The organism is Chromobacterium sp. IIBBL 290-4, from assembly GCF_024207115.1.
Classification (GTDB): Bacteria; Pseudomonadota; Gammaproteobacteria; order Burkholderiales; family Chromobacteriaceae; genus Chromobacterium.
Window position 1 is genome coordinate 3,899,176 of sequence record NZ_CP100128.1, and the last position, 54,710, is coordinate 3,953,885.

Below are 54,710 nucleotides of genomic sequence, written 5' to 3' on the forward strand. Positions count from 1 at the left end.
TGGCGCCGCAGACGCCGGCCGCGGCAGCCGGCTTTTTGCCCGGCGACCGCATTGTGTCGGTTTCGGGCCAGGCGGTAGCCAATTGGCAGGATGTGCGCATGCAATTGGCGGATGCGGCCATGTCTTCCTCTTCCGTCTCCGTAGCGGTGGCTACGCCGGATGGCAAGGGCGCCAGCCGCGTGCTGGAAGCGCAGCGCTTTGGCGAAAAGATGGTCGAGGCCATGCAGCAAGGCGAGGCGGGTTTCATGCCGGCTCGTTTTTTGCCGAAGATCGGCGCGCTTGAGCCGCAAGGCGCGGCTGCCAAGGCCGGAATGAAAACGGGTGACTGGCTGACGGCTGTGAATGGCCGTCCGCTGGCTTCGTGGACGGAGTGGGTGCAGATCATCCGCAATAGTCCCGGGAAGGATTTGAAGGTGACCATCCGCCGCGAGGGCAAGTCTCAGGAAATCGCCTTGCGCCCTAGCTCGGTGACGGAAGGCGACGAGGTGGTCGGCCGCATCGGCGTGGCGCCTTCGCCGGACGAAGCCTGGAATCGCTCCTTGTCGTTCACCATGCATTACGACGGCGCCTTGGCCTTGCTTGAGGCGGCGCGCAAGACGGCGAACACATCCTGGATGAGCTTGAAATTCCTGGGGAATATGCTGATTGGCCACGCGGCCTTGAGCAATTTGTCCGGCCCGCTGACCATCGCCACGGTGGCGGGGCAGACCGCGAGCGAAGGCCTGGTTTCCTATCTGGAATTTTTGGCGCTGATCAGCGTCAGCATAGGCATTTTGAATCTATTGCCCATACCGGTTCTGGATGGCGGCCACTTAATGTATTATGTCGCGGAGCTGGTCAGAGGCAAGCCCGTGAGTGAACGGGCGCAATTGCTCGGACGAAAGATTGGTTTCATCTTGCTGGCGTCTTTGATGGCGTTCGCCATGCTGAATGATTTCAGCCGCCTATTTGGGGGTTAAAACACACCTATGAAATTGAAGCTACTTGCAGCCGCAGTGCTGGGGTTGTCGATGGCATCCGCCGCCATGGCCGCCGAACCGTTTGTAGTCAAGGACATCCGCGTTGAAGGCCTGCAACGGACCGAGCCCGGCACCGTCTTCAACTACCTGCCGGTCAAGGTGGGCGATACGTTTACCGATGCCAAAGCCCAGGAGTCCATCAAGGCCCTGTTCAATACCGGCTTCTTCAACGATGTGCGTATCGAGAACCGCGGCAGCACCTTGATTGTGACTGTGGCCGAACGGCCGGTGATCACGCAGCTCAACATCAACGGCGCCAAAGAGTTCAGCAAGGACCAGCTGAAAAAGGCGCTGAAGGATAACGGCTTCGCCGAGTCGCTGATTTTCGATCAGGCGCTGCTGGATGGCGCAGTGCAAGAGCTGAAGCGTCAGTATTACAGCCGCGGCAAGTATTCGGTGCAGATCACGCCGTCGGTGACCAAGCTTGAGCGCAACCGCGTTTCGGTGACATTGGATGTCAGCGAAGGCACCACCGCCCGCATCAAGGAAATCCGCATTGTCGGCGCCAAGGCTTTCTCGCAGTCCAATCTGCTGGACGAGTTCAGCCTGACTACCGGCGGCTGGCTGTCCTGGATCACCAAGGACGACCAGTACTCCAAGCAAAAGCTGACCGGCGATCTGGAAAAGCTGCGCGCTTTCTACCAGAACCAAGGCTATATGGAGTTCTCCATCGACACCTCCCAGGTGTCGATCAGTCCTGAAAAAGAGGACATGTATCTGATCGTCAATGTGCACGAGGGCAAGAAGTTCACCGTGTCCGATGTGCGCTTGGCGGGCGATCTGAAAGTGCCGGAAGCCGATCTGCGCAAGCTGATCAGCATCAAGAGCGGCGAGACCTTCAATAACGAGAAGGTGACCGAGTCGGTCAAGGCCATCAGCGATCGCCTGGGCGAAGAGGGTTACGCTTTCGCCAACGTGAATGTGTTGCCTGATATCGATCACGAGAAGCAGACTGCCGCCTTCACCTTCTTTGTCGATCCGGGCCGCAAGACCTATGTCCGCCGCGTGAATATCGCAGGCAACAGCAAGACCCGCGATGAAGTGGTGCGCCGCGAATTGCGCCAGTTGGAAGGCGCGCCTTACAACTCCGCCAATGTGAAGCGCAGCAAGGAGCGTCTGGAGTTGCTGGGCTATTTCGAAGATGTGAATATCGAAACGCCGGCCGTGTCCGATGCGCCTGATCAGGTCGATATGAACATCAACCTGAAAGAGCGCTCCACCGGCAGCATCTCCGGCAGCTTGGGTTATGTCCAGGGCGAAGGCCTGGTGCTGGGCGCCAATATTTCCCAGAGCAATATCTTTGGTTCTGGCAAGTACATGTCGATCGGCATGAGTACCGGCAAGGTCAATAAAAACTACGCCTTGTCGTTTACCGACCCGTACTTCACCGAGGATGGCGTCAGCCTGGGCTATGATCTGTATGACCGTGTCTACAACCCGGATGCTACGTCGATTTCCGCGTACAAAACCGGCACCGTAGGCGCCGATGTGCGGATGAGCGTGCCTATCACCGAGTATGACCGGATCAATTTCACGCTGGGCGCTGAAAAAACCGACATCACCACGTACGATAACAGCCCTCAGCAATACATCGACTTCGTCAAGCAGTACGGCAACAGCAACTACACGGTGCTGGGCACAGTGGGCTGGGGTCGCGACACCCGCGACAGCGCCTTGTGGCCGACGCGCGGCGCGTCGATCAGCGTCAACCTGAATGCCGGCCTGCCAGGCGGCACCATGCAGTACTATCAGCTGACCCATAAGCAAAGCTGGTTCTTCCCGCTGAGCAAGACGTTTACGCTGATGCTGAACGGCGAGCTGGGCTATGCTGACGGTTATGGCAAGACCAAGGTGCTGCCGTTCTTCCAGAACTTCTATCTGGGCGGCATCGGTTCGGTTCGCGGCTACGACAACAGCAGCATTGGTCCGCAAGATGCGAACGGTAACTTCATCGGCGGTAACCGCAAGGCAGTGGCGAACGCGGAGTTGCTGTTCCCGATGCCTGGGATGAAAGACAACAAGTCGGTCCGCCTGAGCTTGTTCCTGGATGCGGGCACCTTGTGGAACACCAACTGGACGCCTGGCGCGAACGATCCGCGCATTTCCAACAGCGCCCAAGGCGGGCTGCGTTACTCCACGGGTTTGGCGGTGACTTGGTTGTCGCCGGTAGGACCGATGAAATTCAGCTTTGCCAGACCGTTGAAGCGTGAGCCGAACGACAAGCTGCAGCAATTGCAAGTGCAGATGGGTGCCACGTTCTAATCGATGTGAGGATGAAATCATGAAAGCATGGAAACAGTGGCTGGCGGTTTTGTCCTTGGCAGCGCTGCCGGTTTTGCCGACGCATGCGGCAGACTTTAAGCTGGGCTTCATCAATGTGGAGCGCATCTATCGCGAGGCGGGCGCGTCCATCGCCATCTACAAAAAGCTGGATCAGGAGTTCGCGGTTCGGCGGGATGAGTTGAAAAAGATGGAGGCGCGCGCCAAGGATCTGGAGTCGCAGCTTGGCAAGAATAGTTTGTCCCAGGATGACCGCAAGCGCTTCGAGCGCGAGTACGCCAGCCTGGATCGCGACTACCGCGCCAAGTCCCGCGAGTTCGGAGAAGACTATAACCAGCGCCGCAACGAGGAGTTCGCCGGCGTGACCGAGCGCGCCAACCGCGCGCTCAAGGACATCGCTCAGCGCGAGCAGTATGATTTGATCCTGCAGGAAGCGGCATACATCAATCCGAAGTATGATCTGACCCCGCAAGTGCTCAAAGAGCTCGACAAGTAAGCGCCCACTTTCAACCGGAGTAAGCCGACCCCGGGTCGGCTTTGTTTTTGATGTCCTACACACTCGCATATATCGTAGAGCAGCTGGGCGGCGAATTGCGCGGCCCGGATATGACGGTGAGCCGCCTGGCGCCGTTGGAAAGCGCGGCCGCCGACGAGATCGCTTTTGTCGCCAGCCCGAAATTCCGCCGCCAGATGCAGGCTAGCGGCGCGGGCGCCTTGATCGTCACCGCGGCTCTGGCGGAGGAGTCGGAAGGCAAGTCGCTGATTGTGGCGGCTGATCCCTATCTGTATTTCGCCCGTCTGGCGACCTTGTTTCATCCGCCCAAGACGCCGCGCGCCGGCATTCATCCGCGGGCTGTCGTCGGGGAGGATTGCCGTATCGCAGCCAGCAGCGAGGTCGCCGCCAATGCCGCGATCGGCGACAGGGTCGTCATCGGCGAACGCTGCCGCATCATGCCTGGCGCCGTGGTGGGCGACGATTGCGTCATCGGCGACGATGTCACGCTTTATCCTAACGTGACGATTTATCACGGCTGCCGGATCGGCAACCGCGTCGGCGTGCATTCCGGCAGCGTGATCGGCGGCGACGGCTTCGGCCTGGCCTGGGACAAGGACCATTGGTTCAAGATTCCGCAGACCGGCCGCGTGGTGCTGGAGGACGATGTCGAGATCGGCGCCAATACCACGGTGGACCGCGGCGCGCTGGTGGATACGGTGATCCGCAAGGGCGCCAAGATAGACAATCTGGTGCAGATTGCCCATAACGTCGAAATCGGCGAGCATACCGCCATCGCCGGTTGCGTCGGCATCGCCGGCAGCACCAAGATAGGCGCGCGCTGCACTGTAGGCGGCGCGGCGATGTTCGTCGGCCACATCGAAGTGGCGGATCGTACCCATATCGGCGGCGGCACCCTGGTGTCGAAGTCGATCAAGGAGGCGGGGACTTACGCGTCCTCCTACCCATTGCAAAGCATGAAGGACTGGCTGTCCAACGCCGTCCACGTGCGCCATCTGGATGATTTCGCCAAGCGCGTCAAGCAGCTTGAGCGGGAACTGGAAACACTGAAAAAATCGAAGGAAGAACCTCATGAGTGAACACGCTGTCTCGATCGATGTCCGCGAGATCATGCGCTGCCTGCCGCATCGTTACCCTTTCCTGCTGGTTGACCGCGTCACCGAGCTGGAACCGAACGTGCGCATCAAGGCGCTGAAGAACGTCACCATCAACGAGCCGTTCTTCGCCGGCCACTTCGAACAATATCCGGTGATGCCGGGCGTGCTGATCATCGAGGCGCTGGCGCAGGCCGCCGGCATCCTGGCGATCAAGAGCCAGGGCGAGCGCTCGGAGAATGAACTGTATTTCTTCGTCGGCATCGACAACGCCCGCTTCAAGCGCCAAGTGGTGCCGGGCGACCAACTGGTGTTCGAAGTGAGCCAGATGACCGTCAAGCGCGGCATCGGCAAGTATGCCGCCCGCGCGCTGGTAGACGGCCAAGTGGCCTGCGAAGCCGAAATCATGTGCGCCCGCCGCGAGGTGTAAGCATGGCCATCCATCCGACCGCAGTTGTAGATCCCAAGGCACAGATCGCCGACGACGTGGAAATCGGCGCGTACTCCATCATCGGCCCCAATGTCAGCATCGGCGCCGGCAGCTGGATCGGCCCGCACGTGGTGATCGAAGGCCATACCCGCATCGGCAAGAACAACCGCGTATTCCAGTTCTGCTCGCTGGGCGCCATCCCGCAGGACCTGAAATACGCCGGCGAGCCGACTAGGCTGGAAATCGGCGACAACAACACCATTCGCGAGTTCTGCACCTTCAACACCGGCACGGTGCAGGATGGCGGCGTCACCCGCATCGGCAGCGACAACTGGATCATGGCCTATGTCCACATCGCGCACGATTGCCAGGTAGGCAACCACATCATCCTGGCCAATAACGCGACGCTGGCCGGCCACGTGCATCTGGGCGACTGGGTGTTCCTGGGCGGTTTCACCAGCGTGCACCAATTCGTCATCGTCGGCGAACATGCGATGACGGCGTTCGCCAGCGCGGTGGCGCAGGACATTCCTGCCTATGTGACGGCGCATGGCAATCGCGCGGTGCCCTCCGGCATCAACGCGGAAGGCATGAAACGCCGCGGCTTCACGCCGGAGCAGATCCGCCGCGTGCGCAATGCCTACAAGACCTTGTACCGCCAAGGCTTGAGCTACGACGAGGCCAAGACAGCCATCCTGGCCGAGGCCGGCGAAGGGCATGTCGAGCTGGAGCCCTTCGTGCGCTTCTTCGGCCAGTCGGCGCGAGGCATCATCCGCTGAGCTTATGAGCGATCAACTGTTCAAGCGCAAAGGGGCCTTGAAAATCGCCATGGTGGCCGGAGAGGCCTCGGGCGACTTGCTGGCCGCTCATTTGATGGATGCGCTGCGTGCGCATCGGGCCGATGTCGAGTTCGCAGGCATCGGCGGGCCGCGGATGGAAGCCCGCGGCTTTAACAGCATGGTGCCGCAGGAAAAGCTGGCGGTCCGAGGCTACTCCGAGGTATTCAAAAGCCTGCCGGAGTTGCTGAAGATACGCCGTCAGTTGCGCGATCAATTGCTGGCTGAAAAGCCGGATGTCTTCATCGGCGTGGATGCGCCCGACTTCAATCTGGCTCTGGAAGGAGCTTTGAAAAAGGGCGGCATTCCTACGGTGCATTACGTCAGTCCTTCGGTCTGGGCCTGGCGCCCGGAGCGGGTGCAGAAAATCGGCAAGGCGGTCAATCACGTATTGTGCCTGTTCCCGATGGAGCCTCCCTTGTACCGCCAGGCCGGCGTGCCGGTGACTTATGTCGGCCATCCATTGGCCAGCGAGATTCCGCTGGAGCCGGACATGGACGCGATGCGCGACCAGCTGGGCGTGCCGCGCAATGTGCCGGTGTTCACCTTGATGCCGGGCAGCCGCAAGAGCGAGCTGGAATACATGGTGCCGGTGTATCTGGATACAGCCAGGTTGTTGCTGCGCCAGTATCCCGATGCCCAATTCCTGGTGCCGTTGGCCACGCGCGCCACTGTGGACTTGTTTGAGCAGATGCTGTCGCGCTTCAAGGCGCGCGATCTGCCGATCCGCCGACTGTTTGGCCACGCGCAGATGGCAGCCATCGCCAGCGACGTGGTGCTGGTCACCAGCGGCACGGCCACGCTGGAAGTGGCTTTGACCAAGCGGCCCATGGTGATCAGCTACAAGCTTTCCAGCCTCACCTACCGTCTGGTCAAGCGCAAGATCAAGCTGCCTTACGTAGGTTTGCCGAATATCCTGTGCAACCGCTTTGTCGTGCCGGAGTTGCTGCAAAAAGACGCCACGCCGGAAAAGCTGGCGGCGGAAATGCAGCGGCTGTTTACCGATACGGCGGCGCGCAAGGATATGGCGCAGGCTTTCACCGAGTTGCAGCTGGCTCTGCGGCAGGATACCGCCACCCGCGCCGCGCGCGCGGTGCTGGAGGTGGCGCGATGCCATTGAGTCCGCTGCTCGCGGGAGTGGACGAGGCTGGGCGCGGCCCTCTGGCCGGCGCGGTGTTCGCCGCGGCGGTGGTTTTGGATCCCGCCAAGCCGATTGCTGGTTTGGCGGACTCCAAGGTGCTGAGCGAGGCGAAGCGCGATGCCTTGGCGGAGTTGATCAAGCGCGATGCGCTGGCTTGGTGCATCGCCAGCGCCAGCGTGGATGAAATCGACAAGCTCAACATCCTGCACGCCACCATGCTGGCCATGACGCGGGCCGTGGAGGGCTTGTCGGTCACCCCGGATCTGGCCCAGATAGACGGCAACCGCGTGCCCAAGCATCTGCCGGTGCCGGGCGAGGCCATCGTCAAGGGCGACGCCAAAGTGCAGGCTATCTCAGCAGCGTCCATCCTGGCCAAAACCGCGCGCGACGCGGAGCTGGTGGCCTTGGATGGCCGTTATCCGCAATATGGCTTCGCCCGGCACAAGGGCTATCCCACCGCGGAGCATCTGGCGGCGATAGAAGCGCACGGCGTGCTGGCCGAGCATCGCAAAACTTTCGGCCCGGTCAAGGCATGGCTGGCGCGCCAGCAGGGGCAGCTGTTCTGAAATGGACGCGGATCAATCAGCCAAACGCTGCTTTCCGCCGGTGGTCGATGCCCAGACGCGAGTCCTGATTCTGGGCTCCTTGCCGGGGGATGCTTCCTTAAAAGCCAGCCAGTATTACGCCCATCCGCGCAATGCGTTTTGGGCTTTGTTAGGCGGGCTCATCGGCGTGGATTTGCCAACTTTTCCTTATGAGGCCCGCCTGCAAGCCTTGCTTGCCCGCGGCGTCGGCCTTTGGGATGTGATCGCCGAGGCCGACCGCAAGGGCAGCCTGGATGCGGCCATCCGCAATCAAACCCATAATGCTTTGTCGGAGCTGATCTCCAGCCTGCCGCTGCTGCAAGCGGTGGCCTTCAACGGCGGCACGGCGGCGAAGCTCGGTCGGCGGCAATTGCATGGCCTTGCTGAAGGCGTAGCGATGCTGGACTTGCCGTCCAGCAGCCCGGCTTATACGCTGCCCTTAGAGAAAAAGTCGCTGGCTTGGGCCGATCTTGTTCCTTACCTGAGCCAGAAGATATAAGCCTGTCTTGAATTGACGCGCATCGTCGCCATGTCTGCATGGCATTCGCATTGAAATAATCTCTTTGAGGTGATTCTTGTGAGCGATGTCCCATATTGCCAGATGAGCGAGGAGGTGGCCGTAGCGGGCCTGGCGCAGGCTCCGGTTGCGCTCAACATCCTGATCATGGGCGGCACGTTGTTTCTAGGCCGCCACATTGTCGAAGCCGCGTCGGCGCGCGGGCATAGGCTCACATTATTCAACCGCGGCCGGCAGAATGACGCCTTGTTTCCCGACATGGAAAAACTGAGAGGTGACCGCGACGCGGACATGTCGGCCCTTCAGGGGCGGCGCTTCGATGTCGTCATCGATCCATCGGCTTATCGGCCGGAGCAGGTTGAGCGGCTGTTGCGCGTGCTGGGCGAGCCGCCGGGGCTCTACGTCTTGGTCTCCACGGTTTCCGTTTACGATGGTTTGCCGCCAGGGCAGCCTTATGACGAGGCGCGCAAACGCCTGAGCGGCGGGGACGGATATGGCGCGCTGAAGGCCAGGGCCGAGGACGCGTTAACCGCAGCCTTGCCAGGGCGGTATGTCATTGCGCGACCCGGCGTGATAGTGGGCCCCTATGACCCGACTGACCGATTCAGCTACTGGTTGAGGCGACTCGATCTTGGCGGCGATGTGCTGGCGCCGGGGCGGCCGGAAAGGCCAATCCAATATGTCGATGCCCGGGATTTGGCGGCTTGGCTTGTGGCGCTTGCGGAGCGCGGCCAAGCGGGCGCCTTCAATGTCGCCGGACCTGTCCAGCCCTTGAGCATGGGCGAGTGCCTGGAGGCCTGCCAAGCCATTGCGGGTGCTGCGGCGCGATTGCATTGGGTATCGGATGGGGAGATTGCGGATGCCGGGTTGGCGGCCTGGACGGAGCTCCCATTTTGGCTGCCTGAAGACGACGCGGTCTTCGGCGGGATATTCATGGCGGACAGCCGCCAAGCGTTGGCCCATGGGCTTTCATTGCGCCCTTTGGAGCAGACGATTGCGGAGACCCTGGCGTGGCTGCGCGAGGCTGGTGAGACTCCTGAGTCCTCTGTGCGGGTGACGCCGATAAGCGCCGCTCGCGAGCGGGAGGTGCTGCGCATGCGCAGGAGGATTTCCGTTTGAGAATGCCTGGGGGCGGCGCGAAGCCTTCTTGCGGAGAACGAGTCCGATAGCGGCGAGGCCAGTGATTTCGGTTGTGATCTCACAGCCTGCGCCGCGGACCTGGCAAGCGTTGTTTAGCGCGGCGCCAGCCATGTCGATGCGGCCAATCGAGCCTGCGCGGAGATCGTCTTGGCGCAGCCGCGGTGTTGCGGATTCACCTTCTTCCGCGACTGGCGCTCGCTGGCGCGGCGCCTTCTCCATACAAGGCTTGCTAAATGGCGGCGATTCAGCCGATATTTACATCTCCCATGCCATATTTGCCGCAACAGCCCGCCGGAGGGTAGACCATGAGCCGTTACTGCATCTGGTTCGTCACGGCCGACGACAGTGTGATGCGCAGAGCCGAAGTCGCCATCAATGGCGTTATCCATGGGCATCAAGTCCTGGAGGAGATTGAGGCGCAGTTGGCCCAGGACTGCGGCCTCAGCCAAGTGATGATTGTGGACTGGAAGCCGTTCGAGGTGCCTGAAGGCGCTGCGACTAGGGATGGCTTGATCAGGGTGGCGTGAGCTCGGAGTTGAGATAGCCCTGCATGACGCAGGCGTCGCGTGTGGCGTGGTATTGCGCCAGCACCTGCTGGATGTGGGAGGCCGGGGAGTTGTTGCTTTGGGTGATTTCCTGCTCCAGAGCCAGGCATTGCTGCGCCAGGCTGGTGAAGCCCAGCGTGACGGCGCCGCCTTTCATGCTGTGCGCCAGGTGGAACAACTGCACCCGATCCAGTTGGTGAATGTTGTCCTCCATCTGGCTGTAGGTGGCCATGTGGCTGGAGAAGAACTGCGCCACCAACTCCAGATATTTCTCCCGGGTCAGCAGGTCGATGAAGTCTGCGATGGCGCCGCTGTCCAGCGATACGGCTTCAACAGGCAGCGATGGCGTGATTGGCGGAAAGTGCTTTAGCAGCATGGCAAGCAATTGCTCCCTGTGAAGTGGTTTGGACAGAAAGTCATCAAGCCCATGGCGCAGCACTTGCTGACAGGTTTCCGGGAAGGCGTCGGCGGTCAGCGCGATGATCTTCATATTCGGCGTCATCGCCTCCAGCCGCATGCGGCGGGTGGTTTCGAGTCCATCCATGACCGGCATGTGCAAATCCATCAACACCAGGTCATAAGGTTCTTTTCTGGCAAGCGTCAGCGCTTCGGGCCCGTCGCTGGCCATGCTTGGCGCTTGCCCCATGCGCTCCAATAGCGCGAGCATGTATTTGCGGTTGACTGCATTGTCGTCGACCACCAGGATGCGGATCGGGACCGACAGTTCTGCCGCCGGACAGGCCTTCTCGGAGAGCTCCAGCGCCGGCATGTCCGTGACTTGCAGCGGCAGGCTGAGATGGAAGCTGCTGCCTTGCCCCTGTTTGCTGGTGACGGTGATGTTGCCCCGCATCAATTGCGCCAGGCTCTGGGAGATTTCCAGCCCCAATCCGCTGCCGCCGTATTGGCGAGCGGTGGAGCCGTCTCCTTGGGAGAAGCGTTTGAACAGGCGCGCCATGGTGGCCTCGTCCATCCCTATGCCGGTATCGGTCACCAGGACGCTGAGAGCGACCTCTCCCGCGACCTCGCCGGGAGATACGCTGGCCTGGACGGAGATGCCGCCATGCTCGGTAAATTTCACGGCATTGCTCAGCAAATTAAGCAGTATCTGCCGCAGCCGCGTCGGATCCAGCACCACCCATTCCGGCAATTCGGAAACCAATTCCAGGCCCAGCGTCAGATTTTTGGCCTGGGCCTGCGCGCTCAAGAGATTGACGATCTGCCTCAGCAAATAGGGCAGATTGCAAGTCACCGGCGCGAGCTCCAGCTTGCCCGACTCCAGTTTGCTGGCGTCCAGCACGTCGTTCAGCAGCAGCAGCAGATGTTTGGCGGACTCCTCGGCGGTGTTGATGTAGCTGGTTTGGTTGGGGGAGGGGGCGCTGTCCGCCAGCAGGGACAGCATGCCGAGCACGCCATTGAGCGGCGTTCGGATTTCATGGCTCATATTGGCCAGGAAGGCGCTTTTTGCCAGGCTGGCGGTTTCGGCTTCATTGCGGGCGTCCTCTAGTTTGCTCGTCAGGCGCTCCAACTCCGATTTGCGGCGCTCCAGTTGTCTCAGCTGGCGGAAAACGATGGTGCCGAATCCCAGGATCAGCAGCCACTCGAAGCCCATCAGCCAATTGCTGATGGCGATATGCTGTTTCATGGTTCGGTTTCGGCCGTCGACCATTTCCGCAACGGACTCATTGGCCTGCAAGGAAAGATCATGCAGGCCTTCGCTCATTTGCTGGAGCTCCGCCTCCAGCCGTGCCAGGCGCGCTCCGTCCAGTTTTCCGGTTTGATCGCGGAAAAACTGGTCGCCGTCATTCACAAAGCCATCCAGACGGGTTTGCATTTGCTGATAGCTGGGCAAGTCTTGCATCACCGATTTGTACAGGCCGGTGCGGATGATGCCGATGCGGCTGACGAAGATGTCGTAGCGCTCCTGCAATTGATCGGCATCGCTCTGGCCGTGCCGGGCTCTTTGCATCGCGTCCAGCAAATGAAGTTGCTCGGTTTCCAGCTGGAAATACGCCCAGATAATGTTGTCATCCTGATACAGCAGCGCATAGGCCAGCATTTCTGATTGCCGCAGCTGCAGATAAGCCACTCCGGCGAAGACGCAGACCAGCGTGACGCCGATCGCTATCAGCGCCCGCCAGGAGGTATGCCGCTTCGACTTGAGCATGCTTTACTCCACCTGAAGGGTCTTCAGCTGCCAAGCGGAGCGGTTGTAATAAATCTCCGACTTCAAGGCCGGCTGGCTGTCGTAGGGGTAGACGATGAACAGGGGGCCCTTGTCGCGCACCGACATGGGCTTGCCGTTCAATAAGCGGGCCAGCACGACATTGAATTTCGCCGCGTCCGCCAGGGGGATCTCGGTTTTGTAGTCGTTCAAGGCTATGGCTTTGAGCTTGTCGCCCTTGGCGCCGACGACGGCCAGCACGTCTTGCAGATAGGGGCCGGTGAATTGACTGATGCCTGGAATCCATGGCGTATGCGTGGCAATGGTGTGTTGCGGCAGCTTGGCCAGCATGTCCATGTCGAAGGCGGCGTCGTTGTCGCGGTTCTTGTGGGCGATCTGGCCGCTGATGACCAGCACTATTTTGCCTTTAGGCTTATCCAAGGTCTCAGCCCCTTGGGCATGCGGCATGCCAAGCGACAATATCAACAGCATGGCGGCCAGGCGTAGTGCTTGCATGGTGCGGCTCCTGTCTAGGCGTTAATTGAGATTGGGCAGGTCATAAGCGCTGTCTTGCGGCACCGGAAAGACGCCATTGTGCTTGAGCAGCCAGCGGCGGAAGTTCTCCGCGTCGATAGGGGGAGAAATATACGAGCCTTGGGCCTTGTCTATGCCCAGCTGGCGGCATGACAGCCATTCGGTGATTGTCGCGACGCCTTCGGCCACGACCAGCAGCTTCAATTGCTTGCCCAGGGCGGCGCTGGCTTTCAGTATGGAAAGGTTGGTGGGGTTTTGCGCGGAATCGATCACAAATCCCTTGTCTATTTTCAGTTCGGTGAAGGGCAGCTTGGATAGTCTGTCCATGCTGGCGAAACCGGTGCCGAAGTCGTCGATGGCGAGTTTGGCGCCTTTCAGACGCAGACGGGACAGAATCTCCAGCGCGCGGGTCGGGTTTTCTATCAGGCCGGTTTCGGTGACCTCTACCGTCAAGCGGGACATCGGATAGCCGTTGCGCGTGAGTATCGATTCGAATTCCGAGACCAGCGCGGTATCGGAGAGCGAGGTCATGGAAAGATTGATGGACAAATCCAAAGGCGGATTGTCGATCAGCTTGCTTAGAATCGAGGTGGCGGAATCCAGCAGGCTGAGCGTCAACGGCGTGATCAGCCCGGTTTTTTCCGCCAGCTCAATGAACTGCAGCGGACTGGTAAGACCTAGCCGGGGGTGATGCCAGCGGGCCAGGATTTCCACCGAGTGGACCTTGCCGCTGAGCATGTCGACCTGGGGTTGGAAAAAGGGGCAGAATTCGTTTTTTTCGATGCCGTCGCGCATTTCCTCCTGCGTAGGCTGGCTGGCCAGCGAGGCCGGTCTGCGCGCCGCGGGAGGCGCTTGCGTAAGCAGGTCCAGCAGTGTGCTGTGATTGATCGGTTTGGGCAGCACGCCGGCCAGCCATAGGTCATATAGCCTTGCCAGCTCCGCGACGGACTCAAGCACTTTTTCGTCGAATCCGCTGGAGATCAGCAATTTGCCTTGATACGTCCTCTCGCCCAGGTGCCGGACGAACTCGATGCCGTCCATTCTCGGCATGTCCAAATCGCAGAAGATCACGTCGAATTGCAAATCGCCCGCGTCGAGCTGCACCAGCGCCTCGATGCCGTCATTGGCGACGGCGATCTTGTCGTAACCCAATCGGCGCAGCACCATGACGAGGAACTGCTGGGAAACCGCGTCGTCGTCTATGACCAGTATCTGGTGCATGAACCCTCCCATGGATAGGCCGCCGGTCGCGGCTTTATGCATTATAGCCAGCGCCTCGTCTTGCGCGAGGCGGCTTGCGAGAGGACATTTTTTGTCTTTGCTCAGGCGATATGCCAGGCAGCGCTAGGGTCGCGCTCAGTTTGTCGCTACAATATCGGCCTCGTTGAATAGACACCAACCTAGCACTGGATTTTTTATGTTGCGCATTTCCGAATTGAAGCTGCCGCTGGACCATACGCCGGAGGAGCTGGCTGCCGCCGTTTCCGATTTTCTGAAAGTGTCGGCAGCCGACGTTCGAAGCTTTACTGTGTTCAAACGCAGCTACGACGCGCGCAAAGGCGTGATGAGCCTGGTCTACATCATCGATGCGGACGTGGCCAATGAAGACAAGCTGTTCGCCCGTTTCAAGGGCGATCGCCGGGTGGCGCCCACTCCGGACACTAATTACTACTATGTCGCCCAAGCGCCGGAGAATCTCAAATCCCGGCCGGTCGTGGTCGGTTTTGGCCCTTGCGGCATTTTCGCCGCGCTGATCCTGGCGCAAATGGGTTTCAAGCCCATCGTGCTGGAACGCGGCAAGGAGGTGCGTCAGCGCACCAAGGATACCTGGGGCCTGTGGCGCAAGAGCGAGCTCAACACCGAGTCCAATGTCCAGTATGGCGAAGGCGGCGCCGGCACCTTCTCCGACGGCAAGCTGTACAGCCAGATCAAGGACCCGCGCCATCTGGGGCGCAAAGTGCTGACCGAATTCGTCAAAGCCGGCGCGCCGGAAGAAATCCTTTATCTCGCCCGTCCGCACATCGGCACTTTCCGCCTGGTTTCCATGGTGGAAAACATGCGCGCCGACATCATCGCCTTGGGCGGCGAAATCCGTTTCGAGCAGCGCGTGGACGACCTGATCCTGGACGGCGACCGCGTGCGCGGCGTGAAGCTGGCCGACGGCGGCGAGGTGCTGAGCGATCATGTGGTGCTGGCGCTGGGCCATAGCGCGCGCGACACTTTCCAGATGCTGGAAAAGCGCGGCGTGTACATGGAAGCCAAGCCCTTCTCCGTCGGCGTGCGCATCGAGCATCCGCAATCGTTGATCGATGCGGCCCGCTGGGGCAAATACGCCGGCCATCCGCTGCTGGGCGCGGCGGACTACAAACTGGTGCACCATGCCAGCAACGGCCGCGCGGTGTACAGCTTCTGCATGTGCCCGGGCGGCACCGTGGTGGCGGCCACCTCGGAAGAAAAGCGCGTGGTCACCAATGGCATGAGCCAGTATTCCCGCAATGAGCGCAACGCCAACTCCGGCTTCGTGGTCAGCATTTCGCCGGAAGTGGATTATCCGGGCGGCCCGCTGGCTGGCCTGGACTTCCAGCGCGAACTGGAAAGCAAGGCGTATGAGCTGGGCGGCGGCGACTACTTCGCCCCGGCGCAGTTGTTGGGCGACTTCATGGCCGGCAAACCGTCCACCAAGCTGGGCGAAGTTGAGCCGTCGTACAAACCGGGCGTGACCATGACCGACCTTGCGCGCATCCTGCCGGATTTCTGCGTGGAAGCGATGCGCGAGGCGATTCCGCACTTCGCCCGCCAGATCCGCGGTTACGATCTCAACGACGCCGTGCTGACCGGCCTGGAAACCCGAACCAGCTCGCCGCTGCGCATCACTCGCGGCGATGATTTGCAGAGCCTGAACATCAAGGGCCTGTTCCCGGCGGGCGAGGGGGCGGGCTACGCCGGTGGCATTCTTTCGGCCGGCGTGGATGGCATCAAGATCGCGGAGGCAGTGGCGCAGGCTATCGTGTCTGGCCGTTGATTTTGCGCGCGAGCCGGTTTGTCAGGCTGCGGCAAGAAGACGAACAACCCTGCTTGCGAGCGCGCGCAGGGTTGTTTTTTTTACGAAGGCGGTGGGAGGTAGCGCCGGCATGGCTATGGCCGAGGGCGCCGGACGGCTTGGCGGGCCAGCAGCATGCTCTCAAATGCTTCGGCTATGTTTTGCACTTGGCGATTCTTGTGCGCCAGCGGGCTGTTCACCCCTACCCAATGCACCAGCATGGCTGGATTGGCCTCGAAAACCAGCAGCTCGCCGTTAGGCAGCAGGCTGAAGTCTATGCCGGCATAGTCTAGATCCAGACGGCAGCCGATCTCATGCAAGGTCGCCATTGCCCGCGCGCCCAGCGTGTGTTGCGGGTTTTCCAGAAAGCCGCGCTCTTCTTCTATTTTCCAGGGCTGCTCCTCCATGCCGGCGCTGTGATAATGCACCATCCAGTGTTCGGCGATAGCCAGGTGATAGGGCATTGGCTGACGGTCGATGAAGACTGCCCGATATTTTCGGTAGCAGCCATCGGCGCTGCGGTAGTCGATATAGCTGCTGAGGTAATGGCTGCCGGCTTCCTTGCGCAGTTGGCCTAGCGCTTCTTCAAGCGTGTCGCACCGTTGCAATCCATCGCCGCCCTGCGTGGCGGCAGGACGCGTCAATAGCGGAAAGCGCAGGCCGGCGCGCAGCAGGATGGTCTGCAGCGCGGCTTCGTCAGGGGGCGGGCTTTGCAATTGTAGGCAGGGGGCGATGCGCACGCCATCCAGCGCCGCCAGCCTGGCAGGCAGCCGGTGACGTTGGGTAGCGGCTACCCGGTGCGGCGGATTGAGCGTCTGGAGGCGATTGCCCGCCAAAAAGCGACGTAGCCTGGGCAGCATCGCGCGGGCGATATCCGGCTCGCCGATGGCGTTGAAAACCAAGTCATGCGGCGGCAGCGCAGCATCCTCGGATTCCGCCGCGCAATCCAGTGCGTACTTGATCCGCGTGCTGCCGCCGGCGGCGAGCAGGGTATCGAATGGCGTGTTGCCGACGGCGCGCCCGACGCACAATATCAACAGGCGCCTGGTCGCGGGCTCCACTTCTTCTATGAATACCCGCTGCAACTGGTAGGCGTGTTCGCGGCAGCGAGCTTCTTCCAGAGCATTCCCCGCGTGATGATGAATGGCGGCCAGATTGAGGTAGGCGCCGGCCTGGTTCGGATCCAGTCTCAGCAACAGGTGGTACCAGCGCTCCGCGGAGTCGTAATCCTGCTTCATGAAATAGCCGGTGGCGATGTCGCTCAGCGGCTGCAATGCGCTATTGCCTGCGCCCAGCCCGTAGGCTTGCAGCGCATGCGCGGCCAGAAGGTGCGCGGTGGCGCCCAGCTCATCGCCTAACGCGCGGGCCAGCTTGGCCATGACCAAATGCAGGCTGATGTCCTGAGGCGCGGCATCCAGCCGAGCTTGCAATTCGATCAATTCGTCCATGGCACGGCAGCCTCGCGACGGCAAGACGGGGGGAGCGAAGGACTGGCAAGGAGTGGAATGGCATGGGGCGATAAAGAAATTATTCCAGGTCTTATTATCGCAAGGCAGATTATTAAGTTTTTCCGAATATTGTTGGGCTTTCTTAAGAGAGGCCAGCGAAGATCATCAATAACCCCTAAGAAAATCAATGGGTAAGCTGGCTGCGGCAGTGTGTAATGCGCATCGAGCCTGCGTCCAGGGCGAATGCGCGACTCGCTGAATCAAGCCAACCACACATGCGTTCTCATGACCGCTCAGCGATGCTGCCTAAGCTCCACGCTGTTCTCAAGGCCTCTACTGGCGATGCGGGCCCTGATGTCACGTCGCCGAAGGCGGCCTCGACAATGGCGGCAGACATAACCTTTGTCGGCAGGTCGCCAGTCCGGTCATTAAGGTCCTGACGCCATGGTTCAAATTAATTTTTGCGTCGGGATCAAGAGGATGTCAGCAAGATGGTGCGACTTTGCATGGAAGCGCGCAGAGTAGTTTTCATGGAGAGTCCAATGGTTGCCATAGCGGCAATTAGCTCGGGATGCTGCGGCGATAGGTGGTCGGGATGGGCTTTTGAGCATGATGGAGGCTTGCGTTGCCTTGCCTGCCAGCGCCTCTGATTGGATGAGCCGGGAGCAGGCCTGGGTTTCGCTTTCCTGTCCATTTCGAAGTATTTCGCCATTTGAAGCGGATGTTTGCTGTTCTTGCGGGAGGCAGAGAATTGTGCAAGCATGTAAATGCCAATGACATTCATTGGTCGCTGCATTCATGTATTTGTGATTATGCGGCGCATGCCTAATAAACATAGATGGAGAAGACGAATGAGCAATCAAGTACAGGTCATCGAGGAAATTGCGGAGGATGACGTCGCTGTAGTGCAAGGCGCAGGCATCCCACGCGACATGATTAATGACAGCTCCTCCTTGCGCATGATAGATGAGTTCTTGAGGGCTGTGACTGGGCATGGGCTGGACTAAACTAAACTGATTTTGGAGATTCGCTAAATGATTAAAGAGTCAGGTTTGGAGCAGTTCGAAAGCCATTTGGAATCCAGTCTTGAGCTGGCGAAAGCAGTTCGCCTGCAGTTCCAAGAGGTTGAGCAAGTGAGCGCTGCTGGGATCAAGGAGGTAGTCGATCAGATCATTCTGATTGGCGGCAATTTGTTGGGTAACTAAGCTTAGGCCAATCAATTGATAATGCCGTCCATTTTCACAAATGGACGGCATTTTTCTTGAAACGGACGGACGTCGGCACTGTTGGCGAAGGGGCCTGCAGGAGTCTGCATTCGACAGATGCCTGGCACTTCGATGCCAGGGAAGCGCGGACTTGTCGCTTGCCTGCCACGGTTTTTGGGAAGCAGATGGTTATGGAGAAGCGTTCGATCGTCACCGTCAGGGCATGGCTTGCATTGCCTTACTCCCATGGTTTAGCGATTATTTTCAAAAAAATAATGAATATCCTTGATAATTTTTGCCAATTATCAAGGTTTATTTAAGTTGGCAGAATGCATTTCAACCGCCGGCGTGGTGTCGGCGGAAGACATGACAGGAGCCGACATGAATCCATCCTTCCCGCTGCTGGGCGCCGCTTTGCTGGCGCTTTCCCTGAACGCCGCCGCTGCCGAAGTTTTGCCGCAAGCCGAGCGCGTGTTTTCCGATCGCAAAGGCGGCGACGCCGTCGCCGTCAAATTGGCCGCCTTGCGTTATGCCGCGTTCTGGAACAGCGGCGATCCGCATTACGCCGAGCTGGCCTTGGCTCCCAGCTTTACCGATCACACTCTGCCTGAGGGCAGGCCTCAAGGCGTGGCCGGGCCCTTGCAAGCCTCCAAGACTTTCCGCGCGGCGGTGCCCGACCTCAAGGTGGAGGTGACGGATATGGTGCTGGCGGGCGATAGAGTGGCCTTACGCCTGCATTTCACCGGTCATTTCAGCGGCAAATTCGGCGAGCTGCAGGGCGTGGGACAGGCTGTGGATTTCCAGGCTTTCGATCTGTATCGGGTGAAGGATGGCCGCATCGCCGACAACTGGCACCTGGAAGACAATTTGTCCTTGCTGAAGCAACTGGGAGCGATCAAGCCATGAATGCGAAACCGGATTTTCTGCGCCAGCGCAAAGTGGCGGTATTGGGCGGCGCCTCCGGCATCGGCCGCGCCGTGGCGCATTTGGCCGCGGAGCAAGGCGCGGAAGTGTTTGTGCTGGGACGTTCCGAGGCTGAGGCCGGTCCCTGGCGTTATCTGCCGGCCGACATCACCGATGCGGAGAGTTTGAAGAGGGCGTTTGAGGCCATCGGCCATATCGACCACCTGGTGGTGACCGCCGGCGCGCGAGTGGGCTCGCCCAAGCTGGATGAGCTGTCGCTGGCGGCCTTGAGCCAAACCTTCGAGGTCAAGCTGTTCGGCAGCCTGATCGCCGCTCAGCAGGCGCTGCCTTACCTGGCCGCTGACGGGTCCATCACCTTCACCTCCGGCCTGCTGTCGCGCAAGTACGGCCCGGGCGGCCTGCTCAAGAGCACGGTCAATGCCGCGCTGGAGGCGGCGGCGAAAAATCTGGCCAAGGAGTTGGCTCCGCGGCGGGTCAATGTGGTGAGTCCCGGCGTGGTGGATACCGAGCTGTGGGGCGAGGCGGACGCGGCAGGCCGTCTGGCGGCGATGGCGCGGATAGGCGCCGGTTTGCCTGTCGGCCGGGTAGGACGGCCGGACGAGCTGGCCGAGGCTTATCTGTTCGCCATGGGCAATGGCTATCTCACCGGCGCGGTGCTGGACGTGGACGGCGGCGGCCTGCTGTAGAGGAGCGGCGGATGTCTGAACATTTGTCTGAACATTGGATCATCAACCGCCGCCAGTTTCTGGCCGGCATGGCGGCGAGCGGCGCCAGCGCGGCGCTGCCGGCAGGCTCGGCCTGGGCGGCGTCGGCGGATTCGACAAGGAGCATGCAGGATATGCAAGGCAAGCAAACTGAATTTTGGCCGGATGGCGCCAGATTGGCGATTTCCATTTCCATGCAGTTCGAAGCGGGCGCGCAACCGGAACGCGGCGCCAGCGGGCCTTTTCCGCCGCTGGATCCCAAGTACGCCGATTTGCCCATGCAAAGCTGGTACGACTACGGCGTGCGCGAAGGCATTCCACGGCTGCTGGACCTGTGGGAGCGGACAGGGGTGAAGGTGACCTCGCATATGGTGGGGCAGGCGGTGGATCGCCATCCGCAGTTGGCGAGGGAGATTGTCGAGCGCGGGCATGAGGCGGCCGGCCACGGTCAGACTTGGGAGCCGCAGTATTCGATGACGCCCGATCAGGAAAGGGTGGCTTATCGCGCCAGCATCGCCAGCATAGAGCGGGCGACCGGCACGCGGCCGACAGGCTTCAACGCGTTTTGGCTGCGCGGCACGCCCCATACACTGGGCATTCTCCAAGAGCTGGGCTTTGTCTATCACATCGACAATGTCAGCCGCGACGAGCCATTCACCGTGCCGGTGAACGGCAAGCCTTTCGTGGTGGTGCCGTACACGCTGCGCAACAACGATATCGTCCGCTTCGACTCGCCCGCTTTGAGCAACGACGCTTATCTGGCGGATCTGAAGGCCGAGTTCGACCAGCTGTATCTGGAGGCCGGCAGCCGCCGCCGCATGATGTCGATCAGCACGCATGACCGCATCTCCGGCACCCCGGCGCGGGTGAAGGCGCTGGAAGCCTTCATCCTGTACGCGCAGAGTCATCCCGGCGTGCGCTTCATGCGCAAGGACGAGATCGCCCGCTTCGCGCTGGCGGCGCCGGGCGTGCCGGCGTTCTGAGCGCTTACTGAGCCTTCTTGGCCTTGTGAGCGGCAGCCTTGCGGGCTGCCGGCTTAGCCTTGGCCTTGGGCGCTGACTTGGCGGCGGCTTTCTTCTTGGGAGCCGCCGCCTTTTTCTTGGCGGATGTCAGCTGCTGTTTCGGCGCGATGACGGTTTTCTTGCGCGCGGCCGCGGGTTTGACCGCCGCCACCGGCTGGAAGCCGCTCATCTCGGCCACCAGCTGGTTCACGCCATTGCTCATATTGCCGAAGTGGGTGCCGCCGCTGCGCGTCAGGCTGACCCAGACCGCCACATTCTGCTTGGGCGCGATGGCCACATAACCGATGAAGCCGCCGCCGCCGGCGGTTTTCTGGATGATTTCCGGCGCTCTGGCGCTAGGCTCCATTCTGATCCAGGCCAAGCCCAGGTCATCCGCTTGTCCCGCCACGTCCATGCCGCGCAGGTAGCGCAAATCATTGCGCTTGTAGTGCATCTGGAAGATTTGCTCGTGCAATTGGCGGCGCGCCGGATTCTGCGGTTGAACCAAGTCTTGCAGCCAGCGCTGCATATCGCGCGGGGTGGAATAGATGCCGCCGCTGCCGCTGGCCGCCGTGGTGTCCAGGCAGGGGCTGGCGCCGTAGCCTTCCATCAGCCGGGCGCATTGCGAGGCGTTGGGCGTCAGCGTGGTGTCCTTCATGCCCAGCGGCGCGGTGACCTTGTCGCGCAGCAGCGCGGCGTAAGGACGGCCGGTGGCGACTGCCAACGCATCGGCCAGGAAGTCGAAGGCCAGGTTGGAATACTGCGCGTGGTTGCCGGCGGCGTACTTGCTCTTGTTGTTGGCCAGCCAGTCCCAGCGCTGCTGGCGATCGGGCCAGACGAATACCGGCGTGTTTTCCGGCTTGTTGCCCGGCATTTCACGCGGGAAGCCGCTGGTGTGGGTGGCCAGGTTGAGCAGGGTGATGGATTGGGCGCCGGCCGGCATGGCGAAACCGGCCGGTGCGTATTTCTGCAGCGGATCGTTGAGGCTGACTTTTCTGTCCTGGGCCAAGGCGGCCAGCACTTCGCCAGTCATGGTTTTGCTGACGCTGGCGAGGCGCACGACGGTGTCGGTGTCCGGCGGCTGGCGATTGCCGGGCTTGGTCTGGCCCTGGAAACGCTGGAAGGTTTCGTTGCCGCGCACGGCCACCATCACCATGCCGACCGCGCGGGTGTCGCGGTAAATCTTGGCGGCATAGCGGTCTACCATTTGTTCCGTGGTTTCGGAGCCGGCCTGCGCGGCTGCCAGAGAGGGAGCAAGTGCCAGCAAAACGCTGAGAGAAAGGATTTTTTTCATTGCGTGCTTAATATGCCCGCCAGCCTGAGGCGACGGGACCGAATTCGTGGGTCTGACGATGTTTCGCGCGGCGCGCGCGCGAGCCGCCGATATTACCCTTTTGCGGCAGAAAATGACATGAATGCTTTACATTTCGTTTCACATGACAGGGGGTAGGCGCGAGTCGTGAATATTCCCGCTTGATTTGATATGTTTAAAATCAAAACCTGTCCTTAAATGCAATGCCTTGCAATTGAAATTTCCCATATGCTTCGGATCGCTCATTTTCATAGTTGAGCGTCATTTATCAGCTTATGGGTGTTCAAATGAAAACAATAACACTGCCTCGCCGGTATCGGGCGATGGGGTATTCCGTGATGATGTCGGCGCTGTTGAGCGCCTGCGTCGCCAGCAATGGCGGTTCGCCAGGCCAGGCGAGCCAGCCTGCGCCGCAGGCCAACCAGCCGTCCGCGAAGTTTTCCTCGCACTCTCCCGCGTTGGGAGACAAGCCATCCTACCCGCATGGCTTGCCGCCGACCGCGCCGGATGCGGGAAGCGCGCAGCCGCCGGCCCGGCCGCAAGGTCCGCAAGGGGCGATGGCGCTCAAGGCGGCTCGCAAAGCGCAGCTTGCCGCGCCCAGCTATGCCGATTGCGATGAAGCCAGGCTGGGGCAGCTGTCCGGCCAGGAGTTGGTCCGCTACGTCGCCAGCGTGGATGGCACTTGCGTCAATCGCCTGTTCCAGGCCGACGCGCTGAGCTACCGCGCGGTGTCGCCGGCCAATATGAAGCTGGTGGCGGCAGAGGCCCGCGTCCGCGCGGCCAATTGGGACGGACAGAATGCCAATGGCTTGTGGCCGCTGGCGGTGTTCCTGAAGGCCGGTTACTTCCAGCAGTACAGCCATGCCAAGGAGGTGGGCGATTACGGTCCGACGGTGGATCAGCCGGTGATGCAGGTGGTGGAAGCGATGGCGGCCAACCCCGCGCTGTGGAATGTTCCGGCGCAAGAAGGCAATGGCGATGCCGATAGCTGGTATCGCGCCCGCGACGCGCGGCAAAGCGTGGCGGAAACGATGATCCTGGCCGACTCGGTGCGCAAGGCGGAATACGGCTTGCCGCTGCTGACGCGCTTCTTTGGCCGCTACAACGCGGCGGCGAAGGACAACTGGGCCCGTTTCGCGCTGCATCCGATGCAGACTTTGCTGTTCAATATGCATTACCAGCCGGATTTCGCCCAGAAAGTGGAGCAGGGCCAGCTGGATGGATTGGTCGCCAGCCTGGCAGGGCTGACGCGCGCCGGCCAGCCAGCCTTCGCCGACGAGCAGATGTTCCTCAATACGCTGCGCGAAACCGGCCGTTTCATGCAGTATCCGCGCACCGCACCGCAGGCCGAATCGGCGGTGGCGCAGCATCTGCAGGGCGAGAAGTTCGGCGCGGCCTGGGCCGAAGCGGTGTATGCGCTGAAAAAGATGGGCAAGACGCCGTGCGAGCGCTACGGCATCTGTCAGGCGGAGCAAGAGCTGCGCGCTCATCTGTTCCCCAATCGCTGGAGCTTCGATAACGGCAATCTGGTGTTCGAGACGCCATTGAGCCTGGCCGACGTCGAACCGCTGTACTACGCGATGAAGCAGGTGCAGACCCAGCTGTTCCGCGTGGCCGGCACGCGCAATCCGGTTCCCGACGATACCAATGCCAAGCTGCGCATGGTGATCTACGGCACCAAGACCGATTACCAGCGCTTCCAGGGCCTGCTCAACGATTTGTCCACTGACAACGGCGGCATCTACATCGAGAAAGACGGAACCTTCTACACCTACCAGCGCGAAGTGCCCAAGGAAAGCTATCTGACGCTGGAAGAGCTGGTGCGTCATGAGTATGTGCACTATCTGTCCGGCCGCTTCATCCAGCCGGGCATGTGGGGCACGTCCGAGTTCTACCGCGACGACCGCCGCATGCCGTGGTACGACGAAGGCTTCGCCGAATTCATGGCCTGGAGCACGCCGCGCGACGGCATCAAGGTGCGCGGCCATGTGGTGGACGTGGTGGCCGGCGGCTGGCCGGGCAGTTTCCTGGAGCCGTCGCGCATCATGCGCTCCAGTTACAGCGACGGCTGGGACTTCTACAGCCATTCCGCGCTGTGGTTCTACTATCTGAACCAGAAGCAGCCAGGCAAGATCGCGGATATCCTCGCCTCCTTGCGGGCCGTTGACGTCAAACGTTTCGACGCGCTGGTGCGCGACATGGGCGGCGACGGCGCGCTGGTATCAGGCTTCCGCGATTATGTCGATCAACAGGTGAAACTGGCTCAGGCCGGACAGTTGGGCAACACCTCTACTGTGGAAGGCACGGACTGGATGGCGCAAGACAAGTGGCAGACCGGCGACGCCGCGGCTGTGGAAACGGCGATGCGTCGCGCGCTGCCGGTGGGTTGCCAAGTGTGGGCCGACGGCAAGGAGAGCGGGCTGCGCCGTTTTGAGTGCAACGGCACGCTGCCGCTGAACGCGGCGGACAATACTCAGGCGCGGCAGGAGCTGGACCGCGTCCTGGATGGTGCGCTGCAAAGCCTGGTGAAAACCGGCGGGCTGAGCAATATGCTGGCCACCAATTGCGCCGCCACCGACTACGACTTCAAGCGCAAGACCGCCGCGCTGCGCTGCGAAGGTCCGCTGGGGCCGTCTGGCGCCAAGCCGCAACCGCCGCAACCGGGCGAGCTGGGTCTGGCCAAAACCAGCTACGGCAGCGCGGTTCGATGCTTGCGCGGCCAACTGCAGGGCGTGGGCGGGGTGGAACGCTATCAACTGGTGCGGGGTCCGCAACTGGGCCGCGCCCAGGTGGCCGATTGGGGCGCGTTCAACTATCGCCGCGACGCCGATCAGCCGGGAAAGGCCGACAGCATGACAGTGCGGCTGAGCAAGGGCGCGCAAAGCCTAGATGTGGTGGTGGAACTGAACGCCACGCCGCGCAATGTGCCGGAAGACCAGTGCTGGGCGCAGGCGGGTTGAGTCCGCGTTCTGTGTAAGGCATGCCAAAGCCGGGTTTGCCCGGCTTTTTGCTTACAAAGGCTCCACTGCGATGGCTGATGGTTTTTCCAGCCACTCCAAAAACGCATCTCCCAGCCGCTGGCTTTCCGCCGTGGCGGTTTTCCAGTGTTGGCGGCGCAGTTCATCCCGTCCCAGATAACGACGGAAATCCTTGCGGTCCGGCAGGCCGCCGCCGGGCAGCGCCGCCAGATATTCCCGCGACGGCGCGATCAATACCGTATTGGCATGATTGGCCTGGCTGGGTTTGCGCCAGGGCAGGGTTTTGTCGAACCAGCCGGGCACGATGCGGTCGGTGAAATGCGGATAGAGCGCGATCTCGTCGCCGTGGGCGAAGGGGAAGTCGATGTGGTAGTCGGTGAGGCCGCCATCGCGATAAGTCGCTTGCGGCAAGCCAGGCAACTGCACGCCATGGATCAGGCCGGGGATGGCGACGGTGCCCATCAACGCGGCTTCGATATTGTCTGCGGCCAGGGCCAATAGCTGTGTGGGGATGCGGTCTTGCGGCCGGAAGCGCAGGCTGCCGCGTGCGTCATGGCAGATCACCCGGCTGAAACTATGTCGGATCAAGGGCCGCGAGATCGCATTGAGCGCGGCGGCCATGGCGAGTCCGGATAGCAGCGCGGCTTTGTCTTCGCGGTTGGCCAAGCCGCGGGAGCGAACCAGCAGCAGATTCAGGCGGTAATGCGGGTGCGTCAGCGCGGCGCCCATGCCATCCGGACCCAGGATGTCGCGCAGCATCTGGCGGGTCTGCGCGGTGATTTGGGCGGCGGTTACTTTGGGATGATAGCTTTCCGCCGAATATCGCTCCGCCAATCGCGCCAGGGCCTGGGCCGGGTCGGCCTGCATGGCGCAAGCGAAGCGCCAGCCGCCTATCGACGCGCCCACCAGTTCGCGTTCGCGCGGCGCGGTGGCCAGCCAGCTAAACACAGCCTGGTCCAGTCCAGTCAGGCCGACGGCCTTGGGTCCGCCGGCGGCGCCGGGCAGAATGCCCACTTGCTCGGGCCTCAGCCCTTGTTGCAACAGTCGGCGCGCCTTGGCGCCCGCTTTGATGGTCAATGCCGAGTACGGGATATGAATGGCGGTCATTACGTTATAAGGTTGCGAAATGGCGTTGCGGGGTAGGCTTTGGTATCCTGTCGCGTTTAGCAATCCAAGCGCGCGGCGACGCGCGGCAGTTCAGGAGTAGTTGATGATACCCGCAAGCCAATTGACCGACTATCTGCGCGAACAGGCGCTGAATCTGGACCTGACCGAACTGCAGATCGCGGTGATGACGCTGCAGGCTGTGATCGCCGTCGCCAAGCCCAAACCCAGCCGCGACTTGTACCGCTACCGCGTGCCCAAACTGGGCGAAGGCGGCAGTTGCTCCTTGATCGATGAGCTGGATGAAACCCCGTACGACCTGCGCGTGATCCTGGGGGTGGAAACGGCCGAAACCACCGCCGGGCTGGCCAATCTCTACGCTTTGCTGGATTCGGTCAACGCCAAGATCGGCGCGGATTGGCTAGGCATTTACCGCCGTATCGGCGCGGGCTCCAGCGGCGTGCTGGTCAAGCTGGCTTACAAAGGCGTGGAAAGCCGCGCCGAATTCCCGCTGACGGAAGAGTTCGCCGCTGTCAGCAATAACAGCCGCGTCGGACTGACTGGCTGGGCGGTGCTGGTGGATGACGTGGCGACATGGCGGGAAGAGGGCGGCGGCTATTACGAGTGCGACCCGAAAGTGAAGAGCGAAGTCTGCCTGCCGGTGCTGAACAGCGACGACAATGTGCTGGGCATCATCGACGCCGAATCGTTCGAACCGGGCTATTTCACGCCGGAGCGGCTGGTGTGGCTGGCGGCGCTGGCCATTGTATTGCCGCAATTGCTGGTGACTTTGCCGCCGCTTGAAACTGCGGCTTCCGCCCCCAATTGATAGTTGACCAGGCCGCTGCGGCGGCCTTTTGGCATTAAGCGCATCTTGTTGGAGAAGTCATGTCGTCGCATCCGCAGTCCGTTCCCGAGCCTGTCATCCGTTACATCGCCAGCTGCCAGCTGCCCACGCCTTGGGGCGAGTTCACCATGCATGGTTTCGAGGAGGAAAGCGGGCAGGAGCATGTGGCGCTGACGCTGGGCGACGTGGCCAATGGCGAACCGGTGCTGGCGCGACTGCACTCGGAATGCCTGACCGGCGACGCCTTGTTCTCGCTGCGCTGCGATTGCGGTTTCCAACTGGAGGTGGCGATGGAGGCCATCAGCAAGGCAGGCCGCGGCGCGCTGCTGTATTTGCGCCAGGAAGGCCGCGGCATCGGCCTGATCAACAAAATCCGCGCCTATAAGCTGCAGGATGGCGGAGCCGATACCGTGGAGGCCAATGAGCAACTGGGCTTTCCGGCCGATATGCGCGACTTCCGCATCGGCCGCCACATGCTGGAGCATCTGGGCATAGGCAGCGTCAAGGTCATGACCAATAATCCACGCAAACTGGCCACGCTGGAGGCTGCCGGCATCAAGGTGGTGGAGCGCGTGCCGCTGCAAGTGGGCCGCAATCCCTATAATGATAAATACTTGGACACCAAGGCTGCCAAGCTGGGGCATATGTTGTTCAAGTAAAGTGAAAGGCGGGCGTATGATAAGGCTCGCCAAGCGATGATGGATGTAATATAATCATCATTCTTATCTGGGGGCGACCTGGTTTCGACGGGGGTTGCGAAGCAGATGAGGGCATACCGGGATTTCAGTCACCCCGTAAAACGCTGAATTTATTTAGTCGCAAACGACGAAACTTACGCTCTGGCAGCCTAACGGCCGGCCAGACACTACAACGGTTCGCAGATGGGCCGGGGGCGTCAAAACCCTGTAGTGTCACTTTACATCTGCTAGTGCTGTCCCGGGTTACTTGGTTCAGTGCGAAATAATAGGTAACTCGCCAAAGTCCAGCCTGTCCGTCGGCGTGGCAGAGGTTAAATCCCAAAAGACACGACTAAGTATGTAGAACTCACTGTAGAGGACTTTCGGACGCGGGTTCGATTCCCGCCGCCTCCACCAAAATTCCTGGCAAAGTCAATTGCTTGCAAAAAACAGCCCTGCTTATGCAGGGTTTTTTTTGGCTTTTTGAGGTGGTTTGGTCAGCATTTTGGTCAGCTTTTTCAAGTGGTTATCGCTTTTTTCATGATTGCACAGTCCGTCAAAGGCTGGTTGCGGGAATGAGCTGTAATCCTGTATGTTGAAATTGTACAAATTCAATGTGCTAGTGAGTAATATGCCTATCGGCCTAAGTAAAACATCTGTGTCCGGTACTCAGCGCTCGCCGCTCGCCCTGACGCCCGTGTTCGCCGGCTTCCCATCCCCGGCGGATGACTATCTCGATGACGTGCCGACGCAGCGTAATAGCCACTCGACCCCATCAGGGCGGCAATGAAAAGGCCAACGGCAGGCGCGAGCCATGTTCCAGCCCGAGCAGAGGCAACCACGCTTGGCGGCGCCCCGAAGAAAACGAACCAAGACACACCGCGCCGACATGGATGATGACGCCCGCGGCAGCGATGAGAATAGCCAGATAAACCCAGACGGTAGTTCGGAGCTTCATTGCAAAGCCTAACATTGGAGCAGACTGGCCCGCGCCGGCAGAACGCCGCAAGGCCTGAATGAAATGAAATCCGCAGGCGGCGCGCCGGCGCGGGTCCGGTTGAGCGAGGGGGCCGGCCGCAGTTCAGATTTGCACATGCGCAATCGATCCGCCGTCAACGTACCAGTTTGCGCCCGTGACAAAGCTTGCGACGGGACTCGAAAGAAAGACCACGACCCGCGCAATCTCCTCGGGCGCAGCGAGTCGCCCGAGAGGGTTGCGGGCCAGGACCTTCGCATATGTGTCTGGATCTTCTTCGCGCACCTTGTCCCAAAGGCCGCCTTCCGCCAGCGTGTCGCCAGGCGAGACAACATTCACGCGCACTCTTGGCGCGTACTGAGCGGCAAGACTTTTCATGTAGTGGGCCATCGCCGCCTTGGATGCGCCGTACGCAGCAGAGTTGGGGGCGGCCAATGATCCAGCCTTCGAGCCAATATACGTGATGGCCGCGCATGGCGAGCGCTGAAGGTGGGGAATGGCAAGCTCCGTGACCGCCACGGTAGCGCGAATGTCTACGGCGAGAGATTGCTCCCACGCGCCAGACAGCGCGCTGACGTTGGGGATGAAGAAGTCAAAGTCACCCACTCGATTAAGCCAGTCCGCGCTGGCCTGAGCATCGGTCACATCAAGGCGTTCGCCGACAACCTTTGCCGAGAGGTGCGCGCACCGCTTCAACGTGCGCTCGATGTTTTCAGCATTACGACCGCAAAAGTGGACATTTCAGCCTTCTTCCGCGAGGGTTTGAACGATTGCAGCGCCAATTCCGCTGGAGCCGCCCGTAACAACGGCGCATCGATCTTGGAGTTGAAGATTCATGGCGGGGCGCTCCTGAGGCCTAGGCTAGTGATTGGCACCCGAAAGTCGGGCGAAGCACCAGATTCTGGCGTGCGCAAAATATGACGTTAAGATTATTGCGTTAAATGCAGCCTAATGAAGGCCGGGTGCTTTATGGGGTAGGGAGGGGACGGGACGTACTATTGCCAAGCTAGTGGCCGTATGCTGAGCCCAACGTTGACCGAGAAAAATAGACTTTGCCTGATTCGATAGGCAGCATCAAATGTTTCGCGGTAAACGTTGGGCTTCGCAAGCTTGGCCCAGCCTACGGCCCATCTTCTACAGAGTGATTAGGCCGCATCTCGCTTAGAAAGAGTGTGCCTAACAAGCTCAAGATAATATCGAGCACAATCTGACTTGATTGTGGATGCAAGAGATTCGAGAGCACGAATGCCTGGGGCCTCCAACTCAATATATTTAAGGCTTAGGGCAGCTATTGCAGCCATTGCAGCATCTTGTGAGGCAGACCCAACTGGAAGGCTTAATATTGCGGCATCTTCCACTGCACGATTAAGATTCTGAATTGTAAGGGGCGTACCTTCTTCCACTTTAAGGTTTTGAAGGATAAATTCTGCAGTTTTCTCCGATAACTGGTACCCACTCCGGCCATTGGCAATTTTCAACAGCTCCACAAATAGGGTTTGAAGGCGAATTTCAGCCTCTATTTCCATGGATTTTTGTTGGCGCCCCTCCGCACGTAGCTTTAATCTGTATTCTTTAAGTGAGAGCCAAATGCTCGTGGCAATTGTAAACATGGATATGCTTGCAGACAATCCGAGCATTAAATCCTTGAATTCAGAGATGGTCATAACTTACCCAGATGGCTTGCTGCCTAATATTTAAGTATAGATGTCGTTCAGCCAAATCACGCATTATCAGGTGAGGTGGAGTAATGAGTTAAGAATTGGTTAGCCTCAGGGCTGTCGAGCCTAATGGCGAAAAGCCTAGTCCTCTTCTTGTTGGTTCTCGATTGTTGTTTTGCTTTCAAGTTCTAGATCAGGCACCAATTTTACTAATTCATTATAAGCATCGTTTAATTTCGATATGGAATCAGGGTGTAGTTTTATATCGGGAATATGTTTTTTGAAATAATCTTTAAGGCAAAGAACTGTTTCGGCCAATGCTGCATAATGTATTGCAAGCAGATTTTTGCTGAGGCTTTCATCAAAATTGGATATAAAGCTATATTGCAATGGTGAAATTAGCATTTCGGGCATGCTATTCCCCTTTGCTATTGTTGATAAGCTGTCATGGCAAGAAAGGTGAGTTATTTTCGTTAGCTCACTATACAAACGCCTATAGAAAATCTCCAGCACTTTAATATTTGGTGCTGTTTTATCTTTGGCCGTGTCTTGTATGAGATTTCGCATTTGCGTGAGCGCTTCGAGCTCCTGCCTGATAAGTGCACATGCTTGAACATACGCGCCTTCAAAAATAACATTCTCTACACTTCTAACCCCAGAGGTATATGAGGCTAAAACTGCTTCAAATTTTTCTCTCTCCTTGATATCTGGCAAGATATCCCCTGAGCCTGACAATACAAGATGACTATGTCCTGGTTCTTTTCTAATCATTAATTCATATCTATTCCATATTTCATTTAAACAATTACTGAACTCGAGCCGAATGGGACGTAGAGCTGTTAAAAAAACCTCAAGATTAGATGCAGTCAGATCTCTGCAAATTTGAATGTGTTTATCTTGGATAGAGTCTAATTGTGTAAAAAAAGGTTGCTTATTAATATCGCTCATCATATTAACGGCGTCATTTGGATTTGTCACTCCGAGAGCCAGCTTGCAATTGGCCGTCCGAATGTTCGATTTAAATAAAAAATTTTGCCGCACAAGTCCTATGTCGTCAAGACTTTCATATTAATATTATTATGATTCTGGCCGGATCACTTCTTAATTGGGTTCTAGAAGTGAATGAATCGCACCACTTACCAGGCAAGGTCGCTCGGCGCTGAGTCCATGGTTGTAAGAGTGGTCTGTATCCTATTCTATTACGCCCCCTCGCCATCAAGCCGCCGCCACCTCATACCGCAACCTGCCAATAATCTCTCCCAGCGGCCGCTCCAGCGCGGCATAGGCTTGGTGCATTGCCTGCTCCAGCTGGCGGACGATGGTTTTGCCGTAGCGGTGCAGGGTGGTGTGGTGGACGCCGTGGCGGTCGCCCAGGTCTCGGCAGCCGGGGCCTTTGCCGGTGGCCCATTTGCGGATGATGTCCAGGTCCGTCTTGTAGCCGTATTTGCACGGCGTGTGGGTGGTGAGGTAGATCATTTCGGTTTCGCGGCGGGCGTGCAGCGCCCACAGCACGGCGCGTTGAAGATTGGGCAGGCGGTTGATCTTGGCCATGATCATGGCGGTTTGGGCTTTCTTCTCGTGCATGGTCAGCGCTTCAAACTCCGGCGGCTCGTACTGGCCAAAGCGCTGGGTTTTGAGCAGCAGGGTGGTTTCCATCTGAAAGCACAGCCCCACCAGGTTTTGAATCGTCGATGCCTGCATGTCTGTCCCCCTGCTTGTCGTCACGTAGGCTGGGCGGCGTCGATCGGCTTGATCGTCACCTTGACTCCAGCTTGTTCTGCGTACCGCTTGCTCTTCACCACATCGCACACCAGCGCGTCGTCCTGCCAGACGACCTTGTTCAGCGCGTCGTAAACCGCCTTTTCGATGTTGTCGATGTCTGGCTTCACCGTGGGCAGTACCAGCCCGGCCAGAGCCAGCGCGCGGCGGCGTTTCGGCCAGCTGGCCGGCACCGGCAGAAAAATCCGCAGCTCGATGTCCACCGGGCCGGTGATCAAGGGCCGGTTGCCGAAGGCCTGCTTGGCGATCCACGACACCCGCGCTTCGTAGTGGGCGGTTTTGGCTGGCGTGTAATGCCGGGTGTGGGCCTGGGCCTGGCCGTCGGCGCCCTGGCGGATGCGGGTGGCGCTGCGCGCGTGCTGCTTGCCCACTGGCGCGCCGGGGATGAAGAAGGTTACGGCGCTCATCCCAACTCCTTCAGCCGCTGCTTGTCGATCACCACCAGCCCGGCCAGCGCCAGCTGCTCCAGCGTTTGCACGATGGCGCGGTTCATTAGGTGCAGATCACGAAGATGGTGTATGTGAGGGTGGGGAAAACGGTAAGACCGACCAAGTGAGAGACGGAAATGGCAAAGGCCCGGACGATATGTCCGGGCCTTTTGTATTGGCGGAGGCTGTGGGATTCGAACCCACGGACGGTTGCCCGTCGGCAGTTTTCAAGACTGCTGGTTTAAACCACTCACCCAAACCTCCGGTGTTCAAAATCATCTTGGGTGCGGAAATGATTTTGCTTGATGCGGAAACGGTGCCTTGCGCTTATTGGCTCGTAGGGCTTTGCACAGACTTTCAATACCCTTGCATTAAACCGCTCTGCCACGCTTCCAGATTCGGTAGAGGGAGACAATTCTATCTGTAAATGCGGCTTTTGGCTAGAGGGATGCGGCGTTTGAGGCCAGCATTTCCGCCGCGTGCTCGCGGGTGGTTTGGGTGAGTTCCACGCCGCCCAGCATGCGGGCGATTTCCAGCACCCTTTGTTCGGCGTCCAGCGGCGCGATGCGGCTGAGCACTTGGCCTTTTTGCTCGCGCTTGCTGACTTGCCAGTGCTGCTTGCCGCAGGACGCCACCTGGGGCAGGTGGGTGATGCATAGCACCTGGTAGCGTTGGCCCAGGTCGCGCAGCATGTGGCCGATGACTTCGGCCACGCGGCCGCCTATGCCGACGTCCACTTCGTCGAAGATCAGCGTCGGCACGCTGGCTACCTGGCTGATTACCACTTGCATGGCCAGGCTGATGCGCGACAGTTCGCCGCCGGAAGCCACTTTGGCCAATGGGCGCAGGCTGGTGCCGGCGTTGGCCGCCACCAGGTATTCGATGGATTCCATGCCATGCGCGCCGGGTTCGGCGAGGGCGGAGAGCTCGATGGCGAAGCGGGCGCCGCCCATCGCCAGCCGGCCCATTTCGCCGGAGATGCGTTCCGATAGCTCGCTGGCGGCCTGGCGGCGCTTGCCGGACAGCGATTCGGCCAGCGTGCGGTAGCGGGCCAGCTTGGCCGACTCGGCCACGCTCAGCGCTTCCACGTCCACGCTGGCTTCCAGCGCCGCCAGCTGCTGCTGCCAGTCGGCCAGCTTGTCGTTCAGATCGGCCGGCTGCACGCGGTATTTGCGCGCGGCGCTCATCAACAGGTCCAGTCGGCGCTCCATCTCGGCCAGCTGGCTGGGGTCTTGATCGATATCGCTGGCGTAGTCGCGCAGGCTGTAGACCACTTCGCGCAGCTCGGCGTCCACCGAGTCCAGCAACGACAGCGTGTCCGCCAGGCGGGGGTCGAGGTTGGCCAGTCTGGAGAGCCGGGTTTGCACGTGGGCCAGCAGGCTCAGGCAGCTGTTGTCCTGTTCCGACAGCACGTCCACCGCCTGCTGAGCGCTTTGCACCAGTTCGGCGGAGTTGGCCAGCCGGGTGTGGCTTTGGCTTAGCGCGGCCCATTCGTCGGGTTGCAGGTTCAGTTCCGACAGCTCGCCGATCTGCCAGGTCAGGCGTTCGCGCTCCACTTCCGACTCGCGCGACAGCCGCTCAGCGTCGCTCCGGGCTTGGCGCGCGCTCTGCCATTCCTGCCAGGCCTTGTTGACGTCCCGCGCCAGCGCGCCGGAGCCGGCGTAGGCATCCAGCAACTGGCGCTGGATCTCGCTTTTGGTCAGCGACTGGTGGGCATGCTGGCCGTGGATGTCCACCAGGAATTCGCCTAGCTGCTTCAATTGCGCCAGCGTGGCGGCCTGGCCGTTGACGAAGCTTTTGGAGCGGCCGCTTCTGTCCACCAGGCGGCGCAGCAGCAGGATGCCTTCGTCGCCGGACAGTTCGTTGCCGTTCAGCCAGGCATCGATTTCCGGCCGCTGCGCGATGGAAAACTCCGCCGTGATCTCGGCGCGGTCGGAGCCTTCGCGCACTTGAGCGCCGTCGGCGCGGTCGCCCAGCAGCAGGCCCAGCGCGTCCAGGATGATGGATTTGCCGGCGCCGGTTTCGCCGGTGAGCACGGTGAAGCCGGGAGAGAAGTCCAGCGCGATGCTGTCGACGATGACGAAGTCTTTTACGGTCAGCGATAGAAGCATGATTTAGGGTCTGTGCGGGTCAGATCAGGCGCTCGCCCCAATGGAGCTTGTGGCGCAGCATGTCGTAGTAGTTGTAGCCTTCGGGATGCAGGATGCGCAGCGGGTTGCGGTAGCGGCGGATCAGCACCCGGTCCATTTCCATCAGATTGCAGTGCAGTTGGCCGTCGAAGTGGACGCGCGCGTCCAGTCCGCGGGTGAGCATGAATTCCACCTCGCAGGAGTCGTTGACCGCAATCGGCCGGTTGGACAGCGACTGCGGGCAGATGGGCACCAGGGCGATGGCCTGCAGCGTGGGATGCAGGATGGGGCCGCCTGAGGCCAGCGAATAAGCGGTGGAGCCGGTGGGCGTGGACACGATCAGGCCGTCCGAGCGCTGGCTGTAGACGAACTGGTTGTCGATGAAGACTTCGAATTCTATCATCGAGCCCACTGCGCCGCGGCTGAACACGACATCGTTGAAGGCCAGCGCGCTGGCGACTTCGGCATCCTCGCGGACAACGGCCGCTTGCAGCAGGATGCGGTCTTCCGGCACGAATTTGCCGTGCAGGATGGCGTCCACCGAATCCAGCATCTCATGCAGCGGGATGTCGGTCATGAAGCCCAGCCGGCCTTGGTTGATGCCGACCAGCGGCACGCGGTAGGGCGCCAGCAGGCGGGCGATGGACAGCATGGTGCCGTCGCCGCCCAGCACGATGCACAGATCGGCCAGCTTGCCCATGTCGTTGCGGTCGATCAGCGCATGGTCCTTCGCCTCGTCCGGATTGATGCTTTCTTTGTCTATCAGCACCGTGGCGCCGGCTGCGGCCAGGTGGTCGGCCAGCTGCAACAGCGCCGGCGTGATGCTGGGCTTGTTGTGGCGGGCAACCAGGCAGATGTGTTTGAACAGTCTTTGCATGCGTCGATTTTACGGGTTCGGCGGCATTTCGTTGAGAAAAATATCGTCATTGCGCTTTTTGCCGGTGGCCTCCAGCGCCTTCAGGTAGAAGCGTACCAGATCGGCGAGCGAATCGACGCCTAGCTTGCTGAACAGGTTGGCGCGATGCACTTCGATGGTGCGCGGCGACAGGTCCAGTTCGCGGGCGATTTCCTTGCTGGACAAGCCGTCCGCCACCAACTCCAGCACCTCGCGCTCGCGGCCGCTGATCTTGGAGAGCTGGCTCATCACCTCCTGCGTTTCTTCTTCTTTCTGCAGTTGCTGAATGCTGAGCCGAATGCCCTTGCGCAGGCTTTCAATCAGCCTGGCCTGGTCTATGGGCTTGGTCAGGAAGTCTATCGCGCCGGTCTGGAACGCGCGGCGGCATTGTTCGATATCGCCATGGCCGGTGATGAAAACGATGGGGATGTTGACATCGCGCTCCAGCAATTGCTCCTGCAGCGCCAGTCCGGTGATTTGCGGCATGCGGATGTCCAGCACCAAGCAGCAGATCTGGTTGCCTTGATAACCGTCCAGAAATTCCATGGCATTGGGAAAGGTGACGGTTTTCATCCCTTGCGCAGTGATCAGCATGGCCAATGAGTCGAGCACCGCCGGGTCGTCGTCGACGATGAACACGGTTGGAGTGGTGTTTTGCATCAGGCTTCTGCTCCGGATGGTTGGGCCACGGCGCGCGGGACGCATGGCAAGTCAATGATGAACTCGGCTCCCGAGCCGGGTTTGTTGCCGGCTGTGAGCCTGCCGCCGAATGCCTCGACCGCGGTCTGGCAGATCGCCAGACCCAGGCCCATGCCGTTGGGCTTGGTGCTGAAGAACGGGTCGAAGATACGGTCCAGCTTGTCGGGTGGAATGCCGCTGCCGTTGTCGCTGATGATCAGTTGGACACGGTCGCCCTGTTGGCGGGTGGTCAGGTTCAGGCGTCCCCAGGGGCGCGTCTGCTCCATGGCTTCCACCGCGTTGCGGGCCAGATTCAGCACCACTTGCTCCAGCTGGATAGTATCAGCGTATACCAGCGGCAACTCGGGCGCGAAGTTTTGCTCGATATGAATTTCGTGATCCTGCAACTCATAGTCCAGCAGCGACAATGCGTTATGCACAGTCTGATTGAGCTGTACCGCTGACAGTTGATGGTTTTTGCGGGTGACGAAATCGCGCAGGCGGTGAATGATGCGGCCGGCCCGGTCGGCCTGGTTGACGGAAGAGGTCAGGGCGCGCCGCAGCATGGCCGTGTCCAGCTCGTCCTCGTCCAGCAAGCTCAAGCCAGCCTGGCAATAGCTCATGATCGCGGACAGCGGCTGGTTGATCTCGTGGGCGATGCCGGATGCCATTTCGCCCATGGTGTTGATGCGGGCGACGCGCGCCAGCTCCATTTCATGCTGGCGCAGCCGGGTTTCGCTGGCTTCCAGCGCGGCCAGCATGCGGCGGCGAATGGGGGCGGTGTCGCGGAACGTCAGCACGAAACCGGTCAGTTGGCCGTTGCGTCCCAGCAACGGCGCCACGCTGCCCTCGATCAGGATTTTTTCGCCGCTGTTGCGTTTCAGGTAGCAGTTTTGCGCCAGATAGACCTCCTGGCGGCTTCTTTCGGCTTCTTCGACAGGGTCGGAGGCCGGGTGCCGGGAAAATTCGTAGTGCAGCGGCGCGACTTGCTGCAGCCGGCGTTGCAGCGCTTGAACGGCGGGCAGGCTGAGCAAAGCCTCTGCGGCGGGGTTCAGGTATTGAATAATGCGATGGGTGTCGATGCTGATGACCGCGTCGCCGATGCTGCGCAAGGCGACCGTGGCATATTCGCGCTCGCGGAAAATATCCTCTTCCGTTTTTTTGCGCGTCTGATGGGTGTGCTCCAGCATGGCCAGCAGCGCCCAGCATAGGTAGGCGGGCAACAGCGCGTACGTCCCTATCAGCAAGAGCTCGATCAGCGTGGTGCGTTCAAATTGCAATTGCCGCTTCAACACCAGCTCATAGGGCAGCGTGGCGCGGGGCAGCGCGGCATGGAAGCTGAGCTCAGGCAAGACCTCCGGCAGCCAGGATTCGGTTTCCTCCAGGCTTTGGCTGGCAAGGCTTTGCGGTGTTTCGGCGCCGGCGTCGCGGCTGATCAGCTGCAGGGAATAGCGCGTGCTTTGCGAGGGCGGCAGGGCCAGCAGGGGCTTCAGATACAGCACTTGCATCACCACGCCGCAGGCTTGCTCCATTCTGACCAGCGGAACCGGCGAGGGCGTTTCGGTTTGGTAGATGGTGCGGAACAAGGCGAAGCCGGGTTCGCCGTTGTGAAGCGTCAGGATGGGGGAGGTGGCCTGGAGGTTTCCCAAAGCCTTGTTGACCGACGCCGCCAGCACATTGTCGTCCAGCATGTCCAGGCCGGCCTCTCGCCAATCATGCGAACCGAGTCCAGGTTCGGCCATGCTTAGCGGCAGGTAGCGGGGGCGTACTGGAGCCAGCCGCCATGCGGAAGGATTGCGCCAGCTGTTGCTGCGATCATGAAGATAGTCGCGGATATTGAAGGGCTTGCCTAGCAGCTTGGTCTGCTGGGCTTCGAATCCGGCGCGCTCGGCCTGGCTGACCAGGGGCTGATAGCCGATGAAATAAAGCTGCGGCTGCGTCTCCGTGGCGGAGGCTGTCAGGGCGCTGATGCGTTCCCGCCGGGCGGGCGAGGCGCTGGAAACAATCTCTCCCACTTCTTGTTGCAGCATTTCGCTGTTGCGCAGACGGTGGTCGGCGTTTTGGACGAGTTGATCCGCAGTTTGCTGGAACTCTTGTTTTTGCTGGCGCAGATCCAGCAGCAAAGAGTGGGCAAGCAATAAACCGCTGGCCAACAGCCAGCACAGCAAGCCTGCCAGCTTGCTGCGAGGAGAGGAGGTCCGCAAGATGTCAAAATGTGTCCTCAGCGCACGGTGAGTGGTTGGGCGTTGTGCCGCTTGGTGGGACATGCTTATTGCTTTGCTTGGTACGAGTGGGACGGAGCCAGGTTTGCGCCTGGCGCGCCATTATACCGGCGGAGGCTGCCTTTGTTACTCCCCTTGTTGCAGCAAATGTGCGAATTTATGGCGAATTTTGGCCAGTTTTGGTGATATTACCAGTTGGCAATAGTTTTGCTCCTGGTGCTGATTGTAGTAATCCTGATGATATTCCTCGGCCGGATAAAAGCGCGGCGCGGATTCCAGGCGGGTGACGATGGGCGCGTCGAAAACCTGCTCCCGCTCCAACTGGGCGATGGTTTGCTCGGCGACGAGCCGCTGCCGCTCGTCCTTGAAGAAAATTGCCGAGGCGTACTGGGTGCCGACATCGTGCCCTTGACGATTCAGGGTGGTCGGGTCATGGATGGCGAAGAAGACTTGCAGCAGCGTGGCGTAGTCGATGCGGGCCGGGTCGTAATGAACTTCCACCACTTCGACATGGCCGGTCGCGCCCGAGCAGACTTGGCGGTAGTCCGGTTGATCGGTATCGCCTCCGCAATAGCCGGACACAACTTTCGTTACGCCCTGAAGACGGGAGAAGGCGGCCTCCAGGCACCAGAAGCAGCCGCCCCCCAGGATCGCTTGTTCCATCGTTGGCTCCATTGGGATGAGGGACGATTTAGCTTTGTCCCGGTTGAAAAGTCTCGCAGGCCAGTCTGACCGTTTCCGCCTGAATTGTCACGGTGTCGTCAATGGGGATGGCATAGCCTCCAGCCATGGCGATGGCCAGCGCCGCATCCTTTTCCTGGCAAGCGTTGATCACCATCCGGTCGCGCTCGGCAAGCCCTTCGCGGCTGAGCGCCAGCCTTCCCAGCCTATCGCCGCGATAGGGGTCGGCGCCGGCCAGGTAAAACACCAGATCGGGGCGGCCGGCGGCAAATATCCGGGGGAGTTGCTGGCGCAGCGTCGACAAATACTGATCGTCATCCGCATCGTCGGGCAGCTCGATGTCCAGCGAGCTGCGTTCGCGGCGGAAGGGAAAGTTGCGGGCACCATGCATGGAGAAGGTGTAAATCCGGGGATCTCCGGCGGCGATGGCGGCGGTGCCGTTGCCTTGGTGCACATCCAGATCGATGATCAGCACGCGGCGAGAGAGCGCTTCGCCCAGCATCAACAGGGCGGCGACGGCCACATCGTTGAATACGCAGAAACCGCTGCCCTTGTCCCGATAGGCGTGATGGGTGCCGCCTGCCAGATTGACGCCGCAGCCTTCCTGAAGGGCGGAGCGCGCGGCAGCGATCGTGGCGCCGACGGAGCGCAGGCTGCGCTCGGCCAACTGGGCAGACCAGGGCAGGCCGATTTCGCGCTGGGCCTGAGCGCTGAGGCTGCCGTTCAGGACGGCGTCGATATATTCGGCGTCATGGGCATGCAGCAGTTCATAGCGGCTGGCGGCGGGCGCCGTTTCCAGCAGCCGGCTGGCGAACCCTTCCACGCGGCGCGCCAGCAGCGCGTACTTCTCCACCGGAAAACGGTGGCCATCCGGCAGCGGCAGCGGAAACTGGTCTGTCCGATAAATGCGCATTCAGGACTTACAGGCTTTGAACCAGGCTGAATCGGGGAACTTGCGCGCCCTCATGTTCGACCATTTCCTCGAACATGGCGGCGGGCCGCGCCCAAAGGCCGTAGTCGCCGTACAGCGCGCGGTAGATCACCATGGGCTCAAGGCTTTCCGAATGTTTGGCGGGGCCGATCAACTGGTAGAGCTGCTGATTGCGGAAATGGCGGTAGATTCCTGGCGCGGGCATGCGGACGCTCCGATCAAGGGTTGGAGGGAGGCCGAGAATGCACCAGCCCGCCGATAGCGTCAACTTGGCAGGCTGTGCCAGTAATAGACGCGGAAGTCCTTGTCCAGCTTGAAGCCGAGCTTTTCGTAGAGCCGCTGAGCCTGCTTGTTGTCATGCGCGGTTTGCAGCATGATCTCGCCGCCGCCCAGATCTAGCGCGTATTGCTGGCAGCGCTTGATCAACTGGGCGCCGAACCCTTGCCCGCGAGCGTCGGCGGCGACGAATAGGTCATGCAATACCCAGCACGGCCTGAGCGACAAGGAGGAAAATCCAGTGTACATCAGGGCGAAACCCTTGGGTTGGCCATCCTGGGAGGCGAGAAAGGCCACGGCCTGGCGGCGGCGAAGTCTTTCGCCCAGATAGTCTAGGCAGGCTTCCGGCGGCTGCTGCACCTTGTAGAAGGCCAGGTAGGCGGTGAATAGCGGCAGCCAGCTGCCAACCGACTCTGGCGTGGCGATGGTCAGAGTGGTGGTCATCGACAATCTCCATCATGTTTTTTCGGCTTGCGTTACAATAACGCCCTTTTTCAGCAGGTTAGATAATGAAGCTGGTGCTCGCTCCCATGGAGGGACTGGTTGACGATGTGATGCGCGATGTCCTGACCCGGATCGGCGGCATCGATCTGTGCGTGACGGAATTTGTCCGCGTCACTTCCGTCTTGCTCCCGACACGCATGTTCATGCGGCTGGCGCCTGAGCTGGCTACGCAGTCGCGTACCCGCGCGGGAGTGCCGGTGCGGGTGCAATTGCTGGGCTCGGACGCGGTCTGCCTGGCTGAAAACGGCGCTAAGGCGGCCAGTTTGGGCGCGCTGGGCGTTGATCTTAATTTCGGCTGTCCCGCGCCGACTGTCAATCGCCACCGCGGCGGCGCCGTGTTGTTGAATGAGCCCGAGCTGCTGCACGAGATCGTATCCGCCATGCGCCGCGCCGTTCCCGCCGGCACGCCGGTAACGGCCAAGATGCGCTTGGGCTTCGAGGACAAGAGCCGGGCGCTGGAGTGCGCCCAGGCCATCGCCAGCGCGGGCGCGGACGAGTTGACCGTGCATGGCCGCACCAAGGTGGAAGGCTACAAACCGCCGGCGCATTGGGACTGGATCGCGAAAATCCGCGAGAGCGTGAATATTCCCGTGACCGCCAATGGCGAAGTATGGACGTTGGACGATTACCGCGCGATTCGCGAAGAGAGCGGTTGCGAAACGGTGATGATAGGGCGCGGTTTGGTGGCCTGTCCGGATTTGGCTTTGAGAATAGCAAACGGGCTCGGCGAGGCGCCTATGGCATGGAATGCCATGCTGCCTTGGGTCTTGGACTTTTTCCAGCAGTGCTGGGAGAAGTCTGGGGAGAACCGTTACCCGGTCGCTCGGCTGAAGCAGTGGCTGGGCTTGTTGAAGCGGACATGGCCGGAGGCGGCCGAGCTGTTCGAGCTGATTCGGCGAGAGCAGGAGTCTGAAGCGGTAAGCCGTATTCTATCGTCTCAATTGGGTAAGTAAATATACTCATATCGAAATCGGCAAGCAGTTGTTAAGATCGAAAAGTACCTTGTTTCGGTATAAACAAGGTTCTGTAATTTCTGACGGCCGCCTGGCCGCAGATCTTACACTTCCCCGATACCTTGCAACCCTCCCTCACGGGAGGGCTTTTTTTTATCCGCCGCTATGGGCTATCAATAAAAGAAAAATCCGGGCGGATAATGTATGGATGACTCTCCTGTTGCCATTGGTTGGCTGGAACGCCTGATACCTTCTGTATGGCATGGTTCCTTGACCTTGTTTGTCGCTGTTACGGCTGTTTTCGCCATTCTCTTGTATTTTCTCCGTCCAGATAGCCGCAAGCGAGTGCTGCGCACGTCGATATTGACGCTTGCGATGCTGCTGGTGGTGAATATCAGCAATGCCACCGTTACGGGGCAATACCTTCGCCAGACCGCGGTCGTGATAATGGGTTTGTCATTGATCCGTCTGTGGGCCATGCTTTTATTCCGTTTATTCATGCCTGTGCTGCGTCTGCATCCGCCCAGGATTCTGGAAGATATCCTGGTGGCGCTGGGCTATGTCGCCTGGGGTTTGGTCTTGCTCAGATTGGCGGGACTGGATGTGAGCCATATCGTCACCACGTCGGCGGTGATCACGGCGGTGCTGGCGTTCTCGATGCAGGATACGCTGGGCAATATCCTGGCCGGCCTGTCCTTGCAGTTCGACAACTCCGTCGAGTTGGGCGATTGGATCAAGGTTGGGGATCTGGTGGGGCGGGTGGTGGAGATCAATTGGCGCGCCACCACGCTGGAAACGCGCAATTGGGAGACCATGGTCATTCCCAATAGCGTGCTGATGAAAAACTACTTCGCGATTCTGGGCAAGCGTCATGGCCAGCCGCTGCAATGGCGGCGCTGGGTGTGGTTCAACATCCATTGGGATACCTTGCCCACTCAGATCATAGGCGTGGTGGAGCGCTCTTTGCGCGAGGCGCAGTTGCCCGGCGTGGCCGCGATGCCTGAGCCGAACTGCATCCTGATGGGGCATGAAAACGGCTATAGCCGCTATGCGGTGCGGTATTGGCTGACGGACTTGTCGGCGGACGACTATACCGATTCCGTGGTCCGTACCCATATCGACGCGGCGCTGCGGCGGCACAATCTGAAAATGGCTTCGCCGTACTACAACGTGCTGACCATCAAGGAAAATGAAAAGTATATGGAAGCGCGGATGAAGAAGCACCTGGAGGAGCGGGTGCAGGCCTTGCGCAAGGTGGAGCTGCTGACCAGCCTGAACGATGAAGAGATGGTGGTGCTGGCGGATCAGTTGAAGTTCACGCCCTTTGTGACCGGCGACATCATCATGCATCAGGGTTCGGTGGCGCATTGGCTGTATATCATGCTGTCAGGCGAGGTGGAGGTGTGGGTGACACTGCCGGACGGCAATCGCAAGCTGGTGGATGTGTTGAAGCCTGGCAGCTTTTTTGGCGAAATGGGCTTGATGACCGGCGAATCGCGCTCTGGCACTGTCATTGCCCGATCCAATGTGGAGTGCTTGCGTTTGGATAAGGACGCCTTCCAGGCGATTCTTGTCTCGCGCAAGGAATTGGCGGAGACAATCTCGTCGATATTGGCTGAGCGGCTGGAAGAGCGCCGCAGCCGTTTGCCGGAGGCCATGGGTGAGGACGAGGGCGGTTTGCCGCGGCGGGCTGAGCTGGTGGATCGCATCCGCAACTTCTTTGGCCTCAACAAGCACTGAGCCAAGCCGCGCTCGATGCCGAGCTTGATCGCCGTCGGAAAACCGCTGGCAAAGCTCCTGATGCTGCATTGCCCCGCACTAGCGATGCAGTCTGGACTGCCTGCGTCGACGCTCCTTGCCTCAGACGCTTCGCCGCGTTTTGTTTGCGGCTCTTTGGCGGACAGTTCGCGGCGTGGTTTCATCCGGAGAGGCGCGGTGATGGCGCTGCTCAGCCGCCATCCCGCCGCTTATACGAATTGGACAGGAACGAAGAAGGTGCGGCCGGGGCGGCTGACCAAGACTTGCGGCTGTCCTTCTATCATGGCGCAGTAGGGCCGCGGCAGGCGCTTCCAGTCGTTGAACTTCATCTTGATGCTGTCGCTTGGCTTGCCCATGCTAGTCTCCCGTATGCTTAGTCCACTTTGTGGATGACATTGGTCACCACGCCCCAGATATGGAACGACGCGTCTTCCGGCACTTCTATAGGCGAGTAGTCGGGGTTTTCCGGCAGCAGGCGCACGCTGTCCGCGTTCTTTTCCAGACGTTTCACCGTCAGTTCGCCGTTCAGCGCGGCTACCACCACTCTGCCGCTTTTAGGCTCTTTGCCGCGCTCCACCAGTAACAGGTCGCCATCATGTATGCCTGCGCCCAGCATGGAGTCGCCCTTGACCCGCACCATGAAGGTGTCGCCGGGGCGGCTCACCAGGTGAGCGTTCAGGTCGATGTCCGCTTCTTTCAGGTCATCGGCGGGAACCGGCGAGCCGGCCGGCACGCTGCTGGCGAACAGCGGCAGCGATACCTCGCTCAATTGATGCGACAAGGTGCGGAAGTCGCTTGCCTGCTCGCTGTTGGCGGTGCGCCAGCTGCGATAGTCGTCCAGCCATTGCTGGAGTATGGGCTTGAGTGGTTCCGGCACGCGCAGGGCAACGGTTTTGTCGCCGCCGAAGGCGGATTTGCGTCCGGCGCTGGCGCGCTTGCCGCCGTGCTGCTTGGCTTCGTCTGTTTTCATGATTTGATTTTGTACGGTTTCATGTTGAAATGCAAGAAAAGCCGTGCCCTCAATTTGCCTCTATCGGGAAATCCTCGCTGAGACTGGCTTTCGTCTTGTTGGATTCCAGCCACAACCAGCGATCCGGATGAAGGGCGCGCAAGAAGGCGGCATCGTGGGAGACGGCCAGCAGGGCGCCCTGATATTGCTTGAGCATGGCGATCAGCGCCTGCTTGGCGGCCTGGTCCAGATGATTGTCCGGCTCGTCCAGCAGCAATAATTGCGGCGTCGCCTCGGCGTAGAGCGCCGCGGCCAGCGCCACGCGCATTTTTTCGCCGCCGCTCAGCTCTGCGCATGGGCCTTCGGTTTGCGCGCGGCTGAGTCCCAGCTGCGCCAGCCGGGTTCTGATTTCCGACTCGCCCAGTTTGGCGTGGCTTTGCTGGAGCTTCTGGATGGGAGAGAGCGCGAGGCCGGCGTGGATGGCGTGCTGGTCCACGCAACCGAGCGCCGCCTGCAGGCGCAACTCCCCGGACAGGGCCGGCAGATGGCCGGCCAGGGTGCGCAGCAGCGTGGATTTGCCGCTGCCGTTGCCGCCTATGATGGCGATCCTTTCCGGCCCCCGCATTTGCAGCGTGATGGCGGCGCGCGTGCCGTGGCGCAGCCGCAGCTCGATCAGCTCAAGCGCGATTTTGCCGTCTGGAAGCTCGCAGCCAGGCATGCGCAGCATCGGCGCTGGTCTGGCTTGCAGGTCGGTCTGCGCGTCCAGCAGCTTTTGCTTTTGTTCGGCTTGGGTCCTTTGTTGCCGCTCCAGCAGTTTGCCCAATTGCTTTTGGCTGCGGTCTTTTTTCGCATCGGTAATGAGCTTGCTTTGATTGCCGTCGCGCGCTTCGCGGGCGCCATGGCTGGCCCGCTTGCGCTGTTTCTCCAGTTGCGATTGCTGCTCAAGGCGCAGCTGGCGGTTGGCGCGGCGTTCGGTTTCAAGGCGAGCTTGCGCCAGGCTTTGCTGCTGGACTCGCGTCTCCAGGTAGCGCGTGTAACCCGGCCCGTAGTTGCGCAGGCCCAGGCTGGACAGTTCGACGATTTCATCCGTGGCGTCGAGGATGGCCGGCTCATGGCTGATCAAGATCAGTCCGCCTGGCCAGTCGCGGATGCGCTTGGCCAGATCGCGCCGTTGCAGAATGTCCAGGTGATTGCTGGGTTCGTCGAGAATCAGCCAGTCGGCGCCGGATTGCCAGGCGCAGGCGAGGGCGACGCGTTGGCGCTCTCCGCCGCTTAGGGCGTGGCTGGGCGTGTCGGCGCGGGCGCTGGGCAGTCCGATTTCAGCCAAGAGTTGGAGCAAGCGTTGTTCGCAGTCCCAGCGGTCTTGAGCCTGGAGGTAATCCCCTTCGTCCAGCGAGCCTTGCGCTATGCGGCGCAAGGCCGCCAGTATGGCATCCACCCCGGCCAGATGGGCGATGGTCGGGTATCGGCGGCTCTCCATTTCCTGGGGCAGGCGCCAGATGCGGTTTTTGCCCAATAGTTGGCCGCCCGTCGGCGGCAGGCTCCGGGCCAGCAGGCGGCCCAGCAAGGATTTTCCGCAGCCGTTTTCGCCGACAAGGCCGATGCGGCGCGGTTGGAAAACATGATTGAGAGCGGGAAACGGCTGGCGGCCGTCCGGCAATAGGTAGGACAGGTTTTGCAGCTGCAATGCGGGCATAGGATGCTCCATGAAAGCATGGCTTGGACCCCGAAAGGGGACAGATCAAGGCCGTGCTTGGCACGGCGGCATCAATGGCGCATGTCGGCTGCTCCTGGGAGAGTGAGCAGCCATTCTAGCGAGAGCGGCGGCCTTTGGGTAGGGGCGCTCAGCGGGCGAAGCGCCGGCGCAGCCAGTAGTCCGCGCTGACATAGCGTCCGCCGCCGTAGAAGAACAACACCAGCAGCATGACGAAGTAAGTGGCGGCGAATTCCATGCCGTTGTTCAGGATCACCGGATCGCCCAGTTCGGTGATGTAGTTGTAGCGGCCGGGGAAGTTCTCGGCCAGCCATGACAGGAAGCCCGCCAGCCGCTGGCTGGATTCCATGTCCTTGCCGGCGATGGCCAGCCAGCCGCGAGGCAGGTGCACCATGGCGCTGGCCGCGCTCATCAAAACCATCATCGGAATCGCCATGACCCGGGTGAACAGACCCAGCGCGATGCAGATCAGTCCGGCCACCTCGGTGGCGGCGGCCAGGAAGGCGAACAGCATGGGGAAGGGCAGGCCGAGGCCGCCTTCGCTGGCTGGCGCGCCGAACCAGGCGGCGGCAGCGTCGAAGCCGAGCACTTTGGAGTGCGCGCCGACATAGATCACCGGCAGAAGGTAAAGCCGGATGCCCAGCAGGGCGAGGAAGTCGTAAGGTCGGCAAGCGGCGACCGCGCGGTCGAATGCGTGCATTATCTTGGCAATCATTTCAGTTACTCCTGGCTTGGCGGCCGCGTCAGGCGCGACCGCTGCTTGTGTTGATCAGGCCCGCGGCGTAGGCGTCGCTCAGCCAGCCGCGGATAGTGGCCGCGTCCAGCGCGGATTGGGCGATCAGTTCGTTTGGCATGGCGCCCTGGCTGATCTTGCCCAGCATCCAGCGATCGAGTTGCGACAGCGGCTTTTGCGCTACTTGATGCCGAGCGTCGCGGTAAATGGCGAAGGCGCCGTCCAGTCCGATCCCGCTCAGCTGAAGCTCGATGCAGATCAGCGTGGGATTGAGCGCGAGCGCAGCGCTGCCCGGCAGGGGCGAATCTGACGGCGGACGGACATCGGCGTCGTCGATCTCCGCGCGCAGCAGCACCCACTCGTATTCCAGGCATTGCCGCAGCGGCAAGGGCAGCCGCGTTTGCATGAAACACAGAAACTCGGTGGCGATGTGGTGGAAGGCCGGCGACTGCGCCCCATGCTCGGCCAGAAAGGCGTCCACCATGTCCGCGAGCTGGTCTTCGCCTGTCTGCTCGCAGAACAAGGGGAAGACTTGCGTCAGCGCCTCCTCGATATTGCCGCATACAAACTCCCGGTACAGTTCGACGGAGGGAGAAGGCGGCTTCGCGGCGCGCGTCCTCAGCTGGCGGCTGAAGCATTCGATGCGGGTTTGCCTATCCATGGCTTTTCCTTTGGCTAGCCAGCCCATGCCTGGGCGGGATGAAGGCGCCGGCCCAGCGCCACGGCTTCGCCGCATAAGTCCTGCCATGGCGGCAAGCGGTTGTCGCGCTCCAGCACTAGGGGACGAGGGCCGTGAACGGCGACGGCGTGCCGAGCCAATGCCTCCACCTTCGCGCAAACTGGCTCGCCATGGGTGTCGATCAGCATGCCGTCCTCGCGTCGCCAGTGGCCGGCGATGTGGAAGTAGCGGATGGCGGCGCTCGGCAGGGCGGCGATGAAGCGCTCGGCCTGGTAGCCGTGATTGCCGGCGTTGACGCGGACATTGTTGATGTCCAGCAGCAGCTGGCAGCCGCTTCGCTCCGCGACTGCGCGGATGAAATCCGCCTCGTCCATCTGGCCGGGATGCTGGTGGTAGTAACTGATGTTTTCCAGAATCAGCGGCCGCGCCAGCATGTCTTGCGCTTGGCGGATTTTGGCGGCGATGCGTTTCGCTTCCGCCTCGCTGCGCGGAAGCGGCAGCAGTTCGTAAAGATAGCCTTGGCTGTCGCGGGAGTAGCTGAGGTGGTCGCTGTAGAGGTCGATGCCGTAGCGGTCGAGAAAGCGCCGGGCCTGCGCGACATGCTCCCGATCCAGCGGCAATTCATCGCCTATCGACAAGCTGAGGCCGTGGGCGATCAGCGGATATTTTTCGGCGATGCGCTCCAGTTGTTCGCGTTTGCGGCCGCCGACGCCCAGCCAGTTCTCCAGCGTGATTTCCAGGAAGTCTATGCCGGGCTGCGGATCGTTGTCGGCCAGCCACTGCGCATGTTCGGCGCGCAGGCCGACGCCGACGGCCAAGGGAGCTATTGTCCGCATACCCCCTCCACGATCTTGCCGCAGCGCGGCGGCGCGGCATGCAGGCCCTGGCCGCTCTTGCCGCATTTGCCATCGCGGGCGCGCACCAACTGGTCTTGAGGATTGTGCTGGATGTTCGCTTTTTCATACATTTTCACGGTGCCGCATTTGCCGCTGGCGCATTTGCCGCCGTGGCCGCTGTCGGTTTTCACCGCTTGCGCGGGTTGGCTGGCCTCGGCTGCCGGCGCGGCTTCGGCGCTCAGGCTCAGCATCGAGGTCATGGCGATGGAAAGAATGATCTGCTTGTTCATGGCGGGGCTCCTGTGACGGGGATGGCGCGGCGATGTCAGCGCGCCGTAAAGCATGAGAGATCGCGGCCGGCGTAAACCGGGCCGGCGTAGTAGCGGCGAACGACAGCGAGGGATGCGTCTTTGACTCGCAGGCCTTTGCCCATGAAGTGGTTGAGCACCAGTTGCTTGGGTTTTGCCGCCGCGGCGATGCGGCCTACGGTGGACGGCTTGGCGTGCAGAAACGCGGAGGCCGCGTCGGCTTGCTCGTCGATGGCGAGCGGCATCACCAAGATGTCCGCATTCTTGGCGAAATCGACAAATCGCGGATTGCCGCCGTTTTGGTCGGCGGAAATCACGATGCTGCCTTCCGGCGCGTCGATGCGATAGGCCAGTGTCGGCACATCGCCATGCGGAATGCCCAAGGCGCTGATGGAGACGCCGCCATGTCGATATACCGTGCTGCGCTCGGCCTTGGCGTAATCCACTGTTTTCAGGTTGAGCTTCAGCGGGATGTCGCCTTTGCCGGAATACAGGCCAGAGAGGTAGGCGTAAGCGCCGGTTTTGGCATTGAACTGCGCATTCATGAAGCCGCTCAGGCTGGGAAAACCTGCGCCGCCGCTGGGGCCGGCGATGTCGATCTGATGCGGCGAATTGAAAAAATAGCTGCCTTTGAGCAATGCCGGCAGGTCGCTGACGTGGTCGGTATGGAAGTGGGTGAGGCCGATGAAGCGCACGTCCTCCAGCCGGGCGCCGGATTGGCCGAAGCGCAGAAACGCGCCGCCGCCGGCGTCTATCAGCGCTAGCGGTTTGCCCTTCAGCCAGATCAGCGTGGCGGAGGAGGCGCGGGCGTCGTCGGAGATGGGGCCGCCTGAGCCTAGAAATTGCACGGTGAAGGCTTTGTTTTCGCATTGGGTGGGGCTGGCTTGGGCAATGCAGGCGGCGCAGGCCAGGCTCAGCGATAGCGCGAGCGCGTGGATTTTCATGATGGGCTCCTGGGTGGGGCGGAGATGGCAGTGCGCGGGATATGATCGTAAGTTTCCTGAATTTGCCGTTTATTCGCGGTAATTCTCTGCGTTTTGTCCATCTTGCCGTGATGATGGACAAAGCTTAGCATTGGTAAAGAATTGAAATTACTTTTTAATTTAATAAAAACAATTAGTTTTTCTAATTAATTGACTGCCAAGCAAGAGGCTTGCCAAATGAGTAGTGGCGAATTAATATATGTTTTATATATTATTCGTATATTGAGAACGCCGTGGGCATCGTCAAGATTTCCGAGCAGATGCATGACAATCTGCGCGTGGCCAGCGAGGCGCTGAGCCGCTCCATCAACTCGCAAGCCGAACATTGGCTGCGCATCGGCATGTTGGCCGAACTGCATCCCGAGCTGCATTACAGCGAATTATGCCAACTCATGCTGCGCGCCAGCCGCGATGGCGACAACTTGAGCCTGGGCCAGGCGATGGAGGCGCAGCGATGAAACGACGCGTGCCGATCCATGGCGCCGAAAATCTGGCGCATGCCCGCGAGGCAGGCAAGCTGGCGGCCGAAGTGCTGGCGATGATAGGCGAGCATGTCCGCCCAGGCGTCAGCACCGAGGAGCTGGACGCGCGTTGCCGCGAGTTCATCATCAAGGAATTGAAATCCAAGCCGGCCAATATCGGTTATCACGGTTATCCCAAAACCATCTGCGCTTCGGTCAATGATGTGATCTGCCATGGCATCCCCTCGGAAAAGGAGATCCTGAAGGATGGCGACATCGTCAACATCGACGTGGCCTTGATCAAAAACGGCTGGTTCGGCGACAGCAGCCGCATGTACTACGCAGGAACGCCCAAGCCGCAGTCCAAGCGGCTGGTGGAGACCTGCTATGCGGCGATGCGCGCCGGCATTCTGGCGGTGCGTCCCGGCGCGACGCTGGGCGATGTGGGCCACGCCATCCAGAGCGTCACCGAGGCGGCGGGTTACAGCGTGGTGCGGGAATACTGCGGCCACGGCATCGGCAAGGTGTATCACGATGAGCCGGAAGTGCTGCATTACGGCCGCCAAGGACAGGGTTTGAAGCTGCGGCCCGGCATGATTTTCACCATCGAACCGATGATCAATGAGGGCGAAGCCGCCACGCGGATACTGGCGGACGGCTGGACGGTGTTGACCCGCGATGGTTCGCTGTCGGCGCAGTGGGAGCATATGGTGACGGTGACTGAAACCGGCTTTGAAGTGCTGACCGCCTGGCCCGATGGCTTGGGCGATTACCCGGCGCTAGGCTGACGATGAGCCGCTCGGAACGCTTGCTTGGCCTGCTGCAGCTGCTGCGCGGCTATCGGCTGCCGGTCACCGCCCAAACGCTGGCGGATGAGTTGCAAGTCAGCGTGCGCACCGTGTATCGCGATATCGCCAGCTTGCAGTTGCAGGGGGCGGATATCGCCGGCGAGCCGGGGCTGGGCTACCAGTTGCGCCCCGGTTTTTTGCTGCCGCCCTTGATGTTCGCCGAAGAGGAAATCGAGGCGCTGGTGTTGGGCATGCGGCTGGGTGGCGGAGCGGGCAGACCCAAAGCTGGCGCGCGCGGCGGGCAATGCCTTGGCCAAGGTGGGCGCGGTGCTGCCGCAAGACCTCAAGCGGCAGCTGGAAGACAATGCCTTGCTGGTCGGCTCGGCCGAGCGTTTCGAGGCCAGTGTGGATGTGGCCATGGTGCGGGAGGCTATCCGCGGGCAGCGCAAGTTGCAGCTGCGCTATCAGGATGAGAAAGGCGCGGCGAGCGAGCGGGTAGTATGGCCTTTCGCGCTGGGTTTTTTCGAGCGCGTCCAGGTTCTGGCGGCCTGGTGCGAGAAGCGGCAGGATTACCGCCATTTCCGCTGCGATCGCATCCAGCTGTGCGCGCCGCTGGAGGAGCGCTATCCCCGCCGCCGCCAAGCGCTGATGCGCGATTGGCGGAAGCTGCAGGGCATCGCCGAGCCTAAATAACCGTCAAGCGCCCGCCGGTTCGATGATTTCCACGCCGCCGGTCTCCGACATCGCGAGATAAGTGCTGGGCTGCAGCGCGGTGACGGAATGCACCACCTGGCGGTCGATGAACAAATGGTCGCCATGATCGAGCACATGCTCGCCTATCTTCAACTTGCCCGCTGTCACATAAACCTGTTCCCAGCCTGGATGGTGATGAGGAGGCAGGGAAGCGCCTTTTTCCAGTTTGATCAGCGCCGAGCCGCCGCCGTCGGGATTGCGCCGTAGCCAGACGAATTCCACGCCGGGGAAGGGTGTGCGGCTCCAGTGGTAGTCGTTGGAAGAGGTGAGAATGGGGGCGGTCGGGTTCATGGCTGCGTTTTCCGGTGGCAAGGGGGCTGGCATGACGCGGCGGCGGGGCGGGATGTTTCCAGGATGCGCCGATCGCACGTGAATGCCAGATGGCATTATCCCATAGCTGGCGCCAGAAATTGTCAGCAATCCGCCATTTTGGCCAGCATAAGAGCAAAAAAAGGATGCCGCGGCATCCTTTTGAGGCGGGAGCGGTTTCTATCAGAACGAATCGCCCGGCACCCGCACCCATCCCTCCATCAACACCCGCGCGCTGCGGCTCATGATGGCCCTGGTGACTGTCCATGCGCCGTTGATCTGCTTGGCCTCCGCGCCGACGCGCAGCGTGCCGGACGGGTGGCCGAAGCGCACGGCCTGGCGCTTGACGCCGCCAGCCGCCAAGTTGACCAGGGTGCCAGGCACCGCCGCCGCCGTGCCGATGGCTACGGCGGCCGTGCCCATCATGGCATGGTGCAGCTTGCCCATCGACATCGCCCGCGCCAACACGTCGATGTCGGACGCCTTCACCGGCTTGCCGCTTGAGGCGGTGTAGTCGGCCGGCGGTGCGACGAAGGCGATCTTGGGCGTGTGCTGGCGGCTGGCGATCTCGTCCAGGTTCTTGATCAGCCCCATTTTCAGCGCGCCGTGGGCGCGGATGGTTTCGAAGCGCGCCAGTGCGGCCGGGTCGGCGTTGATGGCGTCCTGCAATTCCGCGCCGGTGTAGCCGATGTCGGCGGCGTTGACGAAGATGGTGGGGATGCCGGCGTTGATCAGCGTGGCCGGGAAGCTGCCGACGCCCGGCACTTCCAGCGTGTCCACCAGCTTGCCGGTGGGGAACATCGCGCCGCCGTCGCCGTCTCCCTCATCGGCCGGGTCGAGGAATTCCAGCTGCACCTCGGCGGCCGGGAACGTGACGCCGTCCAGTTCGAAATCGCCGGTTTCCTGCACCTGGCCGCGGGTGATGGGCACGTGGGCGATGATGGTCTTGGCTATATTGGCCTGCCAGATGCGCACGGTGCAGATGCCATGGTCCGGGATGCGCGCCGGATCAATCAGACCATTGGCGATGGCGAAGGGTCCGACGGCGGCGGACAGATTGCCGCAGTTGCCGGTCCAATCGACGAAGGCCTTGTCGATGGCGACCTGGCCGAACAGGTAGTCCACGTCATGGCCCGGCCGCGCGGATTTGGACACGATGACGGTCTTGCTGGTGCTGGAAGTGGCGCCGCCCATGCCGTCTATCTGCTTGCCGTACGGGTCCGGACTGCCGATGACGCGCAGCAGCAGCGCGTCGCGGGCCGCGCCGGGCTGGCGAGCGGTTTCGGGCAGATCCTGCAGCCGGAAGAACACGCCTTTGCTGGTGCCGCCGCGCATATAGGTGGCGGGAATCTTGATTTGTGCCGCGTGAGTCATGTGTTTGCTTTCCTGTATATGCCGCAGGCCTGAAGCGGGTTTGTCTCGACGTTTATTTTGCCAGGGCGCTTAGCATTTGCCATATCGTTTCAAAGACGGCGCCTGGGTTTTGCAGAATGTCGTGGTTCCAGAAACGCATGATGGTGAAGCCTTGTTTTCGCAGCCAGGCATCGCGCATCGCGTCTTTGGGGCTTGCGTCATGTTGGTCGCCGTCCGCTTCTATGATCAGCCGCGCGCCGAAGTGGACGAAATCGACGATGTAAGGGCCGATAGGCTGCTGGCGACGGAATTTCTCGCCGTTCAATCGGTGAGCCCGTAGCTGTTTCCATAGCAAGCGCTCCGCGTCGGTCATGTTTTGGCGCAGAGCTTTGGTGAGGGGGGGAGAGATAAACCCACCATGTAGTCACGTGATAATCGGGAACAGCTGGGATGATACGGGAAGATGGTGGACGGCTGTCTGAAAATCTATTTCACGTATTGCAAAGGGTGGTGAGCCGGTCGGCCCACCACTTTCAGCTGAACATGTCGCCCTGGCGGCTTTCCATTTCCTCGCGCCGGACGGCCTTCACAATCTTGTAAATCCACTGCAGGCTGACACCATACTTGCGCGCCAGGTCGCCATGGTTGTCTCCGGTAAATTCCTCGAATATCTTCCTGTCCCGCTTCGATAACCTGACCGACAGTCCCATCGGAAAGTAGATGTTCTGGCCGCCCCAGTGCGCCGCCATCCGGTTGGCGATCTCGCTGCCCAGCTGCTCACCGATTTCCCGTTCAATGCTGGCCAGCTCTTGCAAAGCCTCGGCGATGTGGTCGGCCAGATCGGACAGCAGCTCCGGGCCTTTGCTGCGGGTATGGATGGGCTTCATGCTTCCTCCTTGGCCTTAAGGGTGGTGGTCAGACCTTCCCAAACGCTCAACATC

The 54,710-nt window shown here is 60.7% G+C and carries 57 protein-coding genes, 1 tRNA gene, 1 other RNA gene and 2 pseudogenes (2 of these 61 only partly in view); 26 read left to right on the forward strand and 35 right to left on the reverse strand.

Annotated elements, in window-relative coordinates; all coding sequences use genetic code 11:
• The 11 genes from rseP to NKT35_RS18330 form a co-directional block, all read left to right on the forward strand.
• A protein-coding gene (gene rseP / locus NKT35_RS18280; protein ID WP_254295684.1) for an RIP metalloprotease RseP crosses the window boundary here: on the forward strand, nt 1–959 show its 3' portion. It extends 385 nt beyond the left edge of the window; the window shows 959 of its 1,344 coding nt (coding positions 386–1,344); its start codon lies beyond the left edge, outside the window; its stop codon occupies nt 957–959.
• A 9-nt stretch (nt 960–968) separates the two neighbouring features.
• Nucleotides 969–3,281, forward strand: coding sequence for an outer membrane protein assembly factor BamA (bamA, locus tag NKT35_RS18285; protein ID WP_254295686.1), 2,313 nt, complete (start codon nt 969–971; stop codon nt 3,279–3,281).
• A 19-nt stretch (nt 3,282–3,300) separates the two neighbouring features.
• Nucleotides 3,301–3,795, forward strand: a complete 495-nt coding sequence (locus NKT35_RS18290) for an OmpH/Skp family outer membrane protein (RefSeq protein WP_254295688.1) — start codon at nt 3,301–3,303, stop codon at nt 3,793–3,795.
• Between the two features lie 50 nt (nt 3,796–3,845).
• Nucleotides 3,846–4,892, forward strand: a complete 1,047-nt coding sequence (gene lpxD / locus NKT35_RS18295) for a UDP-3-O-(3-hydroxymyristoyl)glucosamine N-acyltransferase (RefSeq protein WP_254295690.1) — start codon at nt 3,846–3,848, stop codon at nt 4,890–4,892.
• The gene (gene fabZ, locus NKT35_RS18300) at nt 4,885–5,337 is read left to right on the forward strand and encodes a 3-hydroxyacyl-ACP dehydratase FabZ (protein WP_254295692.1); all 453 of its coding nucleotides are present in this window, start codon (nt 4,885–4,887) and stop codon (nt 5,335–5,337) included. The genes lpxD and fabZ overlap by 8 nt, the downstream gene beginning before the upstream one ends.
• A 2-nt stretch (nt 5,338–5,339) precedes the next feature.
• Nucleotides 5,340–6,116, forward strand: a complete 777-nt coding sequence (lpxA, locus tag NKT35_RS18305) for an acyl-ACP--UDP-N-acetylglucosamine O-acyltransferase (protein ID WP_254295693.1) — start codon at nt 5,340–5,342, stop codon at nt 6,114–6,116.
• A 4-nt stretch (nt 6,117–6,120) separates the two neighbouring features.
• Nucleotides 6,121–7,293, forward strand: coding sequence for a lipid-A-disaccharide synthase (gene lpxB / locus NKT35_RS18310; protein WP_254295695.1), 1,173 nt, complete (start codon nt 6,121–6,123; stop codon nt 7,291–7,293).
• Nucleotides 7,284–7,880: a ribonuclease HII gene (gene rnhB, locus NKT35_RS18315; protein ID WP_254295696.1), complete on the forward strand. Its 597-nt coding sequence runs from the start codon at nt 7,284–7,286 to the stop codon at nt 7,878–7,880. Before lpxB ends, rnhB begins: the two co-directional genes overlap by 10 nt.
• 1 nt (nt 7,881) lies before the next feature.
• On the forward strand, nt 7,882–8,397 hold the full coding sequence (locus NKT35_RS18320; RefSeq protein ID WP_254295698.1) for a DNA-deoxyinosine glycosylase: 516 nt from the start codon (nt 7,882–7,884) through the stop codon (nt 8,395–8,397).
• 78 nt (nt 8,398–8,475) lie between these two features.
• Nucleotides 8,476–9,534, forward strand: coding sequence for an NAD-dependent epimerase/dehydratase family protein (locus tag NKT35_RS18325; RefSeq protein ID WP_254295699.1), 1,059 nt, complete (start codon nt 8,476–8,478; stop codon nt 9,532–9,534).
• A 326-nt stretch (nt 9,535–9,860) separates the two neighbouring features.
• Complete coding sequence (locus NKT35_RS18330; RefSeq protein ID WP_254295701.1) at nt 9,861–10,082, forward strand: hypothetical protein; 222 nt, start codon at nt 9,861–9,863, stop codon at nt 10,080–10,082.
• On the opposite strand, the gene NKT35_RS18335 is transcribed toward NKT35_RS18330, so the two are convergent.
• Genes NKT35_RS18335 through NKT35_RS18345 form a run of 3 tightly spaced genes read right to left on the reverse strand, consistent with a single transcriptional unit; the run spans nt 10,069 to nt 14,016 of the window.
• Nucleotides 10,069–12,264: an ATP-binding protein gene (locus NKT35_RS18335; protein ID WP_254295702.1), complete on the reverse strand. Its 2,196-nt coding sequence runs from the start codon at nt 12,262–12,264 to the stop codon at nt 10,069–10,071. The genes NKT35_RS18330 and NKT35_RS18335 overlap by 14 nt on opposite strands.
• Before the next feature lie 3 nt (nt 12,265–12,267).
• Nucleotides 12,268–12,777, reverse strand: a complete 510-nt coding sequence (locus NKT35_RS18340) for a putative pterin-binding protein (RefSeq protein WP_254295705.1) — start codon at nt 12,775–12,777, stop codon at nt 12,268–12,270.
• Nucleotides 12,778–12,798: 21 nt separating this feature from the next.
• Nucleotides 12,799–14,016 (reverse strand): EAL domain-containing response regulator, encoded by a 1,218-nt coding sequence (locus NKT35_RS18345; RefSeq protein ID WP_254295708.1) that lies wholly within the window; start codon nt 14,014–14,016, stop codon nt 12,799–12,801.
• Nucleotides 14,017–14,212: 196 nt separating this feature from the next.
• On the opposite strand from NKT35_RS18345, the gene NKT35_RS18350 reads away from it, so the two are divergent.
• Nucleotides 14,213–15,817, forward strand: coding sequence for an NAD(P)/FAD-dependent oxidoreductase (locus NKT35_RS18350; RefSeq protein WP_254295711.1), 1,605 nt, complete (start codon nt 14,213–14,215; stop codon nt 15,815–15,817).
• Nucleotides 15,818–15,930: 113 nt separating this feature from the next.
• Here the strand turns inward: NKT35_RS18350 and NKT35_RS18355 are convergent, their stop codons facing one another.
• A complete protein-coding gene (locus NKT35_RS18355) occupies nt 15,931–17,283 on the reverse strand; it encodes an ATP-grasp domain-containing protein (protein ID WP_254295718.1) in 1,353 nt (450 codons plus the stop codon).
• 449 nt (nt 17,284–17,732) lie between these two features.
• A complete protein-coding gene (locus NKT35_RS18360; protein ID WP_254295720.1) occupies nt 17,733–18,194 on the reverse strand; it encodes a hypothetical protein in 462 nt (153 codons plus the stop codon).
• A 123-nt stretch (nt 18,195–18,317) separates the two neighbouring features.
• On the opposite strand from NKT35_RS18360, the gene NKT35_RS18365 reads away from it, so the two are divergent.
• The 4 genes from NKT35_RS18365 to NKT35_RS18380 all read left to right on the forward strand — a co-directional run bounded on the left by NKT35_RS18365 (nt 18,318) and on the right by NKT35_RS18380 (nt 21,099).
• The gene (locus NKT35_RS18365) at nt 18,318–18,488 is read left to right on the forward strand and encodes a hypothetical protein (protein WP_254295722.1); all 171 of its coding nucleotides are present in this window, start codon (nt 18,318–18,320) and stop codon (nt 18,486–18,488) included.
• 381 nt (nt 18,489–18,869) lie between these two features.
• Nucleotides 18,870–19,394 carry an ester cyclase gene (locus tag NKT35_RS18370; RefSeq protein ID WP_254295723.1) on the forward strand — a complete coding sequence of 175 codons (525 nt, stop codon included), beginning with the start codon at nt 18,870–18,872 and terminating at the stop codon, nt 19,392–19,394.
• On the forward strand, nt 19,391–20,098 hold the full coding sequence (locus NKT35_RS18375) for an SDR family oxidoreductase (protein ID WP_254295725.1): 708 nt from the start codon (nt 19,391–19,393) through the stop codon (nt 20,096–20,098). The genes NKT35_RS18370 and NKT35_RS18375 overlap by 4 nt, the downstream gene beginning before the upstream one ends.
• A gap of 11 nt (nt 20,099–20,109) precedes the next feature.
• Nucleotides 20,110–21,099 carry a polysaccharide deacetylase family protein gene (locus tag NKT35_RS18380; protein ID WP_254295727.1) on the forward strand — a complete coding sequence of 330 codons (990 nt, stop codon included), beginning with the start codon at nt 20,110–20,112 and terminating at the stop codon, nt 21,097–21,099.
• 4 nt (nt 21,100–21,103) lie between these two features.
• On the opposite strand, the gene ampH is transcribed toward NKT35_RS18380, so the two are convergent.
• On the reverse strand, nt 21,104–22,411 hold the full coding sequence (gene ampH, locus NKT35_RS18385; RefSeq protein ID WP_254295729.1) for a D-alanyl-D-alanine-carboxypeptidase/endopeptidase AmpH: 1,308 nt from the start codon (nt 22,409–22,411) through the stop codon (nt 21,104–21,106).
• Nucleotides 22,412–22,716: 305 nt separating this feature from the next.
• Between ampH and NKT35_RS18390 the strand changes: the two genes are divergently transcribed.
• Nucleotides 22,717–25,389 carry a M9 family metallopeptidase N-terminal domain-containing protein gene (locus tag NKT35_RS18390; protein WP_254295730.1) on the forward strand — a complete coding sequence of 891 codons (2,673 nt, stop codon included), beginning with the start codon at nt 22,717–22,719 and terminating at the stop codon, nt 25,387–25,389.
• Nucleotides 25,390–25,440: 51 nt separating this feature from the next.
• Here the strand turns inward: NKT35_RS18390 and NKT35_RS18395 are convergent, their stop codons facing one another.
• Entirely contained in the window at nt 25,441–26,514 is a 1,074-nt protein-coding gene (locus NKT35_RS18395) for a hypothetical protein (RefSeq protein WP_254295732.1), read from the reverse strand.
• A 103-nt stretch (nt 26,515–26,617) separates the two neighbouring features.
• Between NKT35_RS18395 and NKT35_RS18400 the strand changes: the two genes are divergently transcribed.
• The 3 genes from NKT35_RS18400 (at nt 26,618) to ssrA (ending at nt 28,452) form a co-directional block, all read left to right on the forward strand.
• Entirely contained in the window at nt 26,618–27,340 is a 723-nt protein-coding gene (locus NKT35_RS18400; protein WP_254295733.1) for a GAF domain-containing protein, read from the forward strand.
• A 59-nt stretch (nt 27,341–27,399) separates the two neighbouring features.
• On the forward strand, nt 27,400–28,017 hold the full coding sequence (gene ribA / locus NKT35_RS18405) for a GTP cyclohydrolase II (protein ID WP_254295735.1): 618 nt from the start codon (nt 27,400–27,402) through the stop codon (nt 28,015–28,017).
• A gap of 69 nt (nt 28,018–28,086) precedes the next feature.
• Nucleotides 28,087–28,452: a transfer-messenger RNA gene (gene ssrA / locus NKT35_RS18410) on the forward strand.
• Between the two features lie 358 nt (nt 28,453–28,810).
• Here the strand turns inward: ssrA and NKT35_RS18415 are convergent.
• The 15 genes and pseudogenes from NKT35_RS18415 to NKT35_RS18485 form a co-directional block, all read right to left on the reverse strand.
• Entirely contained in the window at nt 28,811–28,993 is a 183-nt protein-coding gene (locus NKT35_RS18415; protein WP_254295736.1) for a hypothetical protein, read from the reverse strand.
• 123 nt (nt 28,994–29,116) lie between these two features.
• Nucleotides 29,117–29,737, reverse strand: a pseudogene (locus NKT35_RS18420) (SDR family NAD(P)-dependent oxidoreductase); the annotation flags it as partial.
• 419 nt (nt 29,738–30,156) lie between these two features.
• Entirely contained in the window at nt 30,157–30,675 is a 519-nt protein-coding gene (locus tag NKT35_RS18425) for a hypothetical protein (protein ID WP_254295739.1), read from the reverse strand.
• Nucleotides 30,676–30,810: 135 nt separating this feature from the next.
• Entirely contained in the window at nt 30,811–31,620 is an 810-nt protein-coding gene (locus NKT35_RS18430; protein WP_254295740.1) for a hypothetical protein, read from the reverse strand.
• A gap of 264 nt (nt 31,621–31,884) precedes the next feature.
• Entirely contained in the window at nt 31,885–32,370 is a 486-nt protein-coding gene (locus NKT35_RS18435) for a hypothetical protein (RefSeq protein ID WP_254295742.1), read from the reverse strand.
• A gap of 20 nt (nt 32,371–32,390) precedes the next feature.
• Entirely contained in the window at nt 32,391–32,855 is a 465-nt protein-coding gene (locus NKT35_RS18440; protein ID WP_254295743.1) for a RusA family crossover junction endodeoxyribonuclease, read from the reverse strand.
• Between the two features lie 197 nt (nt 32,856–33,052).
• Nucleotides 33,053–33,140 (reverse strand) — tRNA-Ser (locus NKT35_RS18445).
• 176 nt (nt 33,141–33,316) lie between these two features.
• The gene (gene recN, locus NKT35_RS18450) at nt 33,317–34,987 is read right to left on the reverse strand and encodes a DNA repair protein RecN (protein WP_254295745.1); all 1,671 of its coding nucleotides are present in this window, start codon (nt 34,985–34,987) and stop codon (nt 33,317–33,319) included.
• 19 nt (nt 34,988–35,006) lie between these two features.
• On the reverse strand, nt 35,007–35,882 hold the full coding sequence (locus NKT35_RS18455) for an NAD kinase (RefSeq protein WP_254295746.1): 876 nt from the start codon (nt 35,880–35,882) through the stop codon (nt 35,007–35,009).
• A 9-nt stretch (nt 35,883–35,891) separates the two neighbouring features.
• The gene (locus NKT35_RS18460) at nt 35,892–36,560 is read right to left on the reverse strand and encodes a response regulator transcription factor (RefSeq protein ID WP_254295748.1); all 669 of its coding nucleotides are present in this window, start codon (nt 36,558–36,560) and stop codon (nt 35,892–35,894) included.
• Nucleotides 36,560–38,782, reverse strand: coding sequence for an ATP-binding protein (locus NKT35_RS18465; protein ID WP_254295750.1), 2,223 nt, complete (start codon nt 38,780–38,782; stop codon nt 36,560–36,562). Before NKT35_RS18465 ends, NKT35_RS18460 begins: the two co-directional genes overlap by 1 nt.
• Nucleotides 38,783–38,926: 144 nt before the next feature.
• Nucleotides 38,927–39,463, reverse strand: coding sequence for a peptide-methionine (S)-S-oxide reductase MsrA (msrA, locus tag NKT35_RS18470; RefSeq protein WP_254295752.1), 537 nt, complete (start codon nt 39,461–39,463; stop codon nt 38,927–38,929).
• Between the two features lie 28 nt (nt 39,464–39,491).
• Entirely contained in the window at nt 39,492–40,394 is a 903-nt protein-coding gene (locus NKT35_RS18475; RefSeq protein ID WP_254295754.1) for a histone deacetylase family protein, read from the reverse strand.
• 7 nt (nt 40,395–40,401) lie between these two features.
• Complete coding sequence (locus tag NKT35_RS18480) at nt 40,402–40,617, reverse strand: DUF1653 domain-containing protein (protein ID WP_254295756.1); 216 nt, start codon at nt 40,615–40,617, stop codon at nt 40,402–40,404.
• 59 nt (nt 40,618–40,676) lie between these two features.
• Entirely contained in the window at nt 40,677–41,132 is a 456-nt protein-coding gene (locus tag NKT35_RS18485; RefSeq protein ID WP_254295758.1) for a GNAT family N-acetyltransferase, read from the reverse strand.
• Nucleotides 41,133–41,197: 65 nt separating this feature from the next.
• On the opposite strand from NKT35_RS18485, the gene NKT35_RS18490 reads away from it, so the two are divergent.
• Both NKT35_RS18490 and NKT35_RS18495 read left to right on the forward strand, forming a co-directional pair.
• Nucleotides 41,198–42,145: a tRNA dihydrouridine synthase gene (locus NKT35_RS18490; protein ID WP_254295760.1), complete on the forward strand. Its 948-nt coding sequence runs from the start codon at nt 41,198–41,200 to the stop codon at nt 42,143–42,145.
• A gap of 204 nt (nt 42,146–42,349) precedes the next feature.
• Nucleotides 42,350–43,885: a mechanosensitive ion channel family protein gene (locus NKT35_RS18495; protein ID WP_254295769.1), complete on the forward strand. Its 1,536-nt coding sequence runs from the start codon at nt 42,350–42,352 to the stop codon at nt 43,883–43,885.
• 227 nt (nt 43,886–44,112) lie between these two features.
• On the opposite strand, the gene NKT35_RS18500 is transcribed toward NKT35_RS18495, so the two are convergent.
• From NKT35_RS18500 to NKT35_RS18535, 8 genes are all read right to left on the reverse strand, one after another.
• Nucleotides 44,113–44,259: a hypothetical protein gene (locus NKT35_RS18500; protein ID WP_254295771.1), complete on the reverse strand. Its 147-nt coding sequence runs from the start codon at nt 44,257–44,259 to the stop codon at nt 44,113–44,115.
• A 17-nt stretch (nt 44,260–44,276) separates the two neighbouring features.
• A complete protein-coding gene (locus NKT35_RS18505) occupies nt 44,277–44,873 on the reverse strand; it encodes a LexA family protein (RefSeq protein WP_254295773.1) in 597 nt (198 codons plus the stop codon).
• 49 nt (nt 44,874–44,922) lie between these two features.
• On the reverse strand, nt 44,923–46,548 hold the full coding sequence (locus NKT35_RS18510; RefSeq protein WP_254295774.1) for an ATP-binding cassette domain-containing protein: 1,626 nt from the start codon (nt 46,546–46,548) through the stop codon (nt 44,923–44,925).
• 148 nt (nt 46,549–46,696) lie between these two features.
• Nucleotides 46,697–47,281 carry an HvfX family Cu-binding RiPP maturation protein gene (locus NKT35_RS18515; protein ID WP_254295776.1) on the reverse strand — a complete coding sequence of 195 codons (585 nt, stop codon included), beginning with the start codon at nt 47,279–47,281 and terminating at the stop codon, nt 46,697–46,699.
• Between the two features lie 28 nt (nt 47,282–47,309).
• Nucleotides 47,310–47,960: an HvfC/BufC family peptide modification chaperone gene (locus NKT35_RS18520; RefSeq protein WP_254295778.1), complete on the reverse strand. Its 651-nt coding sequence runs from the start codon at nt 47,958–47,960 to the stop codon at nt 47,310–47,312.
• Between the two features lie 14 nt (nt 47,961–47,974).
• Nucleotides 47,975–48,814, reverse strand: a complete 840-nt coding sequence (locus NKT35_RS18525) for an MbnB/TglH/ChrH family RiPP precursor modification enzyme (RefSeq protein ID WP_254295779.1) — start codon at nt 48,812–48,814, stop codon at nt 47,975–47,977.
• Complete coding sequence (locus NKT35_RS18530; protein ID WP_254295781.1) at nt 48,802–49,104, reverse strand: hypothetical protein; 303 nt, start codon at nt 49,102–49,104, stop codon at nt 48,802–48,804. The genes NKT35_RS18525 and NKT35_RS18530 overlap by 13 nt, the downstream gene beginning before the upstream one ends.
• A 35-nt stretch (nt 49,105–49,139) precedes the next feature.
• The gene (locus NKT35_RS18535; RefSeq protein WP_254295783.1) at nt 49,140–50,066 is read right to left on the reverse strand and encodes an MBL fold metallo-hydrolase; all 927 of its coding nucleotides are present in this window, start codon (nt 50,064–50,066) and stop codon (nt 49,140–49,142) included.
• Between the two features lie 272 nt (nt 50,067–50,338).
• Here NKT35_RS18535 and NKT35_RS18540 point away from each other — a divergent pair, with 272 nt between their 5' ends.
• The 4 genes and pseudogenes from NKT35_RS18540 (at nt 50,339) to NKT35_RS18555 (ending at nt 52,047) form a co-directional block, all read left to right on the forward strand.
• On the forward strand, nt 50,339–50,563 hold the full coding sequence (locus NKT35_RS18540; protein WP_254295784.1) for a ParD-like family protein: 225 nt from the start codon (nt 50,339–50,341) through the stop codon (nt 50,561–50,563).
• A complete protein-coding gene (gene map / locus NKT35_RS18545) occupies nt 50,560–51,354 on the forward strand; it encodes a type I methionyl aminopeptidase (protein WP_254295787.1) in 795 nt (264 codons plus the stop codon). The genes NKT35_RS18540 and map overlap by 4 nt, the downstream gene beginning before the upstream one ends.
• 2 nt (nt 51,355–51,356) lie before the next feature.
• Nucleotides 51,357–51,476 (forward strand): annotated as a pseudogene (locus NKT35_RS18550) (HTH domain-containing protein); the annotation flags it as partial.
• Between the two features lie 139 nt (nt 51,477–51,615).
• Entirely contained in the window at nt 51,616–52,047 is a 432-nt protein-coding gene (locus tag NKT35_RS18555; RefSeq protein WP_254295789.1) for a helix-turn-helix transcriptional regulator, read from the forward strand.
• 3 nt (nt 52,048–52,050) lie between these two features.
• Here the strand turns inward: NKT35_RS18555 and NKT35_RS18560 are convergent, their stop codons facing one another.
• From NKT35_RS18560 to NKT35_RS18580, 5 genes are all read right to left on the reverse strand, one after another.
• A complete protein-coding gene (locus tag NKT35_RS18560) occupies nt 52,051–52,398 on the reverse strand; it encodes a cupin domain-containing protein (RefSeq protein ID WP_254295791.1) in 348 nt (115 codons plus the stop codon).
• A gap of 201 nt (nt 52,399–52,599) precedes the next feature.
• The gene (gene prpF / locus NKT35_RS18565; protein ID WP_254295793.1) at nt 52,600–53,790 is read right to left on the reverse strand and encodes a 2-methylaconitate cis-trans isomerase PrpF; all 1,191 of its coding nucleotides are present in this window, start codon (nt 53,788–53,790) and stop codon (nt 52,600–52,602) included.
• 52 nt (nt 53,791–53,842) lie between these two features.
• Complete coding sequence (locus NKT35_RS18570) at nt 53,843–54,178, reverse strand: endonuclease domain-containing protein (protein ID WP_371926514.1); 336 nt, start codon at nt 54,176–54,178, stop codon at nt 53,843–53,845.
• A 124-nt stretch (nt 54,179–54,302) separates the two neighbouring features.
• Nucleotides 54,303–54,656: a Mor transcription activator family protein gene (locus tag NKT35_RS18575; RefSeq protein WP_011135713.1), complete on the reverse strand. Its 354-nt coding sequence runs from the start codon at nt 54,654–54,656 to the stop codon at nt 54,303–54,305.
• A protein-coding gene (locus NKT35_RS18580; protein WP_254295799.1) for a gp16 family protein crosses the window boundary here: on the reverse strand, nt 54,653–54,710 show its 3' end. The gene runs 545 nt beyond the window's last position; the window shows 58 of its 603 coding nt (coding positions 546–603); the start codon falls outside the window, past its right edge; the stop codon is at nt 54,653–54,655. The genes NKT35_RS18575 and NKT35_RS18580 overlap by 4 nt, the downstream gene beginning before the upstream one ends.

Bases quoted from the DNA above. Each gene is read 5' to 3' on its own strand.
- bamA (WP_254295686.1), top strand. From the start codon at position 969: ATGAAATTGAAGCTACTTGCAGCCGCAGTGCTGGGGTTGTCGATGGCA.
- NKT35_RS18290 (WP_254295688.1), top strand. From the start codon at position 3,301: ATGAAAGCATGGAAACAGTGGCTGGCGGTTTTGTCCTTGGCAGCGCTG.
- lpxD (WP_254295690.1), top strand. From the start codon at position 3,846: ATGTCCTACACACTCGCATATATCGTAGAGCAGCTGGGCGGCGAATTG.
- fabZ (WP_254295692.1), top strand. From the start codon at position 4,885: ATGAGTGAACACGCTGTCTCGATCGATGTCCGCGAGATCATGCGCTGC.
- lpxA (WP_254295693.1), top strand. From the start codon at position 5,340: ATGGCCATCCATCCGACCGCAGTTGTAGATCCCAAGGCACAGATCGCC.
- lpxB (WP_254295695.1), top strand. From the start codon at position 6,121: ATGAGCGATCAACTGTTCAAGCGCAAAGGGGCCTTGAAAATCGCCATG.
- rnhB (WP_254295696.1), top strand. From the start codon at position 7,284: ATGCCATTGAGTCCGCTGCTCGCGGGAGTGGACGAGGCTGGGCGCGGC.
- NKT35_RS18320 (WP_254295698.1), top strand. From the start codon at position 7,882: ATGGACGCGGATCAATCAGCCAAACGCTGCTTTCCGCCGGTGGTCGAT.
- NKT35_RS18330 (WP_254295701.1), top strand. From the start codon at position 9,861: ATGAGCCGTTACTGCATCTGGTTCGTCACGGCCGACGACAGTGTGATG.
- NKT35_RS18335 (WP_254295702.1), bottom strand. From the start codon at position 12,264: ATGCTCAAGTCGAAGCGGCATACCTCCTGGCGGGCGCTGATAGCGATC.
- NKT35_RS18340 (WP_254295705.1), bottom strand. From the start codon at position 12,777: ATGCAAGCACTACGCCTGGCCGCCATGCTGTTGATATTGTCGCTTGGC.
- NKT35_RS18345 (WP_254295708.1), bottom strand. From the start codon at position 14,016: ATGCACCAGATACTGGTCATAGACGACGACGCGGTTTCCCAGCAGTTC.
- NKT35_RS18350 (WP_254295711.1), top strand. From the start codon at position 14,213: ATGTTGCGCATTTCCGAATTGAAGCTGCCGCTGGACCATACGCCGGAG.
- NKT35_RS18355 (WP_254295718.1), bottom strand. From the start codon at position 17,283: ATGGACGAATTGATCGAATTGCAAGCTCGGCTGGATGCCGCGCCTCAG.
- NKT35_RS18365 (WP_254295722.1), top strand. From the start codon at position 18,318: ATGATTAAAGAGTCAGGTTTGGAGCAGTTCGAAAGCCATTTGGAATCC.
- NKT35_RS18370 (WP_254295723.1), top strand. From the start codon at position 18,870: ATGAATCCATCCTTCCCGCTGCTGGGCGCCGCTTTGCTGGCGCTTTCC.
- NKT35_RS18375 (WP_254295725.1), top strand. From the start codon at position 19,391: ATGAATGCGAAACCGGATTTTCTGCGCCAGCGCAAAGTGGCGGTATTG.
- NKT35_RS18380 (WP_254295727.1), top strand. From the start codon at position 20,110: ATGTCTGAACATTTGTCTGAACATTGGATCATCAACCGCCGCCAGTTT.
- ampH (WP_254295729.1), bottom strand. From the start codon at position 22,411: ATGAAAAAAATCCTTTCTCTCAGCGTTTTGCTGGCACTTGCTCCCTCT.
- NKT35_RS18390 (WP_254295730.1), top strand. From the start codon at position 22,717: ATGAAAACAATAACACTGCCTCGCCGGTATCGGGCGATGGGGTATTCC.
- NKT35_RS18395 (WP_254295732.1), bottom strand. From the start codon at position 26,514: ATGACCGCCATTCATATCCCGTACTCGGCATTGACCATCAAAGCGGGC.
- NKT35_RS18400 (WP_254295733.1), top strand. From the start codon at position 26,618: ATGATACCCGCAAGCCAATTGACCGACTATCTGCGCGAACAGGCGCTG.
- ribA (WP_254295735.1), top strand. From the start codon at position 27,400: ATGTCGTCGCATCCGCAGTCCGTTCCCGAGCCTGTCATCCGTTACATC.
- NKT35_RS18415 (WP_254295736.1), bottom strand. From the start codon at position 28,993: ATGAAGCTCCGAACTACCGTCTGGGTTTATCTGGCTATTCTCATCGCT.
- NKT35_RS18425 (WP_254295739.1), bottom strand. From the start codon at position 30,675: ATGACCATCTCTGAATTCAAGGATTTAATGCTCGGATTGTCTGCAAGC.
- NKT35_RS18430 (WP_254295740.1), bottom strand. From the start codon at position 31,620: ATGATGAGCGATATTAATAAGCAACCTTTTTTTACACAATTAGACTCT.
- NKT35_RS18435 (WP_254295742.1), bottom strand. From the start codon at position 32,370: ATGCAGGCATCGACGATTCAAAACCTGGTGGGGCTGTGCTTTCAGATG.
- NKT35_RS18440 (WP_254295743.1), bottom strand. From the start codon at position 32,855: ATGAGCGCCGTAACCTTCTTCATCCCCGGCGCGCCAGTGGGCAAGCAG.
- recN (WP_254295745.1), bottom strand. From the start codon at position 34,987: ATGCTTCTATCGCTGACCGTAAAAGACTTCGTCATCGTCGACAGCATC.
- NKT35_RS18455 (WP_254295746.1), bottom strand. From the start codon at position 35,882: ATGCAAAGACTGTTCAAACACATCTGCCTGGTTGCCCGCCACAACAAG.
- NKT35_RS18460 (WP_254295748.1), bottom strand. From the start codon at position 36,560: ATGCAAAACACCACTCCAACCGTGTTCATCGTCGACGACGACCCGGCG.
- msrA (WP_254295752.1), bottom strand. From the start codon at position 39,463: ATGGAACAAGCGATCCTGGGGGGCGGCTGCTTCTGGTGCCTGGAGGCC.
- NKT35_RS18475 (WP_254295754.1), bottom strand. From the start codon at position 40,394: ATGCGCATTTATCGGACAGACCAGTTTCCGCTGCCGCTGCCGGATGGC.
- NKT35_RS18480 (WP_254295756.1), bottom strand. From the start codon at position 40,617: ATGCCCGCGCCAGGAATCTACCGCCATTTCCGCAATCAGCAGCTCTAC.
- NKT35_RS18485 (WP_254295758.1), bottom strand. From the start codon at position 41,132: ATGACCACCACTCTGACCATCGCCACGCCAGAGTCGGTTGGCAGCTGG.
- NKT35_RS18490 (WP_254295760.1), top strand. From the start codon at position 41,198: ATGAAGCTGGTGCTCGCTCCCATGGAGGGACTGGTTGACGATGTGATG.
- NKT35_RS18495 (WP_254295769.1), top strand. From the start codon at position 42,350: ATGGATGACTCTCCTGTTGCCATTGGTTGGCTGGAACGCCTGATACCT.
- NKT35_RS18500 (WP_254295771.1), bottom strand. From the start codon at position 44,259: ATGGGCAAGCCAAGCGACAGCATCAAGATGAAGTTCAACGACTGGAAG.
- NKT35_RS18505 (WP_254295773.1), bottom strand. From the start codon at position 44,873: ATGAAAACAGACGAAGCCAAGCAGCACGGCGGCAAGCGCGCCAGCGCC.
- NKT35_RS18510 (WP_254295774.1), bottom strand. From the start codon at position 46,548: ATGCCCGCATTGCAGCTGCAAAACCTGTCCTACCTATTGCCGGACGGC.
- NKT35_RS18515 (WP_254295776.1), bottom strand. From the start codon at position 47,281: ATGATTGCCAAGATAATGCACGCATTCGACCGCGCGGTCGCCGCTTGC.
- NKT35_RS18520 (WP_254295778.1), bottom strand. From the start codon at position 47,960: ATGGATAGGCAAACCCGCATCGAATGCTTCAGCCGCCAGCTGAGGACG.
- NKT35_RS18525 (WP_254295779.1), bottom strand. From the start codon at position 48,814: ATGCGGACAATAGCTCCCTTGGCCGTCGGCGTCGGCCTGCGCGCCGAA.
- NKT35_RS18530 (WP_254295781.1), bottom strand. From the start codon at position 49,104: ATGAACAAGCAGATCATTCTTTCCATCGCCATGACCTCGATGCTGAGC.
- NKT35_RS18535 (WP_254295783.1), bottom strand. From the start codon at position 50,066: ATGAAAATCCACGCGCTCGCGCTATCGCTGAGCCTGGCCTGCGCCGCC.
- map (WP_254295787.1), top strand. From the start codon at position 50,560: ATGAAACGACGCGTGCCGATCCATGGCGCCGAAAATCTGGCGCATGCC.
- NKT35_RS18560 (WP_254295791.1), bottom strand. From the start codon at position 52,398: ATGAACCCGACCGCCCCCATTCTCACCTCTTCCAACGACTACCACTGG.
- prpF (WP_254295793.1), bottom strand. From the start codon at position 53,790: ATGACTCACGCGGCACAAATCAAGATTCCCGCCACCTATATGCGCGGC.
- NKT35_RS18575 (WP_011135713.1), bottom strand. From the start codon at position 54,656: ATGAAGCCCATCCATACCCGCAGCAAAGGCCCGGAGCTGCTGTCCGAT.